The organism is Phaeobacter inhibens DSM 16374 (genome assembly GCF_000473105.1).
GTDB lineage: Bacteria > Pseudomonadota > Alphaproteobacteria > Rhodobacterales > Rhodobacteraceae > Phaeobacter > Phaeobacter inhibens.
On sequence record NZ_KI421498.1, the window covers coordinates 1,079,526 to 1,136,902 of the forward strand.

The 57,377-nt window shown below is 59.4% G+C and carries 52 protein-coding genes, 1 tRNA gene and 1 other RNA gene (2 of these 54 cut by a window edge); 11 read left to right on the forward strand and 43 right to left on the reverse strand.

Annotated features, from left to right (window positions below):
• Together INHI_RS0108825 and INHI_RS0108830 are read left to right on the forward strand one after the other, a co-directional pair.
• Window positions 1–763: the 3' portion of a GcvT family protein gene (locus INHI_RS0108825; RefSeq protein ID WP_027247409.1), read on the forward strand. 1,655 nt of this gene lie to the left of the window's left edge; only the last 763 of its 2,418 coding nucleotides appear in the window; its start codon lies beyond the left edge, outside the window; it ends in the stop codon at window positions 761–763.
• A 246-nt stretch (window positions 764–1,009) separates the two neighbouring features.
• Window positions 1,010–1,636, forward strand: a complete 627-nt coding sequence (locus tag INHI_RS0108830; protein ID WP_027247410.1) for a nucleotidyltransferase family protein — start codon at window positions 1,010–1,012, stop codon at window positions 1,634–1,636.
• Between the two features lie 11 nt (window positions 1,637–1,647).
• Here the strand turns inward: INHI_RS0108830 and INHI_RS0108835 are convergent, their stop codons facing one another.
• The 13 genes from INHI_RS0108835 to INHI_RS0108895 all read right to left on the reverse strand — a co-directional run bounded on the left by INHI_RS0108835 (window position 1,648) and on the right by INHI_RS0108895 (window position 16,910).
• Window positions 1,648–2,235: a Hint domain-containing protein gene (locus tag INHI_RS0108835; RefSeq protein ID WP_231739778.1), complete on the reverse strand. Its 588-nt coding sequence runs from the start codon at window positions 2,233–2,235 to the stop codon at window positions 1,648–1,650.
• Between the two features lie 531 nt (window positions 2,236–2,766).
• Window positions 2,767–4,203: a xylulokinase gene (xylB, locus tag INHI_RS0108840; protein ID WP_027247412.1), complete on the reverse strand. Its 1,437-nt coding sequence runs from the start codon at window positions 4,201–4,203 to the stop codon at window positions 2,767–2,769.
• Between the two features lie 39 nt (window positions 4,204–4,242).
• Window positions 4,243–5,550: a xylose isomerase gene (gene xylA / locus INHI_RS0108845; protein WP_211233569.1), complete on the reverse strand. Its 1,308-nt coding sequence runs from the start codon at window positions 5,548–5,550 to the stop codon at window positions 4,243–4,245.
• A complete protein-coding gene (locus tag INHI_RS0108850) occupies window positions 5,550–6,611 on the reverse strand; it encodes a LacI family DNA-binding transcriptional regulator (RefSeq protein ID WP_027247414.1) in 1,062 nt (353 codons plus the stop codon). The genes xylA and INHI_RS0108850 overlap by 1 nt, the downstream gene beginning before the upstream one ends.
• A 196-nt stretch (window positions 6,612–6,807) precedes the next feature.
• Window positions 6,808–6,897 (reverse strand) — tRNA-Ser (locus tag INHI_RS0108855).
• Between the two features lie 92 nt (window positions 6,898–6,989).
• Window positions 6,990–7,721, reverse strand: a complete 732-nt coding sequence (locus tag INHI_RS0108860; RefSeq protein ID WP_027247415.1) for an alanyl-tRNA editing protein — start codon at window positions 7,719–7,721, stop codon at window positions 6,990–6,992.
• Window positions 7,718–10,207: a DUF3772 domain-containing protein gene (locus INHI_RS0108865; RefSeq protein ID WP_014879879.1), complete on the reverse strand. Its 2,490-nt coding sequence runs from the start codon at window positions 10,205–10,207 to the stop codon at window positions 7,718–7,720. The genes INHI_RS0108860 and INHI_RS0108865 overlap by 4 nt, the downstream gene beginning before the upstream one ends.
• Complete coding sequence (locus tag INHI_RS0108870; RefSeq protein ID WP_027247416.1) at window positions 10,204–11,238, reverse strand: cysteine synthase A; 1,035 nt, start codon at window positions 11,236–11,238, stop codon at window positions 10,204–10,206. The genes INHI_RS0108865 and INHI_RS0108870 overlap by 4 nt, the downstream gene beginning before the upstream one ends.
• Window positions 11,239–11,333: 95 nt before the next feature.
• Window positions 11,334–12,458, reverse strand: coding sequence for an NUDIX domain-containing protein (locus tag INHI_RS0108875; protein ID WP_027247417.1), 1,125 nt, complete (start codon window positions 12,456–12,458; stop codon window positions 11,334–11,336).
• A gap of 28 nt (window positions 12,459–12,486) precedes the next feature.
• Window positions 12,487–12,927, reverse strand: coding sequence for a TrgA family protein (locus INHI_RS0108880; protein ID WP_027247418.1), 441 nt, complete (start codon window positions 12,925–12,927; stop codon window positions 12,487–12,489).
• Window positions 12,928–12,942: 15 nt separating this feature from the next.
• Window positions 12,943–14,148 (reverse strand): SAM-dependent methyltransferase, encoded by a 1,206-nt coding sequence (locus tag INHI_RS0108885; RefSeq protein ID WP_027247419.1) that lies wholly within the window; start codon window positions 14,146–14,148, stop codon window positions 12,943–12,945.
• 68 nt (window positions 14,149–14,216) lie between these two features.
• Entirely contained in the window at window positions 14,217–15,656 is a 1,440-nt protein-coding gene (locus INHI_RS0108890) for a cryptochrome/photolyase family protein (protein ID WP_027247420.1), read from the reverse strand.
• Window positions 15,657–15,680: 24 nt separating this feature from the next.
• Window positions 15,681–16,910, reverse strand: a complete 1,230-nt coding sequence (locus tag INHI_RS0108895; RefSeq protein ID WP_027247421.1) for an aminotransferase class V-fold PLP-dependent enzyme — start codon at window positions 16,908–16,910, stop codon at window positions 15,681–15,683.
• 140 nt (window positions 16,911–17,050) lie between these two features.
• Here INHI_RS0108895 and INHI_RS0108900 point away from each other — a divergent pair, with 140 nt between their 5' ends.
• Window positions 17,051–17,431, forward strand: a complete 381-nt coding sequence (locus INHI_RS0108900; RefSeq protein ID WP_014879873.1) for a VOC family protein — start codon at window positions 17,051–17,053, stop codon at window positions 17,429–17,431.
• Between the two features lie 67 nt (window positions 17,432–17,498).
• Here the strand turns inward: INHI_RS0108900 and INHI_RS0108905 are convergent, their stop codons facing one another.
• Both INHI_RS0108905 and acuI read right to left on the reverse strand, forming a co-directional pair.
• On the reverse strand, window positions 17,499–19,136 hold the full coding sequence (locus INHI_RS0108905) for a BCCT family transporter (protein WP_027247422.1): 1,638 nt from the start codon (window positions 19,134–19,136) through the stop codon (window positions 17,499–17,501).
• A 383-nt stretch (window positions 19,137–19,519) separates the two neighbouring features.
• Entirely contained in the window at window positions 19,520–20,512 is a 993-nt protein-coding gene (acuI, locus tag INHI_RS0108910) for an acryloyl-CoA reductase (RefSeq protein WP_027247423.1), read from the reverse strand.
• A gap of 188 nt (window positions 20,513–20,700) precedes the next feature.
• On the opposite strand from acuI, the gene INHI_RS0108915 reads away from it, so the two are divergent.
• Window positions 20,701–21,450, forward strand: coding sequence for a FadR/GntR family transcriptional regulator (locus tag INHI_RS0108915; RefSeq protein WP_027247424.1), 750 nt, complete (start codon window positions 20,701–20,703; stop codon window positions 21,448–21,450).
• A gap of 60 nt (window positions 21,451–21,510) precedes the next feature.
• Window positions 21,511–21,863: a transfer-messenger RNA gene (gene ssrA / locus INHI_RS20905) on the forward strand.
• Window positions 21,864–21,926: 63 nt separating this feature from the next.
• Here the strand turns inward: ssrA and INHI_RS0108920 are convergent.
• From INHI_RS0108920 to INHI_RS0109050, 26 genes are all read right to left on the reverse strand, one after another.
• A complete protein-coding gene (locus INHI_RS0108920) occupies window positions 21,927–22,994 on the reverse strand; it encodes a helix-turn-helix domain-containing protein (RefSeq protein ID WP_014874500.1) in 1,068 nt (355 codons plus the stop codon).
• Window positions 22,995–23,549: 555 nt separating this feature from the next.
• On the reverse strand, window positions 23,550–24,140 hold the full coding sequence (locus INHI_RS0108925; RefSeq protein WP_027247425.1) for a hypothetical protein: 591 nt from the start codon (window positions 24,138–24,140) through the stop codon (window positions 23,550–23,552).
• Window positions 24,141–24,290: 150 nt separating this feature from the next.
• On the reverse strand, window positions 24,291–24,929 hold the full coding sequence (locus INHI_RS0108930; protein ID WP_254656864.1) for a 4'-phosphopantetheinyl transferase family protein: 639 nt from the start codon (window positions 24,927–24,929) through the stop codon (window positions 24,291–24,293).
• 143 nt (window positions 24,930–25,072) lie between these two features.
• Window positions 25,073–26,236, reverse strand: coding sequence for an acyl-CoA dehydrogenase family protein (locus INHI_RS0108935; protein ID WP_027247427.1), 1,164 nt, complete (start codon window positions 26,234–26,236; stop codon window positions 25,073–25,075).
• Window positions 26,237–26,245: 9 nt separating this feature from the next.
• Window positions 26,246–27,238: an LLM class flavin-dependent oxidoreductase gene (locus INHI_RS0108940; RefSeq protein WP_027247428.1), complete on the reverse strand. Its 993-nt coding sequence runs from the start codon at window positions 27,236–27,238 to the stop codon at window positions 26,246–26,248.
• Between the two features lie 16 nt (window positions 27,239–27,254).
• On the reverse strand, window positions 27,255–28,667 hold the full coding sequence (locus INHI_RS0108945; protein ID WP_027247429.1) for an NAD(P)/FAD-dependent oxidoreductase: 1,413 nt from the start codon (window positions 28,665–28,667) through the stop codon (window positions 27,255–27,257).
• Window positions 28,664–30,235 carry an AMP-binding protein gene (locus INHI_RS0108950; protein ID WP_027247430.1) on the reverse strand — a complete coding sequence of 524 codons (1,572 nt, stop codon included), beginning with the start codon at window positions 30,233–30,235 and terminating at the stop codon, window positions 28,664–28,666. Before INHI_RS0108950 ends, INHI_RS0108945 begins: the two co-directional genes overlap by 4 nt.
• Before the next feature lie 41 nt (window positions 30,236–30,276).
• Entirely contained in the window at window positions 30,277–31,635 is a 1,359-nt protein-coding gene (locus INHI_RS0108955; RefSeq protein ID WP_027247431.1) for a cytochrome P450, read from the reverse strand.
• A complete protein-coding gene (locus tag INHI_RS0108960; RefSeq protein ID WP_027247432.1) occupies window positions 31,632–33,236 on the reverse strand; it encodes an AMP-binding protein in 1,605 nt (534 codons plus the stop codon). The genes INHI_RS0108955 and INHI_RS0108960 overlap by 4 nt, the downstream gene beginning before the upstream one ends.
• Complete coding sequence (locus INHI_RS0108965) at window positions 33,233–33,496, reverse strand: acyl carrier protein (protein WP_027247433.1); 264 nt, start codon at window positions 33,494–33,496, stop codon at window positions 33,233–33,235. The genes INHI_RS0108960 and INHI_RS0108965 overlap by 4 nt, the downstream gene beginning before the upstream one ends.
• Window positions 33,497–33,532: 36 nt before the next feature.
• Window positions 33,533–35,134 carry a class I adenylate-forming enzyme family protein gene (locus INHI_RS0108970; RefSeq protein ID WP_027247434.1) on the reverse strand — a complete coding sequence of 534 codons (1,602 nt, stop codon included), beginning with the start codon at window positions 35,132–35,134 and terminating at the stop codon, window positions 33,533–33,535.
• The gene (locus INHI_RS0108975; protein ID WP_027247435.1) at window positions 35,124–36,140 is read right to left on the reverse strand and encodes a beta-ketoacyl-[acyl-carrier-protein] synthase family protein; all 1,017 of its coding nucleotides are present in this window, start codon (window positions 36,138–36,140) and stop codon (window positions 35,124–35,126) included. Before INHI_RS0108975 ends, INHI_RS0108970 begins: the two co-directional genes overlap by 11 nt.
• Entirely contained in the window at window positions 36,137–37,012 is an 876-nt protein-coding gene (locus tag INHI_RS0108980) for a beta-ketoacyl-[acyl-carrier-protein] synthase family protein (RefSeq protein ID WP_027247436.1), read from the reverse strand. Before INHI_RS0108980 ends, INHI_RS0108975 begins: the two co-directional genes overlap by 4 nt.
• The gene (locus INHI_RS0108985) at window positions 37,009–39,495 is read right to left on the reverse strand and encodes an acyl-CoA dehydrogenase family protein (protein WP_027247437.1); all 2,487 of its coding nucleotides are present in this window, start codon (window positions 39,493–39,495) and stop codon (window positions 37,009–37,011) included. Before INHI_RS0108985 ends, INHI_RS0108980 begins: the two co-directional genes overlap by 4 nt.
• A 3-nt stretch (window positions 39,496–39,498) precedes the next feature.
• Complete coding sequence (locus INHI_RS0108990; protein WP_027247438.1) at window positions 39,499–39,780, reverse strand: hypothetical protein; 282 nt, start codon at window positions 39,778–39,780, stop codon at window positions 39,499–39,501.
• Window positions 39,781–39,813: 33 nt separating this feature from the next.
• Window positions 39,814–40,740, reverse strand: a complete 927-nt coding sequence (locus tag INHI_RS0108995; RefSeq protein ID WP_027247439.1) for a 3-oxoacyl-[acyl-carrier-protein] synthase III C-terminal domain-containing protein — start codon at window positions 40,738–40,740, stop codon at window positions 39,814–39,816.
• Complete coding sequence (locus tag INHI_RS0109000; protein ID WP_027247440.1) at window positions 40,740–41,690, reverse strand: alpha/beta hydrolase; 951 nt, start codon at window positions 41,688–41,690, stop codon at window positions 40,740–40,742. The genes INHI_RS0108995 and INHI_RS0109000 overlap by 1 nt, the downstream gene beginning before the upstream one ends.
• Window positions 41,680–43,056 carry an MATE family efflux transporter gene (locus tag INHI_RS0109005; RefSeq protein ID WP_027247441.1) on the reverse strand — a complete coding sequence of 459 codons (1,377 nt, stop codon included), beginning with the start codon at window positions 43,054–43,056 and terminating at the stop codon, window positions 41,680–41,682. Before INHI_RS0109005 ends, INHI_RS0109000 begins: the two co-directional genes overlap by 11 nt.
• A 4-nt stretch (window positions 43,057–43,060) precedes the next feature.
• The gene (locus tag INHI_RS0109010) at window positions 43,061–43,411 is read right to left on the reverse strand and encodes a hypothetical protein (RefSeq protein WP_247655860.1); all 351 of its coding nucleotides are present in this window, start codon (window positions 43,409–43,411) and stop codon (window positions 43,061–43,063) included.
• 188 nt (window positions 43,412–43,599) lie between these two features.
• Window positions 43,600–44,280 (reverse strand): hypothetical protein, encoded by a 681-nt coding sequence (locus INHI_RS0109015; protein ID WP_027247443.1) that lies wholly within the window; start codon window positions 44,278–44,280, stop codon window positions 43,600–43,602.
• Entirely contained in the window at window positions 44,273–44,533 is a 261-nt protein-coding gene (locus tag INHI_RS0109020) for a phosphopantetheine-binding protein (protein WP_014879848.1), read from the reverse strand. The genes INHI_RS0109015 and INHI_RS0109020 overlap by 8 nt, the downstream gene beginning before the upstream one ends.
• A 24-nt stretch (window positions 44,534–44,557) precedes the next feature.
• Window positions 44,558–45,505, reverse strand: coding sequence for a 3-oxoacyl-[acyl-carrier-protein] synthase III C-terminal domain-containing protein (locus INHI_RS0109025; RefSeq protein ID WP_027247445.1), 948 nt, complete (start codon window positions 45,503–45,505; stop codon window positions 44,558–44,560).
• A 668-nt stretch (window positions 45,506–46,173) separates the two neighbouring features.
• On the reverse strand, window positions 46,174–47,364 hold the full coding sequence (locus INHI_RS0109035; RefSeq protein ID WP_254656865.1) for an ABC transporter permease: 1,191 nt from the start codon (window positions 47,362–47,364) through the stop codon (window positions 46,174–46,176).
• A gap of 15 nt (window positions 47,365–47,379) precedes the next feature.
• Window positions 47,380–48,522, reverse strand: coding sequence for an ABC transporter permease (locus tag INHI_RS0109040; protein WP_027247448.1), 1,143 nt, complete (start codon window positions 48,520–48,522; stop codon window positions 47,380–47,382).
• Entirely contained in the window at window positions 48,519–49,226 is a 708-nt protein-coding gene (locus INHI_RS0109045) for an ABC transporter ATP-binding protein (protein WP_014874477.1), read from the reverse strand. The genes INHI_RS0109040 and INHI_RS0109045 overlap by 4 nt, the downstream gene beginning before the upstream one ends.
• A gap of 27 nt (window positions 49,227–49,253) precedes the next feature.
• Window positions 49,254–50,363, reverse strand: coding sequence for an efflux RND transporter periplasmic adaptor subunit (locus INHI_RS0109050; RefSeq protein ID WP_254656866.1), 1,110 nt, complete (start codon window positions 50,361–50,363; stop codon window positions 49,254–49,256).
• A 466-nt stretch (window positions 50,364–50,829) separates the two neighbouring features.
• Between INHI_RS0109050 and INHI_RS0109055 the strand changes: the two genes are divergently transcribed.
• The 3 genes from INHI_RS0109055 (at window position 50,830) to INHI_RS0109065 (ending at window position 53,304) form a co-directional block, all read left to right on the forward strand.
• Window positions 50,830–51,291 (forward strand): ester cyclase, encoded by a 462-nt coding sequence (locus INHI_RS0109055; RefSeq protein WP_027247450.1) that lies wholly within the window; start codon window positions 50,830–50,832, stop codon window positions 51,289–51,291.
• 102 nt (window positions 51,292–51,393) lie between these two features.
• Window positions 51,394–52,692 carry a chromate efflux transporter gene (gene chrA, locus INHI_RS0109060; RefSeq protein ID WP_027247451.1) on the forward strand — a complete coding sequence of 433 codons (1,299 nt, stop codon included), beginning with the start codon at window positions 51,394–51,396 and terminating at the stop codon, window positions 52,690–52,692.
• A gap of 135 nt (window positions 52,693–52,827) precedes the next feature.
• Window positions 52,828–53,304: an SspB family protein gene (locus INHI_RS0109065; protein WP_014874473.1), complete on the forward strand. Its 477-nt coding sequence runs from the start codon at window positions 52,828–52,830 to the stop codon at window positions 53,302–53,304.
• A 261-nt stretch (window positions 53,305–53,565) separates the two neighbouring features.
• On the opposite strand, the gene INHI_RS0109070 is transcribed toward INHI_RS0109065, so the two are convergent.
• On the reverse strand, window positions 53,566–54,207 hold the full coding sequence (locus tag INHI_RS0109070) for a hypothetical protein (protein WP_027247452.1): 642 nt from the start codon (window positions 54,205–54,207) through the stop codon (window positions 53,566–53,568).
• 215 nt (window positions 54,208–54,422) lie between these two features.
• Here INHI_RS0109070 and fumC point away from each other — a divergent pair, with 215 nt between their 5' ends.
• From fumC to INHI_RS0109085, 3 genes are read left to right on the forward strand one after another with little or no spacing between them, the layout of a single operon-like run.
• Entirely contained in the window at window positions 54,423–55,817 is a 1,395-nt protein-coding gene (gene fumC / locus INHI_RS0109075; RefSeq protein ID WP_027247453.1) for a class II fumarate hydratase, read from the forward strand.
• Window positions 55,817–56,023, forward strand: a complete 207-nt coding sequence (locus INHI_RS0109080; RefSeq protein WP_014879838.1) for a DUF4169 family protein — start codon at window positions 55,817–55,819, stop codon at window positions 56,021–56,023. The genes fumC and INHI_RS0109080 overlap by 1 nt, the downstream gene beginning before the upstream one ends.
• Window positions 56,016–56,234, forward strand: coding sequence for a ribbon-helix-helix domain-containing protein (locus INHI_RS0109085; RefSeq protein ID WP_014879837.1), 219 nt, complete (start codon window positions 56,016–56,018; stop codon window positions 56,232–56,234). The genes INHI_RS0109080 and INHI_RS0109085 overlap by 8 nt, the downstream gene beginning before the upstream one ends.
• Window positions 56,235–56,532: 298 nt before the next feature.
• On the opposite strand, the gene INHI_RS0109095 is transcribed toward INHI_RS0109085, so the two are convergent.
• Window positions 56,533–57,377 carry the 3' portion of a cytochrome P450 gene (locus INHI_RS0109095; RefSeq protein ID WP_081698692.1) on the reverse strand. 586 nt of this gene lie beyond the right edge of the window, so 845 of the gene's 1,431 nt are visible here — the last part of the coding sequence; its start codon lies beyond the right edge, outside the window; the stop codon is at window positions 56,533–56,535.

Below are 57,377 nucleotides of genomic sequence, written 5' to 3' on the forward strand. Positions count from 1 at the left end.
CCAAGCCTATCACATGCGCTGGTTCCTGCAGAATATCGACGACGGCACCAGCGTTGAGAACATCTCCGACACCCGCAACGGGTTCCAGATCGCAGGCCCCCGCGCGAAGGAGGTTCTGCAAGCCTGCACCCGTCAGGATATCTCCGACATCCGCTTTATGGATGTGCGCCGCATGACCGTGGGCATGGCCGACTGCATCGTGCAGCGCGTCAGCTATACCGGTGATCTGGGCTATGAGATCTACTGCGACCTGCCCAGCCAGCGGTCCCTGTGGGACAGCCTTTGGTCGGCCGGCCAAACGCATGGAATGAAGCCTTTTGGCATGCGGGCGATGATGTCGCTGCGTCTGGATAAATTCTTCGGCTCCTGGCTCAGTGAGTTCTCGCCAGATTACACCGCTGCGGAAACCGGCCTGGATCGCTTCATCTCCTTCAGGAAAGACGTCGATTTTATCGGTCGCGCCGCCGCCGAGGCGGAACGCACAACAGGGGCCGCCCGCCAGCTCTGCGCCTTTGAGGTGACGGTAGAGGATGCTGATGTGACCGCCTACGAACCCATCTGGCACGCGGGCGCGGTGGTGGGCTTCTGCACGTCGGGCGGCTATTCCCACCACGCGCAGAAATCCATCGCCCTCGGGCTCATCCCCCGCGATCTGGCGCAGGACGGGCTGGAGGTGGAGATCGAAATCCTCGGCAAAATGCGTGCCGCACGGCTGATCACCACACCGCTGTTTGACGCCGACGGCGCCCGCATGCGCGGCTGATCCGGCAAGGCGGGTCAGTACTTCTGACCCGCCCTCCCCCCTGTTGCAGAGCCTGCGCGCGCTGTGTCCCGGATATTGCGCAACGGATAGGGCTGTCTCCGGTCCCAATGTTTCGCACGCGAAACATCCCGTCAGCATCTCTGACCTTTCACCGCCGCTTTTGCTGGACCCGCCCCCTCTTCTGGCTCAAAATATCCCCGCCGGAGGCATCCAACAGCCCAAGCAAACGCCGGGGAGGCGACAGATATGACCGCCATCGCCACGCTCATCCTCGCTGCGGGGCGCGCCTCGCGGATGCGGGGGCGCGATAAGCTGTTGGAGTCGGTTGACGGCACCCCGCTTCTGGTGCGGATCTGCGCGGCTGCGAAGCACAGCGCAGAGACCACCTATGTCACCCTGCCAACGCCCGACCATCCCCGCGCCACAGTGATCCGCGACCACTGCCAGGACGCCAGACCTGTCTATGTGCCGGACGCAGACGAGGGCATGGCCGCCTCCATCCGCGCAGGCATTGGCGCGCTTTCTCGGGCCTATGATGCAGTGATGATCCTGCCCGCCGATATGCCGGAGCTGACAGCCAGCGACCTCGCGCAAGTTGTAGCGCAGAGCAACTCCACCCCGGATCAGATCCTGCGGGCCACCAGCGTTGACGGGACATTTGGTCACCCGGTGGTGTTTCCGCGCCGATACTTCGCCGCACTCAGCCAGTTGACCGGCGATCAGGGCGCGCGCGCAATCCTACGGGAGGCGCAGCATCAGGGCGCGGTGATCTGCCCGGTCCTCCTGCCCGACCAACATGCGCTCACCGATCTCGACACGCCAGAGGCCTGGGCTGCCTGGCGTCAGGCCCGCAAATCTCCTCCAACGGGATAAGACGATCTACCTCAGTGGATGAACCACTGCACGCCGCCCTTGCGGTCACGCTGTGGTCGGGGCGTTGGGCTGGGCATTGATGGCTGCGCCTGCAATTGGGGAAACAACATCAGCACTTCCTCCCTTTGGGCCCGGTCCAATCCGCGTTGGGATTGATCGGCAGGCTGAAAGCACTCGATCCACGCCCCGTCCGCGCAGACCACCTCATGGCCCTCACAGACAAAATGGATGTAGTCGATGGAGGACGTCTCCACCGCATCCACCCCGGACAGTCCGGTCAGATGTTTCGCAGCGACCAGAATCTCGCGGTCCTCAAAATAGAACGCCGTCTTGTCATTGGTGATCAGAACGCGGTGGTTGGGGCTGAGCAGCAGATCCCGCTCCGGCATCCCATTGCCAAGCGCCCCCTCCGCAACCAGCACCGGCTGCAAATGCGCCGCTCCTTGCAAGGCGTTGCGGTCCAGCTGCCGCTGCCCGATCCAGCGAATGGGCTGCAGACCGTTGTCGCGGGTCATCACCCGATCCCCAACGCTCAGATCCTCGACGGCGCAGGCCCCATAGGGGGTTGCAATGGTTGTTCCGGGCGTAAAGCAGGGCACGTTGCAGTCTCCGTTCCAAAGCCGCTCCACCCCGGTCGCAAACCTCGTGCAACCGGCCATCGGCCTGCTTTGGTGTCGTTAAATCGGGCCGCACCTCTCGGCACGGCATAGAAGAGAGCACCACTCATTCTGTGGCAGCATTGAAGGTATCCTACGCAGACCCCTGCGCCCAAAAAAGAACAAAATCTTAATCAGCATCCCGTCGCCGACCTGCCCGGAGAGGGACGTGCTGAGAACCCCTGCCTGCGAGGGCGCGATTGTTTCCAAGCGCGATGGTGTGATTGGCCTGATCCGGCCAAAATGGGCCGAGAGAGCCGGTGAACTCCCGCCGTTTGTTGCGCCAATACGAACAATTGAACGGCAGCTGTTCCAACAGATCGCCTCTGAGGTTTTGCATTGCCCATCAGGATGGACCACAGGTTGTCCCGCGACGCGCAACAATATGGAAAATTTAAGGCAACTTATCGTGAAGTGCGCCAAAGCTCCGATTCGCGGCCATCTATGCGTTTCGGTCAGCGCGCAGAGCTGCCGCTAGGTCAATTCTGCCGCACGTTTGCGAAATGCTGCATAGCCTGCCTCATAGCCATCGCGCAGCTGCGGATCAGGCGCGACGGTCATCGCACTCTCCGGTGCGGTCAACACCTCTGCCGGGTCATCCCCGGTGACCGCCAGCCGCGCCAGCCGTGCCGCACCAAGTGCCGCGCCAAATTCACCATCCTTGGGCAGCTGCAGCGGTAGATCCAATATGGTGGCCAGCAGTTTGACCCAATAGGCAGACTTACTGCCCCCGCCGATGACCAGACAGCTGTCGATTTCCGCACCGGTCTTGCGCAACGCCTCAAGACAGTCGCGCAGACCATAGCAAACCCCTTCCATCACCGCGCGGGCCAGATCCTCCGCCGTGGTGGCGATGGACAGCCCCTGAAACCCGCCGCGCAGGCTGGCAGAATTATGCGGCGTCCGCTCACCGGACAGATAGGGCATGAATGTCACCGGCCCCGGCGGTTGCAGCTCCTCGCCAAGGCCTGCCGTCAGATCCGCAGGGCTTTGCCCGGTGATACGGCCCAGCCAGTTCATGCAGTCGGTTGCCGACAGCATGACGCCCATCTGATACCAGCGATCCGGGATTGCATGGCAGAAGGTATGAACAGCCGTTGCAGGGTCGGGGCGAAACCCGTCCCGCGCCGTCAGCACCACACCGGAGGTGCCAAGCGAGACAAACCCCTGCCCCGGCGCCATTACGCCCGTCCCGCAGGCCGCAGCGGCATTATCACCTGCGCCCCCGGCGATTGTGACTGGCCCCGTCAGCCCCCAGCGAACGGCCAGTTCGGGACGCAGGGTACCGGCAGCCGCGCTGCCCTCGACCAGATCTGGCATCTGATCGCGGCGCATATGCCCGGCTTCCAGCAGCCATTCTGACCAGTCCCGCGCGCCAACATCCAACCAGGAGGTGCCCGCGCTATCGGACATATCCGCCACATGGCGACCTGTCAGATGCAGGTTGAGGTAAGCCGCGGGCAGCAGGACCTTGGCGGTATTGGCAAATATCTCCGGCTCGTGGCGCTGCACCCACAAAAGTTTCGGCGCGGTGAACCCCGGAAAGACGATATTGCCGCTCAGATCTCGGACCTTCTCGGCGGCATCCAGCTCAGCCGCCTCAGCGGCCGAACGGGTGTCGTTCCACAGGATGCAGGGCCTCAGCACCTGATCGGAACCATCCAGCAACACCGCACCGTGCATATGACCGGCAACCGCAATGCCGCAAATATCGCTGTATCCGGGGCTGCCCTGCAACTGTGCCATCGCCTGATCCAGAGCGGTGATCCAGTCGCCGGGATCCTGTTCCGACCAGCCGGGATGGGGGGTTTGCACGTCATACTGCGCCTCTGCCGAGGCGACAGGCTTGCCGGCTGCATCGGTCATCAGCGCGCGCAGCCCCGATGTGCCAAGATCAATACCAAGATACATGTCTGTCCCCTCTCCCGATTACCCCGTGGACCTGCCCCCTCAGACGAAGCGGTTGACCAGCGCCTCCAGCTGTTCCTGACGGCCGGAAACCGGCTGCGGATTGAGCGCCTTGGCCTCGGCCTGATCGGCGATAGCCTCCAGCGTGGCCCCCTCGGCCAGATAGGCCTGCGCCTCGGCAGTGGTCCAACCGGCGTAACGGTCGCGGCGCTTTGCCTCCAGGCTATCGCTCTCCAACATGGCGGCTGCGGCGCGCAGCCCCCGTGCGCAGACATCCATTGCGCCCACATGGGCGGCGATCAGATCCTCGGCGTCCAGCGACTGGCGGCGCAGTTTGGCGTCGAAATTGGTACCGCCAGTCTTCAGCCCACCACCGCGCAGGATTTCGTAATAGGCCAACGCCACCTCCGGTACATTATTGGGAAACTGATCGGTGTCCCAACCGGACTGATAGTCATTGCGGTTCATGTCGATGGAGCCAAAGATCCCCAGCGCCTTGGCCATGGCGATCTCATGTTCGAAGCTGTGACCGGCAAGGATCGCATGACCCTGTTCGATATTAACCTTCACCTCCTTCTCAAGACCAAAGCGTTTGAGGAAGCCGTAAACGGTGGCCACGTCGTAGTCATATTGGTGTTTGGTCGGCTCCTGCGGCTTCGGCTCAATCAGGATGGCCCCTTTGAAGCCGATCTTGTGTTTGTAATCGACCACCATCGACAGGAAGCGGCCCATCTGCTCCAGCTCCCGCGACAGATCGGTGTTGAGCAGGGTTTCATACCCCTCACGTCCGCCCCAAAGGACATAATTCTCGCCGTTGAGACGATGGGTCAGATCCATGCAGGCCCGCACGGTTGAGGCACAATAGGCGAAGACATCCGGATCGGGGTTGGTGCTGGCCCCGGACATATAGCGGCGGTTGGAGAACATATTGGCTGTCCCCCACAGAAGTTTCGGACCACCGTCTGCCATTTTCTGTTCCAGCAGATCGCCGATCTGGTTCAGGCGTTTGTGGCTTTCGGCAAGGCTTGCGCCCTCTGGCCGGATATCGTGGTCATGGAAACAGTAGTAAGGCACGCCAAGAATGCGGAACATGTCAAAGGCCGCATCCGCCTTCATACGCGCCAGATCCATGGTGTCAGCGGGGAACCACGGACGCTGAAACGTCTGGCCGCCAAAGGGATCGTTCCCCTCCCACACGAAGTTGTGCCAGTAGCAAACGGCAAAGCGCAGGTGGTCCTCCATCCGTTTGCCCATCACAATTTCGTCCGGGTTGTAGTGGCGATAGGCCAGCCCGTCGCTCTCGGGGTTGTAGGTGATTGCTGCAATGTCGTCGAAATAGCCAGCCATGATCAGGCCCCCTCTTCTGGCCCGACCGCAGACTGCGGGGGCATGTTGTGTTTGAAATGAACCGCCGGGGTGATTTGCCCCGCCAATGGATCAACCGGCTGCCCGTCACTGAGGGCGACAAGGGCAGCAAGGGCGGCAGTGATCTCCTGCGCCGGTTTCTGATCGATCACCGCATCTATGAGCCCCTGCGCCACCGCATCGCGGGTGGCCGCGCAAAGTTCGTGGCTGATCACCACCGGCCTGTCGTCCTGCTGTGTCCCCGCAAGCGCCGAAATCAGACCCGAAATACCCGCGCCAAGATTGTAGATGCCGGAAATGTCGGGGTTGGCGCGCAGGGCGCGGCACAATGCCTGTTCGAGGATATCCGGATCATCGCCGGTTTCCAGCGGCGGCAGGATGCGCAGATCCGCTGACACCACATCACAAAAGCCTGCATAGCGATCGGCGTGGTCGCGGGCGTTGAGGCTGCCGGTGATGGGCAGGATCTGGCCCTGCGCTGCAGCACCACCGCGATGGGCCAGCCTCATCAGATCGCCGGCCGTGCGCCCGGCGCTGCGGTTATCAATGCCAACATAGGTATCGCGGGCCTGCGCGGCACTGTCCGCAACCAGTGTCACCACGGCAACGCCCTGCGCCCGCAGCCCGGTCAGCGCTGCGTCGACGCTCGGATCCTGCACCGCGACGAGGCAGACACCGTCATAGCCCTCTGCGGCGCAGGCTTCCAGCGCACAGGTCAGCGCGGCAGCATCAAAGGGGGGCACTTGGGTGAGGGTGATCTGCTGGCGGGCCTGAGACCGGGCTGCGACTTCCTGCTCCAGATCTGCGTGCAGCGTCGCAAAGAACCCCTCCTGCGCAGCAGGCATCAGCACCGCAAAGCGATACCGGCGGCGACGCGACAGATTGGCCGCGGTGATATCGCGTTGATAGCCCAGATCGGCAATCGCCGCGCGCACGCGGTCCTGCGATTTCTTGGCCACCCCGCCCCGGTTGTTCAACACCCGGTCCGCCGTGGCGTAGCTGACCCCAGCCGCCGCAGCGACATCATGTAATGTGGGTTTTCCCATGCGTGCGGTCCATCTGCTCCCGTAGGTTGTGATAGACGTATATCATTTTCTGATAGACGTCTATCATTTTGTCAGTCGAGCATCGATTGACCACGATTTGACAGGTTGCAGGGCAAGGTACAGGACAAGGGCGGAAACGCAAAAAGCCACCACATGCGGTGGCGGCTGTCATAAAACCATCTTGGTTTAGATGTTATGGCGGAGAGACAGGGATTCGAACCCTGGAGACGGTCTCCCGCCTACACACTTTCCAGGCGTGCGCCTTCGACCACTCGGCCACCTCTCCGTTGGGCGGACTTTTGACGGATCGCGGGGGCAATTGCAAGAGCGAAAACAGCAAAAAATTCACTCTTTCCCAAACTTATTTCCGCGCCCCGCTCAGCCCCCCAAATGCAGGTAGACCCGGCGGTTCTGTTTTCCCTTTTTTTCAACCTTTCCAAGGCGGATAGGGCCAATCTCGGCGGTGCTGCGCACGTGGGTACCGCCGCAGGGTTGCAGGTCGATCTGCTCATCTGCACTGCCGATCCGCACCAGACGGATACGACCATTGCCGCGGGGCGGCGCCACCGACATGGTTTTCACCAATTCGGGGTTTGCTTCCAGTTCAGCCTCGGTGATCCAACGTTCGCTGACCTCCAGATCGCGCGCGATCAGGGCGTTGAGCGCATCCTCCAGTGCCTGCTTGTCCTCGGGTGCCTCGGGCATATCGAAATCAAGCCGGCCCTTTTCGGCACCAATGGACCCGCCAGAGACCGGCAGAGGAATGACCACCGACAGAAGATGCAGCGCCGTATGGACACGCATATGGCCAAAGCGGCGGTCCCAATCCAAGGCCTGTGTGACCTCTTGGCCGACAGCTGGCAGAGGCTTACTCTCGGCAGGGATCAGGACAATCCGGCCCGCCTCCCCCTTCACCGTGTTGGTGATGGGCAAATGGTGATCCCCTGCCCCATCGGACCAGCTGAGACTGCCGGTATCACCCGGTTGTCCGCCCCCAGTTGCGTAGAAGACGGACTGGTTCAGAACCAGCCCGCCTTCGCTTGTGTGTTCGGTGATCTGTGCCGGGGCCTGCTGTGCATAGGCGTCGGTCAGAAACAGTTGCTCAGTCATCGATCGGCGTCTCCGTCTTCGCTGCCATCCCCATCGTCGGCGCTGGACAGATCGTCAAGATCAGGACGATCCGGGCGTTTCTTGCTCGGGGATGGGGGTGGATTTGAGGCTGTCACCGCAGCCTCGGGGGCCTTGATACCCTGCGCGGCCTCAGTTGCGGCCGCAGCGAGCGCATCGGGATTGCGAATCCAGATATCGCGCTGGGCGAAGGGGATCTCGATCCCGGCCTCGTCGAAGCGGCGGGCGATATCGTAGTTCATGTCGGATTTCACCGACAGAACCCAGTTCACATCCCGCAGGATGGCGCGGATCTCAAAGTTGAGACTGTCCGCCCCAAAGCCCTGGAACACCACCGAAGGCGGCGGGTTCATCAGCACCATCGGATGCGCCTTGGCGACCTCCATCAGGATGGCCTCTACCTTGCGCGGGTCGGTGCCGTAGCTGACGCCGACGGGCACAATCACCCGGCCCACGGTATTGCCGCGGGTGTAGTTGGTGACGGTACCGGTGATCAGGTCCGAGTTCGGCACGATGACATCGGTGCGGTCGAAGGTCTCAATCCGGGTGGAGCGCACAGAAATGTCGCGCACATAGCCCATCAGGCCGCCGACCTCGATCCAGTCGCCCTTGGACACCGGGCGTTCGACCAGCAGGATAATGCCGGAGACAAAGTTGGACACGATGGTTTGCAGGCCAAAACCGATGCCCACGGACAGCGCACCAGCCACGATGGCAAGAGAGGACAGATCAAGCCCCGCCATCGACACCGCAACCAGAGCCGCCAGGAATATCCCGACATAGCCCATCCCGGAGGCGATAGCGTTCTGGCCGCCAACATCAATGCGGGTTTTGGGCAGCAGCGCATTGCGCAGACTGCCCTGCACCAACCGGGTGAGACCGTAGCCAACGGCAAAAATCGCCACAAAGGTGATGAAGGCGGTGGGCGAAATCCGGGTATCCCCGACCTGGAAGCCTTCGAGAAAGTTCGACCAGAGTTCGGTCAGGTCCGCCACCCGCGCGCCCCAGATCAGCGCCAGCAGCGGCAGCGCCAGAAGCGCCAGCGCAAAGCCGATCAGGGCGGCAAAGAGCGAGTCGCGTGCGGCCATGCCCTTGCCGCTGACAAACCCGTAGAGATCGCCAAGAAACCGGTGCAGTACAAACAGACCCGCCAGCACCGCCAGCGTCAGCATCGACGGGTAGATCACCGATTCAGCCGCATTGAGATAGCCGATGGCCGCCAGAACCGGACCGGCGAAACCAAGCAGATAAATGCTGCGCCGGACCACCGCGATAATCCGGTTGGCACCGGCGGCAATCGCGCCTTCCTCGCCGTCCTCGTCGCTCTGTGCCTGACGCTGTTTGGCACCGATCCGGTGCAAGCGCAGCAGGATCAGTGCAGCGCAGGTGATCAGCGGGAAGGCGTAGACGGCGGCGCTGCTTTCGGGGATGTTCTGGATCCGCTCGATCGTGGCGAAGGCGTCCTGAAGCACCAGGATCACCGCCATCATGTCGATCAGAAAACGGGTCTCGGCCTGATTGCCCTCCTGCACCGGCAGCAGATCGTTTTCGATCTGGTTGGCATAGAGCTGCTCACCCAGCCAGTGAAAGGAGAGAATGATGAAGGCCCAGGCGGGGACGGAATCCAGAATGATACTGCCGCGCACGCCAAGGATGCCCGAAAGATCAACTGCCGCTGCCAGAAAGATCACACCGATGAGCGGCAGCAGCACCTGCAGAAGCGAGACCACAAAGGTCCAGACCCCGGTCCCGCGCGCGCCGTAGCGGCGCAGATAATCGCCGGCCCGATGGGCCCATGACCGACCGCGCGTGATCAGCAGCAAACCAATGAGCAAGACGGCGATCAGCCCGACCAGATCACCGCTGATGCGTTCGCTGGTGGTGTCATTGCGCAGCTGCGACAGGGTTTCATTGCCCACCGCGCGACTGGCGTGGACCAGATCCCGCAGCGCACCGGGCCAGTGTTCGGGATTGAGCGGCGAGGTGCCACGTTCGAACAGGCGTTTGGTCAGGCGCTCGCGGACGATCTTGTCGACCTCGTTGATGAGACCATCGGCACGGCTGTAGGCTTCCTCCGCGACGATACGCGGAACCTTGAGCTGATTGAGCTGCTGGGTCAGTGCAGCGCGCAGCTGGGCGATATCTTCGGGCTCTTCCTCGCCCTCACCGGGGGCGGCGCCTAGCGCGTCAAGCTGACCCTGAAGGGTTTGAATACGTTCGCCATTTTCGCCACGCTTGACCTGAAAGGTCTGCCGGAAATCAGCCAGCTCACTGCGCAGCTGTTCCAGCGCGAGATTAGACGCGCGGCTGGCGTCGATGACATTCTCGGCCCGATTGGCGGTGCGCAGCCAGTCCTCATAGTAGGATTTGGCACGCGCATCGAGCTGGGCCAGAGCGGGAAAGGCCAGGCTGATCAGAAGAACCAGCCCGGCCAGACATTTCACAAAACCACGCATGAGGGCGATCATACGTCCTCAAACACGCCGGGGATAGAGGCCGGAGTGTGGGTCATCCAATCCGGCACCGGCAGATCTTTTTCGCGCAGGAAATCCGGGTTGAACAGTTTTGACTGGTAGCGCGTGCCATAGTCACAGAGCACGGTGACGATGGTTTTGCCCGGCCCCATATCCTTGGCCATGCGCACCGCACCAGCGATATTGATCGCCGAAGAGCCCCCCAGAACCAAGCCCTCCTCGTGCAGCAGATCAAAGACATAGGGCAGCGCGTCGCGGTCCTCAATCTGGTAGCAGAAATCGGGTTTGAAGCCTTCGAGGTTCTTGGTGATGCGGACCTGACCGATGCCTTCCGCAATGGAGCCGCCTTCGGTCGCGATTTCACCAGTGGTGTAATAGGAATAAAGCGCGGCCCCCATCGGGTCGGCCAGACCAATCTTCACGCCTTTGGGCTGGAGCACATCGGCCACACCTGCCAGCGTGCCGCCAGAACCGACCGCGCAGACAAAGCCATCAACCTTGCCCCCGGTCTGTTCCCAGATCTCCGGTGCGGTTGTTTCAACATGAGCCTGTCGGTTGGCGACATTGTCGAACTGATTGGCCCAGATTGCGCCATTGGGTTCGGTCTTGGCCAGCTCCTTGGCCAGACGCTCCGAATAGCGGACAAAGTTGTTGGGATTACGATACGGCGCTGCGGGCACCTGCACCAGTTGGGCACCGGCCAGCCGCAACATGTCCTTTTTCTCTTCGGACTGGGTCTCGGGGATGACGATCACCGTCTTGAACCCCATCGAGGCCCCAACCAGCGCCAGGCCGATACCGGTGTTGCCGGCGGTGCCCTCAACGATGGTGCCGCCCGGTTTCAGATCCCCGCGCACGATGGCGTCCTTGATGATATAAAGTGCCGCGCGGTCCTTGACCGACTGGCCGGGGTTCATGAATTCGGCCTTCCCCAGAATCTCACATCCGGTTTCATCGCTGACGCGGTTCAGGCGGATCAGAGGCGTGTGGCCGATCGCGTCGGCCAAGTCATGTGCAATGCGCATGGTATCCCTTTCGATCATTCCCGTTGAGATGTAGCCAAGGCATTGGACAACCACAAGCCGAGATGCAGATCACATGCTAGGTTGCCCGCACCTTGTCAGCGTTCGCGGTGCCGCAGCCGGTCACGATGACGTGACAGCCAGAGTGCTGCGGTGACCAGTGGCATATCCTGATAGCTGTGATCATCAATCCCGCGCATCAGGTCGTCATAGGGGATGATCTGGCTGCGGATATCCTCGTTCTCGCTTTCCAGCCCGCCACCGCCTGCGATGTTCTCAAGGTCGCAAACGCCTATGAAGATGTGCAAAAACTCGCCCGACGCGCCACTGGACGGATAGACCCGTGTCACGGTTTCAAGTTGGTCGATGGTCAGACCGGCCTCCTCCATCGCCTCGCGGTGGGCCGCCTGTTCAGGGGTTTCGCCGGGATCAATCAGCCCTGCCACCGGTTCCCACATCCACGGGCGCCGGTTGCCGGCGATATAGGTAGCCGCGCGGAACTGTTCGATCAGCAGCACCGCATCACGGCGGGGATCATAGGGCAGGACAACAGCCGCCTGCCCGACCAGCGCCACGCCGCGGTTCACCACCGGGCTGAGGCTACCGTCGTAGCGGCGAAACTGAAGATCCATCTCTTCCATGGCGAAGAAGTTAAGGTAGGCGCGTTTATGTTCATGCACCACCACATCGCGGGCAAGATCATGATACGGATCCCCCGGACGGTTCTGCGCCGCCAACCACGCCGCGGCACGGATACGGATCGGGCGGAAACGCTCGGCCACCTCAGCGGCGGTCAGACGCCCCCGATAGGCCATGACCTCCTCTGCGGCGCGCAAGGACAACGCGCCCCAGTCAGCCTGCCATGCCGCCAGATCCCAAGGATCCCCCGTCTGCCAGAGGCCGGGGTCCGGAAAATAGACATCGGCCGGGGCGCTGCCACCTGCGTCCAGCTCCACCGTGACGCGGCGCAGCGCATAGTCGAACCCGCCTTCGTAATAGTTCAGGGCGTCGATATCGCCCTGTGTGAGGCCACGCAGCAAGAGACCCGGTGCGCCGTGACCGGCGCGGGCCTCGATTGCGGGAAAAGGCTGATCCACCACCGAAAAGGCCCCGTGATCCGGTAAATGGGCGGGGAGCATATCCAGCGCGCTACTGGGCCGCCCCAATACCAGTTCGAGCAGCGGCACATGGCGCAGGCTGCCGTAAACAAAGAGATCAACCACAGTCGTTATCCTATTGGCATTATGTCATTTAGCGCCAGCGGGCCGCAGCATTCTCGGTCACGAGACCGGCCAAGATGCCGCCGATGACCAGCGCCAGCAACACATGTGGCACCGCCATAACAAAAAAGAAATCCAATCCGATCACAAAAATTGCCGAGAGCGCCTCGAACGGATCATCGTATCGGTTGCGCATGGCAAGGCGAAACATCTCCCATGCGCCTTGCAAGAACAGTCCCCACAGTACCAGAAGCCCAACGCCGGTGAGGCCGTTGTTGATGGCGTTGACCACCCCCAGCCCAACATGACGGCCAACCCAGGCCCAGCCAATCACCGCGCCAAGACCAGCATTTACATAGACAAAATAGCCAAAAGCGGTGCCTTCAGGCATCAACGGCATGATCAGGAATGAAACCACGATCCCGACAAGGGCCATGCTGAGGGCGGCAATCAATCGGGCAGCTGTGGGCATGATCTGTGCTTTCGGTCAGCGATGGGCAAGCGTGATCTGGGTCACGTCGCAGGTCTCTGCCTTGAAGGCGGCAGCGCAGGAGGTGAGGTAGAAATTCCACATTTTCCTGAAGCGATCATCAAATCCCATGGCGGCTATCTCATCCCAGCGGTTGTTGAATGTGGCGTGCCAGCGCCGCAACGTCTGATCGTAGCTATCACCGAATTCGAGCGATTTCATGACCTGAAGCCCAGCATTTTCCACCTGGGTCCGCAATATCGTGGGCGCGGGCAACATGCCGCCGGGAAAGATGTGCTTCTGAATGAAATCGACGCCGCGTTTGTAGACGGTCCAGCGCCGGTCCGCGACGGTGATGATTTGCAGGGTCGCCTGCCCGCCTGGGCGCAACCGGTCGCGGATCATGTTGAAATAGGCCGGCCAGTATTTTTCACCCACCGCCTCAAACATCTCGATTGAGGCGATCCCGTCAAAGGTGCCCTCGCAGTCACGGTAGTCCTGCATCCTGAGTTCCACCTGATCGGAAAGTCCTGCCTTTTCAATACGCTCTCGGGCGTATTTCAACTGTTCTTCGCTGATGGTCAGGCCAGTCACCCGCAGGCCGCGTTCGCGCGCGGCATATTCGGCAAAGCCGCCCCAGCCGCAGCCGACCTCCAGCACATGATCGCCGGGTTTTACCCCCATCTGATCCACCATAGAGGCATATTTGGCGGTCTGAGCGGCCTCCAGGCTTTCCTGTCCGGTTTTGAACAGCGCACTGGAATAGGTCATCGTATCGTCCAGCCAGAGCCCGTAAAAAGCGTTGCCGAGGTCATAGTGGTAGGAGATATTTGCCTTGGCCTGGGCGCGGTGGTTGCGTTGCAGCCAGAAACGGAATTGTTCATAGGCCCGGATCAACCCGCGCCCCGGAAACCCATCATAAACGGTGTCAGATCCAAGATGTATAAGATCCATAAAGGCCTGTAGGTCCGAGGTGCTCCACCAGCCATCAAGATAGGCGTCGGAAAACCCCAGATCCCCCTCGCGGATCAGCCGGGCAAAGCAATCGGGATTGTGGATGTGTAGATCAGCGGCTGGCCCGGGCCGTTGGCCACTGACGCGAAACACCCGCCCGTCCGGCAGGTGGATGTCCAGCTGCCCTACCTCCAGCGCGTGCAGCTGGTCAAAAATCGCTGCGAAGTAGCGCGGCAGATTGGCCTGTCCGTCGGTCGTTGTGAGCGCCATTCTGTCCTCCCCAAGACGTGCCCGCCCAAAAGGCTAGGCCAAATCAGGCGCTTCTGGCAAGGGATCTGTCAGTCGTCGGGCAGTTCCCGCTGTCCGTAAGCCTCCAGCGCACGGGCGCGTCCCTCCTTCAGATCAAGGAACGGCTCAGCGCGTGTGTCCTGAGGCGACAGCTCCCAGGACAGGGGGGTGGCGCGGTAGAAATCCAGCGCAGTTTGCGGCGGATTGGCCTGACCTTCGGCGATCCAGGCAGATTGGTAGCGGCCCTTGGGGTCGAATTTCTCCAGCTGCCCATCGGGGTTGAAAATCCGAAAGAACGGCGAGGCATCGGGGCCGGACCCGGCCACCCACTGCCAGCCCATGGCGTTGGAGGCCGGATCCCAGTCCACCAGACATTCCTCAAACCACTGCTGGCCGATGCGCCAATGGGTGAGCATATGTTTGGTCAGAAAGCTGGCGACGATCATCCGGGCGCGGTTGTGCATTTTGCCGGTCACATAGAGTTCACGCATGGCGGCATCGACGAAATTATACCCCGTCTGGCCACGTCGCCAGGCATCGACCTGTTCGTTCTCCTGTTCGGACCAGCGGAAACTCTCCCACTCCGGCCGCCAATTTCGGGTCAGGATATGCGGTGTGTGGAACATCAGGTGGTAGGCAAATTCGCGCCAGACGATTTCCTTGAGGAAATGTTCTGCGCCGGATTTCCCTGCCCGGCGCGCCTCCAACCCATGATGCCACATGCGGCGCGGGCTGATCTCTCCCCAAGCGAGGTTTTCAGACAGGCCCGAGGTGGCATCCACAGCCGGAAAGTCGCGATCCTGTTTGTAGTCGGCGACGCGGGTGTCGAGGAACTCTGCCAGCCGCTCCTGCGCGGCATCTTCCCCAACGCGGCAGTATTGCGCCACCACATCTGCGCCACGGCGCATGGCGGCAGCCATCTGCCAGCTGTCGAGATCATCTGAGGTCGGCCAGTGCGCGGGCGCCGGGATTCGTGATGGGGCGGCGATCAGCCCGTCGACATCGCGGTCGCGCACAGATTTCCAGTAGGGCGAATAGACCCGGTACATGCCGCCAGTCTTGGTCTCAACCGTCCAGGGTTCAAACAGCAGATGGCCGCCAAAGGATTTGGCCGCAATCCCCTGTCCCTTCAGCTGTTCCTTGATGCCCGTATCGCGGGCGATAGCCTGCGGGTCGTAGGCACGTGTCCAGTGGACCGCGCCCGCACTGGTTTCTGTGATCAGCTGTGTCAGCACCTCCTGCGCGGGCCCTCGACGCAGGATCAGCCGCGCGCCGCGCCGCTCCAATTCCTTGGCCAGATGCGCCAGCCCCAGCCCCAGCCGGAACCGTGGCGCGGCCCCCAGATCCTCGTCCAGCGTATCAAAGATAAAGACAGGGATAACCGGAACACCGGCAGCAACAGCCGCGTCCAGCGCAGGGTTATCGGCAAGACGCAGGTCGCGCCGCACCCACCAGATGATCGGGGCGTTGCTCGGTTTCTCGTCAGTCATGAAGCGCCTGTCCTTTGGGTCTCGTCACTTGCTCAAGACGCGAACTAGGGCCTCCATCAGCTGTGTCATCTCCTTTTTCGAGGTGTAATGCGTAAAACTGAGCCGCAGCACACCATCGCTGGTCGACACGCCCATCGCGTTGAGCGCGCGCAGGGCGTAGAAATCGCCGCCACCGGCCATGATGCCGTGCTCCGCCAGTTCTGCGGCGACGCCTTCGGCGGGACGATCCAACGCCAGCGCCACAGTGGGCGCGCGTTTGCTGGCATCAGACGGGCCGATCAGGCGCAGATCATTGCGGTCCTTCACCATGTCCAGCAGCGGTTGCAGCAGCTCCACCTCATGGGCGCGCATCAGATCGTGGACAAAGGCGCCCTGCGTCGCTCCTTCGGTCAGGGGGCCACCGTGGTGATGGGCCAGTGTCGCAATATAGTCGGCCATTCCGGCGCAGGCCGCGACCTGCGCATGATCCGGCCCCGCCGGTGTGAAGCGTTTGTAAAGCGTATCACCGTTGAAGAAATGTCCCTGATTGGGCAGCAGCTCCCCCAAGGCACGGCGGATCACCATCAGCCCCTGATGCGGCCCATATGTCTTGTAGGCGGAGAACAGATAGATATCGGGGCCCAGCTCGCCAACATTGGGCAGGCCATGCGGCGCGTAGGAAACACCATCAACGCAGACAAAAGCGCCCGCCGCATGGGCCAGTGCGGTGATTTCGGTGACCGGGTTCAGCTCCCCGACCACGTTGGAGCAATGGGGAAAACAGACCAGGCGGACCTTTTCATCCAGCAGATTTTCCAGATCTGCGGGGTTCAGATGGCCGGTCTGCGGGTCGATCTGCCACTCGCGGACCTCAATCCCCGCATCGGCGAGACGCCGCCACGGACCGCTGTTGGCCTCGTGGTCCTGATTGGTGACGATGATGGCCTCCCCTGGAGACAGGAACTGACGAAAGGCCTGCGCCAGCACATAGGTGTTCTGCGTGGTGGAGGGGCCAAAGCTCAACTCATCGGTGTCAACACCCATGATCTTGGCCAAGCGGTGCCGCGCCTCATCCATTTCGGCCCCAGCCAGGGTCGAGGCCTCATAAGGCGCATAGGGCTGCACTTTGCGTTCGGTGTAGAACCGCGTCAGCCGGTTGATCACCGGCTGGCAGGTATAGGAGCCGCCAGCATTTTCGAAAAACGCCTGACCTTGCAAATTCGCTGCTGCAAATGCCGGAAACTGGCTGCGGACGAAATCGATATCGAGGGCCATGGTCTCTCCTTATGTCTGTCTCAAAAGAAGTGCCGTTCCATGCGGCCAAGGTCAAGCGCGGAGGTGGTCTTGGCTAATGACAGTTTCTGACATTACGACCCGTTAGCAAGGGGGTGTCATTTACCAAGAGGAGACGACAGATGGCTTATGAACCCAAGGATTTTCTGGTCTGGGGAGAGCTGCCGGTGACCGATATGGACCGGGCATGCGCGTTTTATGAAACCGCAACGGGTGCCAAGCTGGAGCTGGTCACCGACGGGCCAAACCCGATGTTGCTATTTCGCCCCAAGGATCGCGCCAATGGTGTGGCCCTCAGCATCTATCCCGGCACGCCCGCCCCGGATGGCGTCGGCCCTACCCTGCATCTGGCCGCCGAGGGCACGCTGGCCGACGTCATGACGCGGGTAACATCGGCCGGCGGCGAGGTGATCTCGGAACCTGTCCCACTGCCGGGTGGACGGTTTTTCTACGCAAAGGATCCTGATGGAAATTCGGTCGGATTTTATGAGGCGACCGCCTGATAAAAGGCGAAACGCCCCGGATCGTCTCCGGGGCGTTTTATCATGTCAGATATCGTACTGGCGGCGCTTATCGCGTTTCGGTTTGTAAGCCGCGCACAATGGCCCAGCACATCAGCAACAGCACCACCGTGAAGGGCAAGCCTGTGGAGATCACCATAGCCTGTAGTGCAACCAATCCCCCGCCAAGCAGCAGAACGATGGCAACAGCCCCTTCGAACACGCACCAGAACACCCGCTGCGGCATCGGGGCGTCAACCTTGCCCCCCGCGGTGATCGTGTCGATCACCAGCGAGCCGGAATCCGAAGACGTGACGAAGAACACAATCACCAGCAGGATACCGACAAAGGAAGTGATGGACGCAAGCGGCAACTGATCCAGCATCTTGAACAGTTTCAGCTCCAGTGCTGCATCCTGCGCGCCAGTATAGCCATCTGCCACCACCTGATGGATGGCGGTGCCGCCAAAGACGCTCATCCACAACACGCAGACAAGGCTGGGGATCAGCAAGACGCAAATGATGAATTCGCGCACAGTACGGCCCCGGCTGACACGCGCAATGAACATGCCCACAAAGGGTGACCAGCTGATCCACCACGCCCAGTAAAAGGCGGTCCAGCCCTGGCTGTAGTTGGCATCCTCGCGTCCGAAGGGCATCGAAAGTGCCGGGAGATATTGCACGTAGGCCAGAAGGCTGTCGAAAAACCCGGTGATGATCAGCAGTGTCGGGCCGACAAGCAGCACAAAGATCAGCAGCAGGAAAGCCAATCCCATGTTGATTTCGCTCAAAATTTTGACGCCGCCATCAAGGCCGCGCAGCACAGAGATCAGCGCCACGGCGGTGATGGCCGAGATCAGAACAACTTCTGTTGTGGCCCCAACGGGCACGCCAAACAGCTCATTCAAACCGGCATTGGCCTGTGTCGCGCCAAAGCCAAGCGATGTCGCAAGACCAAAGAGCGTGGCAAACACCGCCAGAATGTCGATGATATGGCCAGTCCAGCCCCAGACCCGTTCGCCGAAAATCGGATAGAAGGCCGAGCGGATAGTGAGCGGCAGACCTTTGTTAAAGGAGAAGAGTGCCAGTGACAGCGCCACAATGGCGTAGATTGCCCAAGGGTGCAGGCCCCAGTGATAGATCGTCGCCGCCATGCCGAGACGCACGGATTCCGCACTGTCCCCGGCGGCGCCGCCAAGCGGGGCCCAGTCAGTACGCGCCCCATTTTCGCCCATGCTTACCCCGCCAAAGGAGGTGGAATAATGGCTCATCGGTTCGCTGACGCCGTAGAACATCAGACCGATGCCCATACCCGCCGCGAACAGCATCGCAAACCAGCCAGTATAGGTATAATCTGGTGCCGCATCCGCACCGCCCAGACGCACCTTGCCCCAGGGCGAAACGATCAGGAAAAAACAGAACAGGACGAAGAAGTTGCCGGCGCTAAGGAAAAACCAGTCAAACGAGCTGGTCACCGCCGGACGCAGCCAGCCAAAGAAAGCGGCGGCCTGTTCGGGAAGGACCAGCGCGTAGAAGACAAACAGCATGATGCTGATGCCGGAAACCATGAAAACGGGATTGTGGATATCAAACCCGATCGGCCCCACCGATCCCTCTAAATTGTCCTGTCCAATTTCATATTCGGTGTCGATGACGGCGGCCTCACCGTCGGGGGCGGGTATGCCCTGATTGGCCGTTTCGTCTGTCATGCGCGTCCCTGCTTTGGTTTTTATGAACGTCCACAGACCCAACAACCCCACGGCTGCGCAGGTTCCCGCCGATTGCAAAAAATAGCAACAAACGACCTGCGTGCTGCGAGCAGCCCCTGCCGTGATCCCGCCCTGGCCTCTCTTGCGCCGTATCCTGCCGCAATGATCGCGGCACTGCATCAGCGCTGAGCCCAAGGCGCAGCAGCAGCTACGCAGCGATGGATCTATGCCAAGTGTAACAGAAAACTGCAAAATTGTCGCGCTCTATGGATCCCAGTTGGCGGGCCGCCGGAGGGCGCACGGGCCAGACGCGAAAACGCGCAGACTGGCTGCGCGTTTTCTTGTTGCGTGCCGCCAGCTGTCGCTACGGCCAAGCAATGTGATCAGGCGTTTACATCAACAACAACGCGGCCCTTTACCTGACCCTTCAGAATATCGGCGCCCAACTGCGGCAGATCCGACAGCGTGGCCGGTTTGACCATCGCCTCCAGCTTGTCCATCGGCAGATCCGTGGCGACCCGCTGCCAGGCCCGCAGGCGGTTGTCGTAGGGCTGCATCACGCTGTCGATGCCAAGGAGGTTCACACCGCGCAACAGGAATGGGATCACGGTTGCAGGCAGACCTGCCCCACCCGCCAGCCCAACCGCAGCAACGGACGCGCCATATTTCATCTGGCCCAGAACACGCGCCAGCATTGCGCCGCCGACGGCATCAATGCAGCCGGCCCAGTTTTCACTCTCCAGCGGGCGCTTGACAGTTTCGTTAAGCTCTTCGCGCGGCACGATCTGGGTGGCGCCCAGGCTCGTCAGATAGTCGGAGGTCTCAGGGCGCCCGGTGACCGCGGCCACCTCATAGCCGAGGTTCGACAGGATGGCGGTGGCCACCGACCCCACGCCACCCGCAGCACCGGTGACCAGAACCGGGCCACGGTCCGGTGTCAGCCCGTGATCCTCCAGCGCCATCACCGACAGCATGGCGGTAAAACCTGCGGTGCCGACTGCCATGGCCTGACGCGTATCGACCCCCTCCGGCAGCGGCACCAGCCAATCTGCGCGCACGCGGGCCTTTTGCGCATAGCCGCCCCAATGGGCCTCTCCCACGCGCCAGCCGGTCAGCACGACCTTGTCGCCGGGCTGGTAGCGGTCGTCGCTAGAGGCCTCCACCGTGCCTGCAAAATCAATACCCGGCACATGCGGATATTTGCGCACAAGCCCGCCGCCCGGACCGATGCAGAGGCCGTCCTTGTAGTTGACAGTGGAATAATCAACGGCGACGGTCACCTCGCCTTCGGGCAGCTGATCCAGGCTCAGCTCCGTCACAGCCGCCGCAGTCTTGCCGCTGTCCTCATCCTTGGTCACAACCAATGCATTGAACATGATGTCTCCTCCTCTGATTTCCCTTGGCCTGACCACGCGCGGTCGGCCCATCCGCCGATCCCGGACCAGAAAATCCCCACCGAAACACAGCGGATGCTGTTCTGGGTGCACGACTCAGCTCTTGCCATTCAAATGTCAGACTTTTAAATGTCTGACAAATGATTTTTCCAAATCAGCGGAGCGACACGATGAAGCTGAACCCCAAAAGCGCGGCGGATCTCTCTGCCCAGATTGCCCAGTCTATCCGCGACGCGATTGTGAGTGGCACATTGATTGTCGACGAACGTTTGCCCTCGGAGGCCGAGATGGCAGAGCAGTTTCAGGTCTCGCGGCCCACGGTGCGCGAGGCGCTGAAGCGGCTGGCGGCACAATCGCTGATCCGCACCCAGCGCGGGGCCACCGGCGGGGCCTTTGTCAACCGGCTGAGCTTTGAGGAGGCTTATGCGCAGCAGATCACCACATCAACGCTGCTGCTGAGCATGAATGCCGTCAGTTTCGACACCGCCTGCGAGGCCCGCTACGCGTTGGAGCGCGCCTGCGCCCCGCTGGCGGCCACCCGGCGCACGGCGGATCACCTCGCCACCATGCGGGCAGAGATTTTCCGGCAGGGCCAGCCCGGTCTTTCGGATGAGGCGTTTTGTGCCTCTGATGTGACCTTTCACCGGGCGCTGGTGGATGCGGCGGGCAACCCGGTGTTGTCCTATCAACTGGCCGGTGCCGTCGAGGCGATGCAGCCGCTGATGAATATGATCACTTTCACCGCGCGGGACCGCGCCCGGATTGTTGCTTTGCATGGCGCCATTGCGGATGCCATTGAGGCCTGCGACGAGGTTGCCGCCAGCGCTGGGCTGACTGAATTGGACGAGGAGACGCGCGCGCTTGCCGCTGCGGTTTTTGCCCGGCGCGCCCGCGAGACCCCAAACGTTGTAAAAGCCTGAACTTATCTTGATTTTCCTACGCCTACCAACTCTGGCACCGTCATAAGAATATGTGATTTCCCCCTTTAACTCCGCCAATGCACCGCCTATATTACTGATGTTCCTTCGGGGACTATGGACATAAACGCGCTCGTAATAAGCGGATCGGACCCGGGGGCGGTACCCGGCGACTCCACCAAACATCCTTCATTTGGGGATCATGGGGTCGAAACAGGATCGACGAACGTCTAAAGGGGTTAGCTTTGTTTCGGCTGTCTGCCACCGTTATCGGCGAAACTTGTACAATTGCAAATGACAATCGTGCTCCGGCAATGGCAGTAGCAGCGTAAGCTGTTAATGTCGCCGAAACTAAGTCCTTGCGCCTAGCCGCGTAAGGCGGGGTTCGCAGGTACCTGGCAACAGAAACCTGCACTTCCCCCTCTTTTCTATCGCGCAGTAACTGACAACCGCACTTATGCCTTGTCCTTTCTCAATATTTATTGAGGCGCGCAGCTTGGGTTTGATGCGGCCTCTGCCCCGTCGCACCCGGGTGTGTATTTGTTCCGCCATGCCTGCGGCGTCATCCCGGTGACCCGCCGGAATTCCCGGTTAAAGTTGGATTTGGTCTGGAACCCAACATCGAACATGATGTCCGTTACCGAACGACGGGTTGCCTGCAACAGGTCGCAGGCCTCTGCGATGCGGTAGCCATTGACGTATTGCGACACATTCATGCCAGCTGACCGGTTGATTGCCTGAGAGATCTGGCGGGATGGGATCAGCGCCTTGCGCGCCAGTCTTTCAAGGTTCAGGTTGGCGTCGCGGTAGACCTTGCCTTCGTTCATCAGCTCTTCAATGCGCACGATTGTGGCAGAACCGCTCAGTTCTTCTTCCTCTTCGATCCGACGTGGTTGTTGCGGGGTTTCAGGCGCGCTGCGGCTGTTGCTGGCAAGGGTTGCCGCAAGGCCAAGCATCACCAGAGCCGCAAAATTCGCAAACAGGATGACGGAGGGAACATACTCAACATGTTTCCACATAAAACTGAGAAACAGGATCGTGTCGAGGAGGGCAAAAGATAGCAGCGACAATGCCGCAAAGAAGATGGCCCGGTAGGTGGACTCCGCACCATCCAGCGGCGTAATCCCAAGCGCGTCGGTCCCTGGCAACAGCAATCGCAAAATAACCACAGCATAAGACAGAAAAGTGACGACAACGACGATATCGACGGCCTCGCGCCACACAAACGTCAACCCGATCACCAGAACTGTTGGCAGGTAATGCACCGCCAGCCGAGGCGCCATCGGCCAGCGGTCACGCTCCACCACATTCAAAACCCCGGCATAAACCAAAGCCGGTACCAGCGTGGCGAGGATCGGTACAATGTAGGATGTGGCCTCGACGTCATAGCCCCAGCGCAAGCCCAGTAGAAACGATTGAACCGCGCTCAAGAGAATGAGTATCAGAAAAGGTCTGTTCTTATTCGCCGTGTCATCATTTCTGACGACATGGATGAATAGAAACAGCATCTGTGCTGAAAACATGAATTCGATCGGGATAAAAATCATTAGGTAAGTGCCTTACTGAGACTGTCGTCTTACGTCATTTCGAGGCGGGCGCGGCCGAGGATCGCGTCTCTCACCTCTGTTTGACGATGCCCTGTCCAGATGAAACGACTGTGTCAATTTCATATCCGGTGCCGGGGATGTTCGAAGAAAAGACCTGGGGGGATGCGGACCATGATGCGGTGCCGACACTAGGATCGCCGGGGCTGTGTGTGAGGCCCGCCGGGACGATGATGATGTCGCCCCGGAGCGCCCTAATTTCGCGTGATATGGCTTGGGACTCAGCAGGATGAGACAGGACAATCTCGTGGCAGTCTGAGTTGTTCTGCGCCTCGGTCGCACCGCTGGTCACCCCACGTCAGTGTATTTTACCTATGTGAGATCCAGACCTCCCATAAGGTTATTCAATTTCCATCTGCTCTATAACAGGTTGTGAGCTTATTGCACAATTCCGTTTCTCAATATTCACATTTTGGCCAGATAGCCCCCTCGGTCATGCTGTCCAAGCCGCAAGAACCAGAACAGCACATGATCAGTATCTATCGCCACGCGGGTGTTTTATTCCGCGCGAAAAGAAACATGCGACAGGTTCAGCGGCACTGCCACATCCACATTTTCACGTTTGGTCGCGGGGCCGAACTCCAGGCGTGAAATCGCCTTTGCCCCGGTCAGTTTGAAATGTGCAGCGTCGCCGGTAAAATTCACCACCGAGTTCTCCGATGCGATATCAATCGCACCAAAAGCACCGCGAATATCCGCAACAAGTTTGGCGACCTCAACCTTGAGGCCCAGCTCTGGCGGCATAGCAATGTGCAGCTCTGGTTCGCACCACCAGCTGGTTTCGATCCCGGATCGCGTCAGATGGATCTCTAAGGTGTCACCGCTCTGTTCGACGCGGGCATCCAGTCGGCAACCAACGCTGTTACCGGTCGAGATTTCCAGCGTTTGCGCCGCACCGATTCCGTTGCTCAGCTTCAGCGTGGTTTCATCGCCAATCAGCCGGACCGTAGTGATCGGGGTCGCCAGTTCAGGGATCTGCACGCTCTTTGCAGTGGCGGCACCGCTGCCGATGCCAAGCGCGGCCAGACCAATGGCCATAAAGCGGGTGAGATGAGATAGCGGCGGGGGGCGGAAACGATGGGCGGTCATGGGATACCTCTTGGTTCTGCTGACCGGTCGCGGATTTCAGGTCGCGACCGGTTGCTGCGAGTCATGTCCCCTGTCGTGAAATATCAGGATTGCGCCAGAGGACGGGATCAATCTGGCTGATCGCAGTGGATTGCGCGTCCTCAATACGGATTAAGGACGGCCAGAATGCGGTTTGCGGAAAAGAGAACCTGCCGGGCTGGGGATGTCTGCCTCTGCAAGATCGAAATGATGGACCTCGAGCGCCGGTCGTTGAGCGGCCAGAGCAGCCTTGTATCCGGGTGTCGGTGTCCAGGTGACCAATGTCCAATCATCAGGCCTGCCTATGTCACAGCGCAGAAGCTCGGCATGGTGCTCAAGACACTGGACCGCAAATCCCTGCAGTGGCTGCGCAAGCCCCTGCCCCGTGGCCTTGATATAGGCCTCTTTCAACGCCCATATCTGGGTGAAATACTCTGACCTCAGATGCGCAGGACATGTTGCCAGCGCAGTATATTCTTCTGGCGCAAAGAAGCGGCGGGCGACGGCCTCGGACCTATGGCCGCCTCGCTGTTGTTCGATATCGACGCCCAGCTCGCAATCGTCGGCCACGGCGATCAACAGCATCTGCCCGGAATGCGACAGATTAAATGACAGCCTGTGCCCGTCAACAAGCCCTGGCTTACCCCCTTCAGCGGTCCTGAACCTGAGGTTTCTGGCCGGACGGCCATCATAGGCTGCCAGAACATGTCGCAGGGCCACATGCGACGTGGCATAAAGCGCGCGCGCGTCGGTGTTTGCGATGCTGGCCATTCGCGCCTGCTCTGACGGTGACAGGACGGACGGATCAAGATCAGCCAAAGCGCCGCAGCCCACAGTCCCCTGCCACAGGTGAACCTGCCCCGGTTGCAATGCGGGGACCGGGACATGATGATCAGACGCGGGCATGCACCACCTCACAGGATGTTTGCGAGGCTGCTTCCCACCACATTGCGCATCACTTCGCTGCTGCCGCCCCAGATGGTTTGAATCGCACTGTCGAGCACGTCCTGCGTTGCGGTGTCAGGTCCCTCCGTGCAAAAGCCGCGGGCACCAGATAGTTGCAGTTTCGCCGCCGCAATCGCAGCCAAGGTCTCGGTACTGCGCAGTTTGGCGATACAGGCATTGCGATTGTCCAACCGTCCGGCCAGATGATCTGTTATGCAGCTGTCGACAAAGGATCTGTTGGCCATGGCCTCACCATAGAGATCAGCCAATCGGAATTGTGTTGCCTGGTAATCCAGCGTCGACCCTTGCCCGGTCTGGCGTGCATTGCACAGCTTCACCGTCTCTTGCAGCAGCGTCTCTGCCATGGCCTGGGCATAGACCGCGAGTACCAGCCGTTCGATGCTCAGGAAGCTCACCAGATAGAAGAACCCCATGCCGCTGGCGCCCAGAAGATTGCCCTGTGGCACGCGACAGCCGTCAAACCGCAAATGGCTAGTGTCAAGCGCAGGCATCCCGGTTTTGTCGATCCGGCTGCGCGTCAGGCCGGGTGTGTCGGCATCCACTAGCACCATGTCAAAGCCAGTCGGCTGTCCGGTGCCCCCATCCGTCCCCCCCTTACGGGCGGCAACGATAATGAGATCGGCCTGAGAGCCGTTTGAGATATGTGTCTTCTCCCCCGTCAGGACAATCTCGTCGCCGTCCTGTTCTGCCGCGCAGCTCAGCGCATGCAGATCGGAGCCGCCTTGCGGTTCGGTCAAGGCAATCGCCCCAATACGCCGCCCTGAACACAGCCCCGGTAGATATTCCTGCCGCTGAACCTCATTCCCCAAGCGGTGCAGATAGGGGGCGACAATATCGCTTTGAAGAAAGGTCAAAAGACCGCAGAGCCGCCGTTTGGCGATTTCTTCAATGATGATCACTGAGTCCCGAAAATCGCCACCATGTCCGCCGTAGTCTGTGGGGATGGTGCGACAAAGCAACCCCGCCTCACCAGCCTGTTGCCAGATCGCACGTGGAGCCTGTCGATCCGCCACCCATTGCGGGTGATCCGGCACCACCTGTGTATCCAGAAAGTCAGCAACCTGGTGGCGCAGGGTTTCATGATCTGCTTCGAATAAGGTCCGTTTGAACATAATCGCCGCTCACACCGCCGGTTGCTGGCAAAGATCAAAGGCCCGCATGGTGTGGCCCAGATCGTCGCGCCCTTGCGGCACGTCAAGGATCAGCGTTTCAAACCCCAGCGAAATATAGCTTTGGATGTAGTCTGCTACCTCTTCGTAGCTGCCGACAAGATACGGGCAGAAGGTCTTGTAGTTCTTGATCGGAAACAGCCAATAGGCCCCGGACCGCGCATCTTCCAGTTCTTCGGCCACGGCTGAGATCTGCTGGTGCCAGATGGAATCGGATGTCCCCTGTGCCATGCGATGGGCCAATTGGCCGCGCCGGTCGGCCGGGAACCGCGCACGGGCTTCCTCCCAGGCGTCTTCGCTGCGAGGACGGGCAATCACGCCAAAACGCACACCAAGGTTTTTGCCCGCTACTGCGGCTTGATCCAGCTGCTCGCGCGGTTTTGTGTAGCTCAACCTTGTGGCCCCTAGCGTCGCGGCTGTGCCCTGACAGGCGGGTGACATGCCGGACACAAAGAGTTCCGGCATCAGCACCTCGTCCAGTGCAGGCTCTAGTCGCAGCCCCTCAACCTGGTAATATTCCCCGGCCAGTGTCACGGTTTCGCCGTGCAACAATGCCATCATGATCTGGCTGTATTCGGTCAGCCGATCATAGCGCGGATCATGTTCGGCCTGATCGCCAAGCTGTTTGAGATCCCGCACGAACCCGCCTGCGACCATATTCAACGCCAGTTTGCGTCCGTAGAGGAACCCCAGCGATGAGATTTTTCGCGCCGCTGCCAACGGGTGCATGTAAAGCGGCTGGGTTGCGACCAGTGGCACAAATTTGGATGTGCGTTCGATGGTTGCCTGCGCGACTGTCCATGGATCCATCAACGAATTGTCTGTGTAGATCAACATGCCCTCAACGCCCGCATCCTCATGCCAGCGGGCGATATCGGCAATCCTGCTCAGATAGTCCCCTGCGCTGGACCGAACAGAGGGGGGAGCCGTGGTAAAGAGTTTCATCGGGCAATTCCTTTCATCAATTCAAAGCGGGGGAGATTTCGCGCGCCTGTGCCAAGGCCGGATCCTGACGCGGATCACCCGAGCCAGTGCGGCGGTGGACCAGCGACGACAAATGCGAGAGGGGTTCAAGCAGATGCAGCACCTGATCAATGCGGCTCATCCTGTCGGCCCGGCCGATTGAGGTCGCAAAGGCGCGGCGCAGATCCTTGTTCAGAGCCACTGCTGCCGCTGAATGCTGACCCCTGTAGGCCGGATAATCCATATCGCTTGCCTGACCGATCAGCCACGCAGCTTCGGCGGGCACCGCAGCATTGGCAAGGTATGGTGCAGCAAGAGCCGCACGCCAGTCGGAAGATGGATCAGCAGTCGTCACCTGCCCCAAGGCATCCGCAAGCGCCTGACACTGAAGCGCCGCCACCGACATGCCTTGACCATAGAGCGGGTTAAAAGTGGCAATCCGGTCCCCAATGGGCAGATAGCCCAGCGGTAGAGGCTGTGTGGCCTGATCAAAGCGGTTGAAGCGTACAGAGGCGATGCGATAGCTTTTCAGCTCGCTCACCAGTGTCTCGTCCCTAACCAGGCTGCTGATCTTGTCGTCTGGCAGCGCCTCAAGAAACGCCCGCAACTCTGCCGGGGTTGCGGGGGCCTGCGTGTCAAAGCGGCAGGTCGCCGTGGCCATCCAGCGCCCCCCTTCTACTGGCGCCAGAACCGCGCCGCGTGTCATCGGCGCCGAGGCAAAGTTGAGCCATCCAGCCAGATCCTCACCAGCGCCAAGCTGGCGGGAGAACAGGCCAGAGACATAGCGGACCTCTGGGTATCCGGTTTCAACCGGTGGTGCGGTATGGCCAAGTGCCGCAAGCCAGCCTGCGCCCTGCTCTGCCCGGCCCGCAGCATCCACCACCAGATCAACGGTAAGTTCACGCTCGGCACCGTCTTGCAGCAAGCGCAGACCAGAGATCGCGCCCGCGTCATCCGCCAGTAAGCCCGTAACACGTCCCAACAGCGGACGTATGCCCGCAATGTCGGCAATCTGCTGTCTGATCAGATGATCAAGTGCCGGACGGGTTTGCGACAAAACCTGTACCCCCGTTTCGACCGGCGGCAACCAGCGCCCTGCACTGAAGCTGCGCCAGCCGCTCCGAACCTTGAGCGGCAGGCTTCCCTGGGCGATGGCCTTGCGTTCAAAGCCGGGAAACACCTGTTCCAGCACATTCTGACCTGATTGCAGCAACGCATGCACATGGGCCGCCTGCGGAACGGTTTTGCGCAAGGCAGGCACATCTGGATGGTCTTCGCGATCAATCAACCAGACGGTGCCAAAAACCCGCGCCAGAACGGCGGCGGCCACCATGCCGGCAAACCCGGATCCAATGACCGCGGCTGTTTGATCCGGCCAGCGGGGACTATGTGCGTCAGCGAACAGGCTCATTTCACAGACTCCGCCATCAAACCAGTGTCAGATGCCACGATGGCGCGCGAGGGGGGCAGTGCTGTCGGCAGATCCGATCCGCCCTCAAGCAGGATGCGCGTGTCCAGCTTGCCATTGCTGGTCACTGGAAAAGCCGACACAATCCGCAGATCACGCGGTAGCACCTGCGCAGAGAGATGTTTGCCCATATGGGCAAACAAGCCATCCCGTTCACAGGTGGCCCCGGCCAGAGGCTCTACAAAGAGCTGCAACCCGGTGACGCGGCCGGCGGCGTCTTTTTGCGGCAGGCAGACAGCTTTGCGTACAGCTGAGTAGCCTTCGGCGATACGCTCGATTTCGTTCAATTCTATCCGGTTGCCCAGAAGTTTGACCTGCCGGTCGATCCGGCCCAACAAGATCAGATTTCCATCCACATCAAGACGGGCGAGATCACCTGTGCGATAAGTATTGATGCCGCTTTCTTGGCTAAGCGCTGCATTGGCGGGATGATCCTGCGGCAAATAGTGGCTGATAACCTGCGGGCCGGACAAGACCAGCTCGCCTTCCTCCCCTGCGGGAACATCTTCACCGTCTGCGTCGATGATCTGCATCCGATTTTCCCCAACCGCGCAGCCGATTTTCATCGGGCCATCTGCAGCAGCATCTGCGACGCTGATCGGGTAGAGATGGGTCGCACAAGTGGCCTCGGACGGGCCATAGCCATTCAGTACCTGAGCCTGCGGAAAGCGGGTCTGTAGTTCCTGAACCAGCGCACCCGGCAACATCTCACCGCCGACCACGAAAAAGCGCAGATCCGGCAGGTTTTCAGCGGTGAACTGCGGGTCCGTGCACATCAATTGCAACAGCGAAGGAGTCGACGCCCAAGACGCCGGAGATGCCATATCAACGCGGGTCAGATGACGGATGTTGTTGCGGGGCATAATGTTGTTTGCATGGTTGAGCAAATGCACAGGACGCCCAAGAGACAGGGTTGGCCAGAGATCAAACATGCCCATGTCAAAGGCCATGCTGGCATGGTTCACATGCGCGCCCTCTGGCCTGACAGCCCCCAGTAGCGGCGTATACCAACGGTGCAGCGCCATATAGTTGCCCCGTGAAATCGGCACCCCCTTTGGCGTGCCGGTACTGCCGGAGGTGAAAATCACATAGAAGGTTCCCTCCTCAGAGAGCGCGGTTTTCAATTCCAGCTGAGGCGTGCGTGTCGGCAGTTCCTTTAACGTCTGGACCGGCAAACCACCTGGCAGGGTTTCCTGGCCAAAGGCCAAAATATGACTGGCCCCGGCGGTGCTGGCGATCTGCTCCAAACGGTCCATCGGCGTGGAGCGGTCGGCAAAGGCAAAAGCGCGCCCAGCAATGGCGCAGGCAATCATCGCGGCAATGCAATCCGGTTCCTTATGGCCGACAATCAGGCTGAGCCCCGGCGGCATATCGTCGAGCGCGCGCAGGATGCCTTCAACCCGGCCAGCCAAGCTGCCAAAACTGATCACCTCCTCAGAGGTGATCAATGCAGGACGGTCCGGTTGCGAGAGCAGGGTTTCACGGAGGTCTGCAATAAATGTCTCAAACATCTGCGATCTTCCTTTTCGTGATTGATCCGGTTGGGCAGGCATCATTGAGCGGCATCAGCGAGTGATTGATCGTCCGCAGCCATTGCTGATGCGTCACGCGGAGCAAAGACCACCGGAACGGCACCGCGCGGAATAAGCGCCGAGCGCAGCAGCGGGCGAATGTTGCCACGGGGACAATCGGGCGAGAGTGCCAGACTGTGCACCGCGCAGATGGATCGCGCGGCCAAGGTCAGCTGATGCAGCATGAAATTGGCACGCGAGCGAATGCGGGCGCCAACGCCGAAGGGATAGTAGTGGGCACGGTGCTGTGCTTCATCAAGGAAGCGATCCCCTTGAAAACGTTTAGGGGACTCCCAGAACCGCGGGTCGCGGTGCACCAGCCATGGCGCGAAGACAACCGTCGCCCCGGAGGGGATCACATAGTCGCCAATGGGGACCTCTTCGCTGGTGATACGGTAAATAAACGGCAACTCCGGGAACAATCTCAGCCCTTCCTTTACCGTGGACAGCGCCAGAGGGCTGTCGGCATCCCGCATCGTCAATGGATCATTGCCGTGACATTCCGCACTGATGTCTGCGGCCAGCTGTGGATCCTGGGCAAGTTGCACCAAGGTCCACAACAGGCTCAAACCGCCAATGTTCAGCTTTTCGGTGATCACATGGCCCACGGTTGGCCGCAACAGATTGAGCCGATCTGCCTCGGACACGTCCTGCGGAATGACCGTTGCGATCTGGGCGATTAGATTAGGATCAGACGGTGTGCTGTTGTCCAAAGCGGTTGTGATGGCCTTGTCCAGAAAGCCGCGTGCGGCCTTAAACTCGGGCAGATTTTCATGGTCGGCGGTCTCGGCGGTGTCCTTTGTGCTCATGGCGAAATAGAAGCCTTCGACATCGGCAACCCCCTGCGCGATCTCAGCCACATCCAGATCAGCGCCGAAAATGGCTGGGCACACCGCGCGGATAGACCAGTCACGACAGATATCGCGTAGATCCGCCGCGGTACCATCCTGCGGCAGTTCGGTGATCAATGTGCGGGTCGCGTCTGCAAGGGCGGTTTCTAGCCAGCCATCAAAGTCCCGCGCAATCGCCGACATGCGGTTGGCCGTAAGCACCCACACATCGCTCCAGCGGGGATCCTGCAGCTCATCGCCCAGCAACATGCGTGTGATGGCCTGATTGCTGGCAATATCACCAAGGTCGGTCTGAAAATGCCCCTGGTGGCCGCGCCAGTAGTGAAAACACTCAGGGCTGCCCGCGATATAGAGATCACGGGTGTCGCTGACACGAATGGCCACGATATCGCCATGCTGCCGGGTCGCGGTTTCTGCCACTTTCAACAAACCAATGTTCTGAAACATGGTTGAATTGGCATCGAAGATCGGAATCTCCTTACGGGTCATGCGGGTTCCTCCTGTGCGATTTTGGCAACGCTAGATGGCATATGGATATGGCGCAGGCGGGCATCTGCTGCCGCGTTTGCCAGTCTTGCACGATCAAATTTGGAATTCTGGTTCAGGCCCGCGGGGAAATCCGCATACCAATATCGCGGCACCAAATAGGGCGGTAATTCCGCCGCAAGGGTCGCCGGCAGGTGCTGTAGATCCGCAAGCGCACGCACCCCCAGCACATAGGCCGACAAAGCGTGTGGCACGCCGCGCAGCATCTGCGGTTCGACCACGGCATCCTCCACCCCTGGCAGATTGCGCAGATGGGTTTCCACATCATTGAGGTTGATGCGGACGCCTTGGATTTTGACCTCTCGGTCGATACGCCCTGCGAAGTACCACAGTCCGTCCTTGGCCAGACATGCACGGTCCCCGGTTCGGTAAAGTCCGGCTTCGGGAAAGGCCGCTTTGGTTTTTTCCGGCAAACCGACATAACCTGCGCCAACACTGGCGCCCCGGATCAGAAGTTCACCTCCCGGAAGGTCGTCAGCCAATGCCGCAACCTCCAATCCGGTTCCCGGCCGGGCAGCACCAATGGGCAGATCCTGATCGGCTTGCAAATGCTGCTCGGTGATATCCACAGATGTGACGGCAACCGTACATTCGGTCGGGCCATAGGTGTTGGTAATCCGGCATCCGGGAAACCGCTCAAACAGCGCAGTGACAATTTTCTTGGTCAGAACCTCGCCGCAGAACACAAAGTTACGTAGTTTTGGCAGCTGACCGGCGTTGAACCGGCGGTTTGTGAGAAACAGGCGCGTAATAGACGGGGTTGAGACCCAAAGGCTGGTGCCCTGCTCTGCCAAACGGTTGATATAAGCCGTCGAATTGGCAAAATCCGCATGATCCAACGCAACCAGAGGGAGGCGACGTGTCCACGACATCCACAGCTCAAACAAGGACACATCAAAGCAATGGCGGATCACGCCAGAGACACCAGTCATCTCGGCATTTTCTGGGTAGAGCACATCTAGCCAGTCGATAAAGTCCACAAGATTGGCATAGGTGATGCCGATGCCTTTGGGCTGCCCCAACGTGCCGGAAGAGAACATCAAGTAGGCCAGATCCTGGTCCTTGACGACATCGGTCTGTGATGCGGCCCGCAGCCCCTCAGGGATTGGGCCAAGTGGATCCGGCACCGGCACCATTGCAAGTGAGGTTGACGACAGAACCCCCGACAGATCGGTCCCGCCAGGCGCTGCGATTAGCAGTGTGGAGGCTCCACAGGTTTCGGCAATCTGCTTAATGCGCGACGCAGGCGTTTCCGGCTCAACCGGGATCAGGGTGCGCCCGGCCAGCAGGCAGGCCCAGTAGGCTATGGGATAGCGAATATCCTTGTGGCCATGAATCAGAACCGGCTTGTGACGGCCACCGCTGGTCTGTTCATGTAACCGCTGACCAAGGGCGCGGGCGTGATCAAAGAGAGCCGCAAAGCTCAACTCGGCCCCGGCGACACAATAGGCCGGTCGGCTGTCCCCCTCAAAGGCGGCAAAGATCTCTCGCAGCCGTGCGTGCGCCTCTGTGCTGTCAGATGTCGCGACAGCGGAACACGTCATGCCGGTGCCTCTTCGACCATGCTGTCGCGAACCATTCCGACAAAGCTGCCGACCGTGGTGATATCCTCTGGCTTCATGATCGCCGGATCCAGAACCGCCTGCGGCAGGCTTTCTTCGACTGCCATAAACAGCTCCAGCAGCAAACCACTGTCGACACCGAGATCCTCTTGCAGACGGCTTTGGGCCGTGATCTGGCTGTTGTCAGGCATATCCAGAAGCTCGATAAGCGCATCGGTGATGATCTGTTCGATATTTTGCATAGTTGTACCTCGGTAAAGGGTCAGGACTGAACTGGGTCAGGATGGGACAGGATCAGCGTGGGACCGGCTGACGGCATCAGATTGGTTTCCGGACGAGGTGCCCGCATCCAGCCATTCACGCAGCAGATGGCGATCGATCTTGCCATTGCCGTTGCGGGCCAATGCCTCGACGACCAGAATGCGCGCGGGCACCACATGCGCCTCCAACCGGTCAGCGCACCATGTTTTCAAAGCACGCGCACTGTCAGGCGAGGACGCATCCGGCCCGCTCACAACAGCGCAACATTGTTGGCCATAGACCGGGTGATCTACGCCCAGCGCACAAACTTCGTTGACATCAGGATGGGCGATAAGAGCGGTTTCGACCTCGCTGGGGGCGACCTTTTCGCCGGCGACTTTGAGGATGTCGTCTGAGCGGCTGATAAAGTAGACAAAGCCGTCCTCATCCAGCCGGCAGGTATCACCGGTATAGAGCACCTGCTCGCCCGGGATCGGTCCCGGACGCAGCTTTTCGGCCGTCTTTTCAGGGTTATTGAGATAGCCCTTCATCACGGTCGCGCCGCGAATAACCAATTCTCCGGTGGCATTGCGCCGATGCGAGTTCCCATCAGCGTCCACGACCCAAAGTTCGGTGTTCGGGATGGCCTTGCCCACGCTGGTTCGGCGACGCGTCAGTTCCGCGGGGTTAAGGTAGGTGCAGCGGTGGCATTCGGTGAGGCCATACATGGAGAACACCGTGGCATTTGGAAAAATCACCTCAAGCTGGTCGATGAACGGCGCATGGAGGGCCGCTGCCGTGCTGGAGATGCTGCGAACAGCAGAGAAATCATACCGCGCCGCAAGTGGCGCAATCAGGGGCACCATTGTCGGCACCACCGGGAATACGGTTGCGCCACTTTTGGCCAGGCGTTGGAGCGCAAAGAGCGGCCGTGCAAAGGAGGGCTCTACCAGCAGGCAGGCACCTGTGAGCGTCGCCATGGTCAGCTGATGCAGCCCGTAATCAAAGGTCATCGGGATGGCGCAAAAGATGCGATCCGTGGCCTGATAACCAAGATACTCAGCCACCGAACGGGCAGCACTGGTCATATTGAGATGCGACAGCATCACGCCCTTGGGGTTTCCGGTGGACCCGGAGGTGTAGATGATGGCGGCCAGATCCTGGTCCAACACTGTTGCAGGGGCCTGTTGAGGCATGTCGCCCGCACCATCCAGCGCGGCAGAGAATGCAGTCTCGGCGCCGAAACTGATCATGGCAGCATCGGAACCTGCATCTTGCAGGGATTGGGTGATCTTTGCGGACTGGTCGTCATCGTGGATCACCGCTGTTGCCGCACAATCGCCAAGGACAAAGGCGAGTTTGGCGGCCTTTGTGTCCGTATTGAGCGGAACTACAGCGGCACCAGCGTAGAGCGTGGCCCAGAAGGCCACACAGAAACCGACAGAATTGCTCATGCAGAGAACCACATGATCGCCGCGCGCAACGCCCTGTTGTTTCAGCAGTTGCGCCACGCGCTGGGCGCGGTCGCGCATTTCGGAAAATGTCAGTTGTCTGGTGCTGTCTTCCGCTGCGGTCGAGTGCGGATAATCAGACGCTGCTTGCTCAAGAAAATTTGTCAGGAGATTATGCTTAGAGAGCATGTGTGCCGCTCCTTTGAAAATATGTGGAATGGGAAGAGGAAACCGCTGCGCCAGCCGCACTGATCTGACATCCGGCGGCATAGCCACCCATGCCAACGGAGAGCAGCGTCATCGGCGTGAATGGGCCGCTGTCGCGACTACAGATCCGGTCTTCCAGCTCCTGTTTTAGAAGCAGAAAGGGATCCACGGTGTAGCAATGCCCGATGTCCGGCAGCAGTCCCAGGCGGATGCGATCAGTCGCAAGGCCCGTTTCGGCACAAAAACTGTGCCAGGCCAATCTGTTTACGTTGTGGGGGAGAAGCGTCGGGCCGCAGTCCCAGTCGAACTCCAGATCCTGAAGCGTCTTGCTGACAATCTGGCCATGGGCGGCATAAAATGTACCCATTTGCGCTGTGGTCCCCTTGTAACCAAAGGAAAATCTAGGATGACACGTCAGCGAGATGTCACCAATGTGCAACCCGACATCGGCAGCCACATCGGTCTCTCGCATAAGCAAGAGACCACAGAACGCATCGCCCATAAGTGTGCTACCCGGAACATAGCGGTCTGCCAGGCGGAGCCGTTCGTGACCATCACCCGCCACCACTGCGACAACCCGTGCACGGCCTGCCCTAATCAAGGTACGTGCCAGTTCGAGCGCCCAGATCAGCCCTGCACAATTGGTTTGGTCCAGATCAAATTTCTGCTGAACTTCTGCCAGAAAGCCAAACTCCTGACGCAAACGTGGCAGGACGGCACCAGATGGGCCGTCGCGCATTGGCAGGCCCCGAACATGAATCAGCGTATCTGGCAGCGGCGCATCGCCACTCTGGGCCTGCAACTCTTCAAGAATACGCGCGAACTGATCATAACGTGTTTCTTTGGTCGAGCAGCTCGACACTTGCGCCAAGCCAAACAACCGCTCGAACACCCGCGCTTCGGAAGGAGAGCCCCCCGCATCGCGAATGATCTCCTCCGCGTCGATGCGCCCTTCGGGAATGTAGGTTGCCAGCGCCGTCAGTCTCATGCCGCCAGTCTCATCTCATCAGCGCTGAGCATAATGGCTGACACCGCATTTCGCTCTTGGCTCAATACCAAGTATGCCCCACTACCCCCTTGGGTTTGTGCATCATGCAACGCCCCAAATGGGGCAGCACACAGCAGCCGTGTGGATTGGGCAACCACCGGCCCTGCATGCGCGGCCCTGGTCAACAGATCCGGCGCTGCGATCAGGCAGACGTTTTCTGGTGTCTGCCCCATTTCAACACAAAGATTGGTAACAGCCGTTGCCAGATCGTCCTGGTCGCTCAGCATCAACCGCCGATAGCCTGAATACTGCATCCCGCTTTGGATATCGCGTTCCAGCACCATGGCAGCGGCACTGTTGACCGGCTCCAGCGCATCAACAACGGGCGAGCGATAAAGCAGATGTTTCTGATCCATCGACAACACCAGCGCCTTGCGCCGTCCCGATCTGAGGTAGCGGGCTGCACAATGCATGGCAAAAAGCGGTGCCGTGCGCCCGCGATCAGAGATCGCAAAGCCGAACCCATCCTTCACCCCGAGGTGATGCAGGGCGAAATTGGTCACCGAGGTGCCCAGGTGGATATCCGGCAACCAATGTGCCATCAGCACCAGATCAATATCGGACAGGTCCATGCGGGACGACAGATCATCCAGCAGTTCCCGCGTCATGGCCGCGTAGGGTGCGCGGTCATCCGCCGTCAGCCACGTCTGCACATTGCTGTCAGCAGATTGGTAGGTCTTGCCATTGGCACGGAAAAACCGGCTGTTGTAGTCCTCCCAATAGTCCACTTCCTTGAGCCAGTTGGGATCTGCGGCTTCCAATCCGCCGAATTCTCGGCAGATCAGACTACCGGGCGCAATGCGCAACGTCATTGATCCACCCCTGCGGTATAAGACCGGTAGGCGTTCAATAGATGGATGTTGCTGGTGCCCTCCATATACTCAAAGGCCTTCACGTCCCGGCATCGCCGCCGCAGTTCGGCATCCTGCAAAAAGCGCATCGGGTCCTGATCCGTGATCCGGCGCACCACCTGATCGACAAAGCTCACGGCCTGCATTTTGACCTTGCTGATATCCTGAACCTTGGGGCGGCGGTTTTCCTGCGCACGGATCACCTTAACCAGTTGCACCAACAGCGCAGTGTGGCTGGCCAACAAGTCCTGATATGCCGGGAGCCGTGTCGGATCTTCCAACATCAACTCAATAAGGCCGCGCCCTGATCCCAGCGCCATCGCGGCAACCATGGGGCGGTTGCGTTCAAAGACACCGTTGATGGCCATAAAGCCATCCCGCAGCGATCGTCCTCCGCTGCCAAGGATCATGTCCTGCGTCACCGGGAAGTCGGTCAAGGTCATCTGGCAGAGATCCGCCCCGCGCAGACCATTGGTGCCAAGCCGTTCGATTTTCACGCAGTCGGGCGCATCAGATGGTGCAATCATCACCAGCCCCATGCGACCGGTTTCCTCGATATGCGCGAAGAACAGGCCAATTTCGGCGCGGGCAATGCCGCCAACCAATGTTTTGACACCATTCAGGACAAGTTTTCCATCTTTCAGGCCCAGCGTACTGCGCCCGTTAGAGGCATCGGATCCAGCATCCGGTTCTGTCACCGCAAAGAATGTCCCCTGCGGGCCAAAGCGGTATCCGTCAAAGAACCGCGCAATCTGTGCGTCGGTGCCTGTTGCCAGCACCGCGCCACCGGACAGCGATGGCCCCGGTAGCGACAATATGCAGTTGGCGTCAAACCGTGCCAGACGTTCGACCATGGCGACATGCAGACCATAGGGGCAATCTGAAATGCCAAGGCCACTGTCACGCAATGGGAAGCCGTTGAATTTCTCAGGCACACCGATGGTGGTCAGCGCACGCACTGTTGGGTTCTCCCACAGTGCGGTCCAGCTTTCGGGGTCGCGGTCCAGACGGGCACCGGTTTCGCGAAATAGCGTCTGCAAGCCGGTCAGTCGCTCCAGGCAGGGGTCTGAAAACGGTGTTCCCTCCAGCCCATTTCCGGGTGCCGAGGAATAAAGATCGGCCAGCGCCGCGGGAGCGTGGCCAGTGCTGGGATTGGCGTGGGCGGCCAGCCGCAGGTCAGATGGCTGCTGCACTGCCAGGCGCGCCTCTACCGTGTCGCGGGACCGAACGAGCCGCAGCTCTGTGCCGTCGATCATGACTTCTGCGGGGGCGCCGAAGCCGAGGAAATTGACCGGTGAAGCCGTTGGTCCATAAGCGCCGGATTGCCCGATGGAAATCAGATCGCCCACCTGCGGTGTTGCCATCAGGACAGATTTACCGATCACGTCCTGCGGCGTGCACAGCGGGCCGGTCAGGGTCCAGGGCTGCGCCGCCTCGTCGTCGATCTCTGCCTTGCCGTCACGCAACAAGCGGATTGGGAAATTCTTGCGCAGAAAGCCCTGACCAGCCGCAGCGACATGGACGTTGGAGCCACCATCGCAGACGGCAAAATGCTCGCCCTTGCTGCTCTTGGTCTGCTGTACACGGGTCACAAACTGCCCGGACGGACCAGAGAAATAGCGCCCTAGTTCTATCACAACACGGGTCTTTGGATGTGTGGCGCCAAAGCTCTGGACAAGTGGCGTGACCGCCTGACCAAGAGCGTTCAGATCCAGCTCTGTCTCACCGTCGTAATAGGGGATACCAAATCCACCACCAACGTCGACAAAATCGAGGGGGGCCTTGAGGCTTGATATGACCTCAGTCGCCAGGTTGAGAATGTTGCGCACATTGGCGACAACAGTTTCGTGGGTCAGGATACGAGTGCCCATATAGGCATGCAGACCGCACAGCCGCAGATGAGCGCAGCTCTCTGCCTGCTTCAGCACTTCGGACAGCCCGGATTGGTCGATACCAAATTGGGTTGGGCGACCGCTCATGTTCAACTTCGCACCGCCTGCGTGAAAGTCTGGGTTGACCCTCAGCGCGATATTCTGGACACGACCCAGCTGGCGCGCCAAGGCATCAATTTGAGTCAGCTCGTAGGCGGACTCGACCACGATCGCCTTGATCCCCAATTCAATGGCGCGCGTCAGCTCTGTCTCGGATTTGCCGGGGCCCACCATCAAGATGCGTTGAGGGGTGGCACCGGCCTGAAGGCTCGTTTCCAGCTCCAGCAGAGAGGACACTTCGCAGCCAGCCCCATGGCCATGCAACACCCGCGTCACCGAAAGGTTCGGGTTGGACTTGAGCGAGTAGAAGAAATCCACCTGCGGGAGGGCTGCGCGCAGCGCATCCAATCGCCCCCGCAGCACCGAGGCATCATAGAGGTAGAACGGCGTCCCCGCGGTTGTCGCAATCTCGTCGATCAGGCGCAGGTCGGTGTTTGGGAACAAATCAGTCATCCCTTACACCCCTTCCGGCAGACACATACGTGCCTCAAGAAACCCGCAGAGGCTCGAGATGCCCGAGACCACTGTGTTCAGTCCGCTTTCGCCAACCGACAAAAACTCGGTCGGATCTATCCGGGTGACTTCCCCCAATGCGGTCACAAACTGCACCAGTTCGAGCGAGTTCAGGAGGCCCGAAACCCCATAGATAGGGCTGCCATTCAAGGCGGCTTCAACACGTTCCGGCCCAAGGCCAATTCCTTGCAGAGCGTCGCGGACAATCGATTGGTGATCTGTCATGTTTCTTCTCCAGTACGCTGAATTAAAAAAGGGTCAGTTGACCTGAACCAATGTGCAGGTCGCCGTAGCGCCCAGGCCGATGCTGAACAGAAGCAGCCGGTCGCCAGCTACCAGCTGGTCGTCCTTGATGAGCTGCATCAGATTGATGAACGGGTCGGCACCAAAGCAGTGCCCAAAGCGCGCAATCGTCGAGAGGCAGACCTTGTGGCGGTCAAATCCAAGGATCTGAGCAATCATGATCCAGGACGCCATGTTGACGTTATGCGGCAGAATAAAACGCACATCCTCCATCCCAAGGCCGAACCGCTTCAGCGCGTTGGTCAGGGTGTTGCACGCAAAATCGAGATACATGTCTTCGAACCCCTCAAGATAGGGTTCATCAAGATGTCCGGTGTTCTGCCAGAACCGCGTTTCGTGCTGGGTGTGACTGTCGACAACCCGCAGGCGGCTGGCCTCGCGCCGCACAAGAACCGCCGCCGCGCATTCGCCCATAATCGTGGTGTTCTTGATCAACCGCACATCAGGGTGGAAAGCTTTTTCAGCGATCAGGACAAGCCCGGTATCTGCATCGCCCAGCAATTGATCCATTGCCGACAACATCGACAATCCCGTTGCACAATGGTTCATAGTGGCGCTGAACACCTCCAGCCCCTGTTCGGCAAATGGCGCAAGGATCGAAGAGCTTTCGCCATCGCACTGGGTGATTGCCGGCAGGGTATGGCAATGGGATACATGGCTAAGTGCGGCGGCACTGCGTGGATTGCGCGCCAGCAGCCTGTCCACCGCACCTGAAGTCATCTGCGCCAATGGGGCCTGTTCATCGTAGTGAAACGCCTCAAAACCAAAGAAGCGCGAAAACATGCGCCGCTGGTTCCGGCTTAACGAAAGATCCTCGGAAATCTCTTCCAGGAACTCCGTCCGCTCAGGGTAATCCAGTTCAAAATCAACGATATGCAGCATCACCGGCTCCCCGCGTTCGACGTTTCATGACAGAACCGCTCCATCAGGCCGAGCAGCTCTGGATGGTGCAGCACAGATCTGTGATTGCAGTTGCGCAAGTAAATTGGCATGAGCCCGTCGCGTGCGGCACAGATGCGCTGCGCCTCGGCTGGGGGCACCTGCCAGTCGTGCTGTGCGTGGATCACCAACATCGGCAAGGTTGTTTTCCTGCATTCGACCGGTCCGATCTCTGCCAGCTCTCTGCCGCAGGTTTTTGCATATCCGCGCATCAGGGCAGCGCCGGTTTTGGCGGGCTGTCCGGTGAAGCGCAGGTAGAGCTCCATGAGGCGGTCCAGTGAAGATGGTGTCGAAAGGGTGACCAATCGGCGCGCCTTGAGCCCCATCCCCAGTGCGATCATCGCAATCAGACCACCAGCTGAATGTCCAATCAGCACCTCATACGGCTGATCCTGCGGGCCTATTTTCTTAAGGCGCCGCGCGACAGCCACAAAGCTGCGCACAGCGCCGCGCGATTTTCCGGTGCCGGGCAGATCCGGCACATCGACGCGAAAACCACGATCGGCCAGATCCTGCGCCAGTGGCAGCATCATGCGTCCGTCTGCGTTCCAGCCGTGAACCAGCAGCACACGTGGCCCGGTTGTGGGACCAAACTGTCGAACGTAGATGCCTGCACAGTGAAAGGCATCGCTGGCGGTGATCAACTGCTGGTCGTGGTTCGTTGGGATCGGTGTCGGCGTTTCTGATTGATTTTGATGAAACCGCCGTAATAACAACCGCGCCGCCAATGTTGGTGACAGACGATCCAGCAGGTCTATCTCCAGCCGCCGCAGCCGGGACCGCGCGGTTCGCAACCGCAACGCTGGTTCCTGCGGCGCAGACCGCCGCACTGCGCGGAGCCAGCGATAACCGCCTTGTGCAAGCAAACCGGGCAAGGCGAGTTCATACAGCATCGCGGCGCCCCTGTTGGCGTAGGAGGAAAGCAAACTGAAGCAGGAACAAAGCGAACGTCAGACCACTGACCACGCACAGCAGCCAGATCGCCATATTCAGATCATGGCCAACGTATTGAGCGTAGAACACAACGCCACCGGTGATGATTTCAGTGACGATGGCAATGATAAGGACCTGCGTTGCACGCCCCAGCTGCTCCATCACCACCTGAAGCATCGCCGCCCCTGACACAAAGAAGAATGTCAGTTGCAGGCCCTGCATCACCAGATCCGTTGCCGCACGCAATTCGTTGGTGTTCTGGCTGGGCGAGACAAGAAGCCGGATCATGTCATCGCCCCAGAATGGCAGCAACGCGGTCAGCAACCCGTAAAACCCCAGCATCACGGGCACACCAATGCCCAGATACTGCAGCCGTGCCGTCGGGGTGCTGTTTTCTGCCAACTGGTTCACCAGGATCGCGATAACGGAACCAATGGCGATGGCCGGTATCATAAAGGACACCCGGAACCGCATCACGACAAGAAAGGCCGAGGCATATTCACTGCCGAACTCTGCCAGCACCGGAAAGATCACGGCAGCGCTGAGAGAGCCCACCAAAATCGTCAGCGCAATCGGGGTGCCCACAAACATCAACAACTGCGTCGTGCGAGCTTTGACCTGTTCCTTGAGATGGGTAATGGCCTGACCGGCCTCACGTTTGAGCAGCAAAACGATGACCGGCAACATCACAAGCGGGCCGACCAGATTACCGATCAAAACGGCCTCAAACCCCATATTGTATTCGGTTAGCAGCACGTATGTGGTTGCCAGATCCAGCACTGCAAGCCCAAGAAACGGCAGCAGGCTGCGCGCCAGTTTGCCCTGCCCACGCATGGCAGCATAGAAAATGTCAAACACGACAAACGCGCTAAGGGATAGGATATATAGCGGCAGATAGTCGAGCGTTTGGCGAAACAGCGGGTCCTCTATCGAAACATATTGAGAGACGGCGTAGGCGATGGCCGCAAAAAGGCTCAGACCAATCAAAGCGTAGCCTGACATCCGCCAGGATGCTGGGAGAATTGCAGAGCGCGGCCAGTTGTTTTTGGACCGGGCGCTAAAAACCTGATTGGAGATCGCCAGACCTTCCATCAGGGCCAGCACCAGCAGGAACGCAGGCTGCAACATGGATTGCAGTTCAAGCGGCGTTGCCTGTGGCGCACGAGCCAGGATCGCCACCTTCCCCAGATGCAACCCCGACACGATGATCGCCCCGGTCGCAAAGGGAATGGCCATGACGATGATTTCGGACAAGACCGACCAGACTGAACGGCGCGGTGGTGGCAGGATGTCATCCGCGCCGGCTGGAAAAATGGCTGGTTGCATGGTGCTAGCTCCGCACTGAGGGGGAATGGTCGCCAAGGTCGGAAAAACGGACGGACAGCGGCGCAGCGCCTGCGCATTGGTCCGTCATGGGCATATCGGTGCAGCACTCTGCTGAGAGCACATAGAACCGGCTGTCCCAAAATTCTGGGCTTTGTGCCACGTCTTCAAGCACAACGATGGTGGGAAACAGTTCCAGCAGCGCCTGCACAAACCCGCGCGCTGAGCTGGCGGTGGCCACACTGCTGATACGCAGGGCATGCACCGGACCGCTGTGCTGCAGGTCATTCAGGATATCGAGCAATTTAGGCGAGCGCTCGTCCGTGTGGTAGTCGCGGTGCAGGTAGACCAGCGGCACGCGGCTGTTCGGGCCAAGTCCCGGCGCAGACGCGCGATCCGCGGGATTGGATGCGGCGTGGCCCCTGCACGTCTGATCGAGCGAGATCTGACATGGCGAGGGACCGGATAGAGGTGTTTGGACACGGCCCTGGGACACCAAATTCATCCCATTAAAATCAAATAAATAGTGACTAGTACCCGTCATGATCAGCCCCGTTCCCGATCATCAGAAACCCCGTCAAATGCAGGTCGGATCAGGGCGAAAAAGATCGCGTCAAGGAACTCCAGCCCGTGGCATTGCCCCTCCAACAGCCCGCGTCCGCCCATCAGCTTGGCCGCCTTGCCAAACAAAACACCGATGTCGCGGTGCGCGGACAGCATCATCGTTGTTGTCGGCGCGCCCGGCAGTTGGATCTCTCCCATGAGACGATCCACCGCAGCGCTGATTTCAGAGAATTGCGCCTTAATCAGCGGCTGATGTAACAGCTTGATACCAAAACTCTCGCGCCCCTCCAGATGGCCGAAGGCGAGATCAAGACTGCGCATCAGCCAACCCAACCGAAGGGCTACGAAAGCTGGATTTTGGACATCAGCAACCTTGGGTGTACCAGCATCGCTTTGTGATAATTGAAGGTCGAAGGCCGCGAGGCCGACCTCCTCCATCCGCGCTGTGAGCGTCGGCCTATTGCCCAGATCACTCAGGTCGAGGATCATCGCAACATCAGATGTGCCAAAATCTGACGCATGCAGCGCCATCCCATTACACGCCGGATAGGCTGGCTGTCCCGACAGCATCCGACCCAGCTCTGCCAACGCCTCCTTTGGCGCAGCCCTTCGCGCCAAAGCCATCAGTGTTGGCAAGCTGTCTGATGTGTCCAGATCAAACATGTTCGACCTGCCGCGCACCAATACGGTCTTCGATGTGGCTGACCAGGGATGCTGCGTGGTTGAACTCTTGCTGCCCTATGGCATCAGGGTCAAACTGCAAACCGTCGATCTGGTCTTCAAGCGCCAGCAAAAACTGAACAAACATGTAGGAATCCAGATCGAACGCCTTGTCCAGTTCAGTCTCCGGTGTGAGACCGCTAACCTGGCGTTCCGTGACCTCGGAGAGCGCAGTTTCGATTGCCTTGAAAATCATCGCTGTCAATTTTCCATACCTCTTTTAAGTGAAGTCCGTTCGTTCCAGCAGACAGGTCGCAAAGGTCACGCCTGTCCCCGCAGCCAGTACGAACACCTGGGTGCCGGGGGAAATTTGGTTGGGGTGTGAAATCTCGTAGTCGGTCAGATTGACAAAAATGTCAGAGCAATAACCGTGACCGAGGCGTTGAATATCGCCCTGAAAGCACCTCGGCTCCCATTCGAAATGGCGCAGCAGAGCGCGCGTGACCGGCAGGTTGAGATTATGCGGCAAAACCCGGAAATCATCGCTGAGGACGTCCCCGAAATTATTCAGGCTGTCCTCGACAAAGCCAATCAATCCGCTCAGATACTCGTCCTGTAGCGCACGCCGGTCATCTGCCGCCATCGCATCAGGGTTCTGAAAGAAACGCGGCATGTGCCGCACGCTGGTGTTTAGTACAGTCCATTTTCCGGATCGTTTATCTGGACCCGCGTTGAACAACGCGGCCGTCGGCAGCTCGGCCAATAGACCCACGGGCAAACGCGCCACATTATAATGAAACGCCTTTTCACCTGTCAGGATAATGACAGGGTGATCATCCTCAATCGCCTGGATAAACCGCATCGCCGCAAGCGCAGAAGCGCAGCTGGTCATCGTCAGCGAATTGACCTCCCAACCAGCAAGACCGTGATCATCGGCGAGGCAACGGAGCCAGTCCTGATCTGCAAACCCATGATGGGTCTGGGTGCGGCAATAAAAGAGAGTACCGCTCTGCGTTACAAGCTGCGCGTTGGTTGCCAGCACGCCATCAAGCGCTGCGCCCAGCATTCCGTTCAGATCATCCTCCTGCAGTCCGACGCTCTCAAGTTCGAAAAAGCGTTGGTACATCTTCAAGGCGCCAGCACTCAGCCCATGGCTGGGTCCAAGATCGCACAGCGGAACACGCGTGATTTCGTCAGGTGCAAAATGAATGTGGTCGAGAGACAGCATGGCGGGTCCTTTTTGCTGACCAGCCCTGTCGAAAACAGGATTTGCTCAGCGATTTCACGTTGTACTCTGTGAATTCCGCGCAACCTGGGAACGACCTTTTTCACGATAGTGTACCCTTTGAAACGTATATTCGAACCTTTTCCTTCCCCTACGACAGCCTGAAAGCAGCAGTCGCTGCTGAAGCGTGCGATCTGAAGTCCCCCATGGCGACGTTGGTGAAGGACCGACTTTTTTCAGAGCAGTTAATACTGGCCTCAATCAATCTGAGGTTGTGCATTTATGGGATAAATACCGAGACCCGCGTTTCGACCGAGAATCGCCAGATCAGATATTCGGCAATCAGTCTCAAGAGAATCATCTAACAACGCAGTTGTGCGACTGCAGCCCCCGTGGAACTCGCAAATCCGGCCAGTATTGCATTGGCCGAACTGTTCCAGACCCAACCAATATCCACCAACAACGGCCTATTACTCGGACGGTTTCCACGACGGATCGCAGGATATGTGGCACTGCAGCGGCTACACCCCAGCGGTGATTGTGGGGGAAGGAGTGCGACGGTGATCAGCCAGCCCTCAGAAACGGCAATATCCGGGAACCTCAAAACGAAAAACCGACCCCCGCATAGCAAGGGTCGGCATAGTCTCAGTCAGGTTAGGAATGTCGAAAGGTTAGCCTGCGGAACGAAGGGCCGTGGCCAGTTTCACCCGTGTCGCGGCAAGGGCTGGCAAGGCGCCACCAATCATGCCGATGGCGATCCCCAGCAATGCCCCATCGCGAAGAACGCTGATGGTGACCTCAAGTTGAAACGCAGTGGTTGTATTATTTGGGCCAACCGTGCTGGCCTGCCAACCGTTGAACAACAGCCATGATACCGCCGCGCCCAATACGGCCCCGAAAGCAGATAGGACCACCGCCTCAACCCAGGTTCCGGTAAACGCGGACAAACGCGAAAAGCCGAGCGTGCGCACCGTGGCGATCTCCATCGACCGATTGGCGACTGAGGTCATCATCGTGTTGATCGCGCCAACCGTGGCCCCAATCGACATCAGGATTGCCAGCGGCCAGCCGAACATGCGGATCAGCGTCGAGGTTCGCGCCGATTGTGCGGACAGCAATTGCACCTCGGTCACGGCCGCCAACGGCGTTTGCGACAGAGCAGGCAACGCAGACTGCAAAGTTTCCAAACCATTGGGACCTGCAAGGGCAGTTCGCAGGATCTGCACCTGCCCCATCTGATCAAACGCAGATTGCACGGCCTCTAGCCCACCCCAGATTTCAGATTCCATTGCACCGCCACCGGTTTCAAAATGGCCGACAACCTGCCAATCGACGGCCCCCAACCGAACGCTCTGACCGATCCCAAAGACGCCCGCGCGCGCAGCAAGGTCCCGGCCGACAACAATTTCCCGTGTGCCAGGAACAAAGTTGCGGCCAATAGCGACAGCCGCATTCTCTCGCAGCGTGATCCCCGCAAGGTCCATACCGCGCAGCGCCAACGTCTGAAGGGATCCATCGGCGGCCGACTGGATTTCAACCGGAACGACGATCTCGCGCGAGAAAATCACGGCGCCGGTTTCATCGCGTTGAAGACCAAGATCGGCTGAGGTTGCTTGCAGGCTGCGGATCACCCCGGATGGAATGTCAGAGCTGGTTTCCTGATTGGTGCCACCGCCAAGGATCACCGCAATCCCAGCCGAACCATTTCCGGCGAGCGCGGTTTCAAAACCCTTTGCCATGGCGAGGAACCCAGTCAACACCGCCACCACCAATGCCACGGAAAGCACCATGGACATCGAAATCCACAGTCGTTTGGGCAGACTGCGAAGATTGGCAGAGACCATCACGATGATTTGTTTCATATGCAAATACATAGCTTATCTCGTTCTGAAAGCGTTGGAGACGGTTGTGCGCATCGCGAGCGCTGCGGGCAGACATCCGGTCAGAACGCCCAGCAACACTGTGATTACCAAAGATTTGATCACGACTGGGCCTGTCAAAACCAGACCAAGTGCAGGGCCTGTGAGCTGTGTTGCGGCTTTGGTCAGAGCAATCCCGACCGCCCCGCCAACCAGAAAAATAAGCAGGGTTTCACAAAGAATAAGAACCACGATAAAGCGGTTATTGAAGCCCAAAGTCTTGAGCACGCCGATCTCGAATGTCCGTTCACGGACCGCGAACAGCATTGTGTTGATGACGATCATCAGGATGGTCACGAATGCCGCCCCTACAACCAGCGAGACGATCAATTCCACATCGGCGAACTGGCGCAGGAAGGCTTCGAGGAATTGTTTTTCCGATTGGGTGCGTGTCGGTGTACCCGTATTGGCGAACAATGCATCGATCTGAGACGCCAGCGCGCTGGCCGCCACTTCGGGCACCGGTTGGACGACAAATCCGTCTACTGTATCCACATCGCGGCTGCGCAGTGCATTCACGTAGTCATAGTTCGCCAGCATGAAATATGTATCGGTGCTTGGCGTTTTTCCTTCAAAAATACCGCCGACTTCGAACCGCCAGTTCCGGTTTCCGCCCTGCTGCATAATGTTGAACGAGGTGATCTCAATCCGCTGTCCCGCGCGCCATCCTTGGGCATCTGCGAGGGCTCGGCCAACCAGCACGCGATCCCTGCCCTGTTTGAGCGCGGCCAAAAGATCCGAGGTCAGCGCGAGGCTGTCACCGTTTATCCGAGCAAAATCATCTACGGCCACCGCATTGGCAACCACGACATTGCGCTCGACCTCACTAAACCCCCGCAGGCGGGACATATAAGCGACCTCAGCGACGCCGTCCAACGCTGCGATCCGGCGCAGATGCGCAATTGGCAGGGTCTGGCCCCGACCTGATTTATTCATCACGCCCAGCACATCGTCATTGGCCGCTGCCGATCCTTGCGTGCCAGACAGGAAGCTGGCCGTCAGACCGTAGATAAGAAAGGCAACCGCGATGCAGAACATCAGTAGCAGCGTCCGCATCGGTTTGCGCCAAGCATTGCGCCTCGCCAGTGTCAGAAAAGTCATGCGGCAGCCTCTTGTCTTTCGACGAACTGCCCCTTGTTCAGATGCAGGGTGCGGCTTGCATGGGTCGCCGCTTCGGGATCATGAGTGACCATGACGATGGTTTTCTTCAATTCGCGATTGAGAAACCCCAGAACTTCCAGCACCTCATCCGCCGAGGCCCGGTCAAGATCGCCGGTTGGTTCGTCGCAGAGTAGAAGCGGCGGATCGCTGACGATAGCGCGGGCAATGCCGACACGCTGTTGCTGACCACCTGACATGCTGGACGGCAATTGTTTGCCACGTCCGGACAGACCAACGAGGTCAATTATTTTCTCAACCCGCGCCCGACGTTCGGCCCGGCCAATCGGCTTGAGCAACAGCGGCAGTTCAATGTTCTCAGCCACATTCAACGTCGGAAGCAAATTGTAGAACTGAAAGACAATGCCAACATTATGGGCGCGCCAGTTGGATTTCTTAGCCTCGCCCAATTGCTCCAGTTTTGAATTCCCAATCCGTACGCTTCCCGTGTCAGGGGCATCAATCCCGCTGAGAAGATTGAGCATTGTCGACTTACCGGATCCTGATGGCCCCATCACCGCCACGAATTCACCTGCGTCGATGCCCAGGGTAAGATCAGAAAAGATCTGTATCTTCTCTTTGCTGAAGGTAAATCCCTTTGAGACAGCATCCAGCTGAATAAAGGGTGTTTTCTGGGACGCGGACATAAAGGTACTCCTTATAAGAGAGGATAATCAGGTATCACTCAGGGTGATACGAATGCGGGCGGCCATGTTTGGGCGGATGCCGTCAGGTGGCTCGTCCAGTTCCAGGCGCAGCGAAATCGTGCCTCTCTCAGCAGAGACAACGGGCGAAATGCCAACAACGCGAACCTCAAATGGCTGGTCAGGAAAACCATCAAGCACGGCCTCTCCCGTCAGACCGACCCGCAGCCGCGAGACATTGGTCTCGGCGACTTCGGCATCGAGATACATGGAGGCGGTGTCGGTGATCACCATGAGGTAGTCGGTGTCGCGAATGGTATCGACACGGGCCAGAACGCTATTGCCGATACGGGCGTTAAGCTGGGTAATGGTCCCAGAAACCGGCGCGCGTATCGTCAGTTCATCCACGTGTTCCTGCGCAATCTCGACCTTGAGATCAGCCAGATGAATGTCTTGTTCTGCCTGTCTCAACGCGGTTTTTGCGAGGCTTAACGCTGTGGCGGCGTCCTGCGTCACGCGTTCTGATACAGCGTCTTTGGCAAGGAGGGATGTCAGCCGGTCAAAATCGCGCTCGGACTGATCCACCTCGATGCGTTTGGTTTCCAGCCGCAGCTGCGCCAGTGACTGATCAATCAATGCCGACTTCAGGGCATATTGCGCGCCCGGATCGCTGACTGCGGCCAGCGGTTGTCCGCGTGTAACCGGGTCACCCAAAGCGACGAGAAGATCTGTTATTGTACCCTCGTATTTTGCAAAGACCGATGCGTAGTCCTGTACAAGTACGTATCCGGATCCGGTTATTTCCGCCGTCGGCATCGCCACAGGTGCGGGCTGGATGCGGGTCGTTGCATCTGAAACAGGCGTTGGTGCGATCGGCACATCTGTTGCAACTGATTGGGAGGCCGGGTCCAACAGCCCCTCCCCCCAATTGCGCAACACGGCCAAGGTTGGCAGGTCGCTGCGCCACAAGACCGCGCCGCCGGCTGCCAACAGACCGAGCAATAGGAAAATCCGAAGTGTCCAAGAGGGGCCGCGCTCTTGCCGTTCCTCTAAACTCGGTTGAGCCTCTGAGACCGTGACGGCCGAAAGTGGGGTCAAAGCCTCAGCAAGATTGCGGTGGGTGTCGGTTTGAATGTTCATGGCCAATGGATCGCCCATCGCAGCCATATACCGCGACCTAGAAGCCGCGCGGGACGTACCAAATCGTCATTTTGCACCGTCTGGACCGAATATCGAACGCCTCAGCCTGATGGTGTCAACGCCCGCCGGGTCCCGGAACGGTGCTTACCCGGTATTGGGACATAGACGACTGACGCGCCCGCCAAGAAGAGATATCTATCTGCAGACGTATGGCCGGGGTATTTGCTTATTTTGGTGTCAGCTCAATGTCATGTCGGATCGTATGTCGACACTCGCCCCCCAAGAGCCATGTTAGGATTTTCATTGAATTGTTGTTCATATTTGTGGTTCAGTCTGAGCCTCAAGCCACTTGCGCATCTGCAGTCCTACACTTGGAATCAGGCGCAGCATGAAAGAGAGAGCCCTAAAGACCTGACACTGATATCAGGAGCCTGTTGGCCCATATTGAGGATATGTCGAACTCATCATGAAGAATAGCGATCGGGTCTTTCAATGGTTCCATGATGTCTGGGTTGACCGAAACCTCGACAGGATTGAACCCATGTTACACCCTGAGCTGGAGGTAAACGGCCCACTGCACGGAGCGGTCGCGATTGCAGCAGACTACCGCGAAATCGTGAATACTCTGGGCAATATTATTCACGACCTTGATGTGACCCTGACCCATGCATTGAACGACGGTGATTTTGCCGCTCTGCGGATGCGGGTGCGCGGGTCTGGTAACACGCCGGATCATGTGTTGGACTACTCTGGTCAGCTAATCGTACGAATGCAGGATGGTAAGATCCGTGAATTCCAGTCGAACTTTGACTACATGACCATGTTCGAACAGTTGGGGCAGCTACCACCCGATTGCTTGCCCATTTGCATGACCGGAGAGCGCCTGATCTGGATGGACAACGGCCATAAGCCCCCCATCGCCAGATGACATTTTTGTAAAACCATTTGCACTGCTCTGATTGGCTGCTGTCGGCACTGGCGCACTGCGCGGTTAGTGATACAAGGTCTGCGTCCAGCCAGTGGTGCGCCGATGACCGATATCTCTCCTGACCCCAAAGTACAGCCCCAAGCCCATGCAATCACCATGGCCGATCTGATCCGGGTCTTCGGGCGGATCGGGCTGATGTCCTTCGGCGGGCCGGCGGCCCAGATTGCGCTGATGCATAAGGAACTGGTCGAGGACCGCCCCTGGCTCAGCGAGGCCGGATTTCTGCGCGCACTGTCGTTTTGCATGATGCTGCCGGGGCCGGAAGCGATGCAATTGGCCACCTATGCAGGTTGGCGATTGCGCGGAGCGGCGGGTGGCGTTCTGGCCGGGCTGTTGTTTGTGCTGCCGGGGGCGCTGGTGATTGCCGCACTGGTTTTTCTATACGTGAACTTTGGCACGCAACCTCTTGTGCAAGCTGGATTCCTGGGAATCAAGGCCGCGGTCGTTGCCATCGTTTTGCAGGCCCTCCAGCGACTGGGCAAGAAGGCGTTGCATGGGGTGACAGATCTGGCATTGGCCGCGTTTGGCTTTCTGGCGTTGTTTCTCTTTGCTCTGCCGTTCCCGCTGGTGCTGCTGACCGCTGCGCTTCTCGGCAGTCTGCGTGTGAGGTCAACTGAGAATGAGCCTGCAGCACTGCCACCCGCCGCCGCAGGGCCTGTCTGGGTGACACTGTTGCTCTGGGGCGGCTTGTGGCTCCTGCCCCTCGGCGCGCTGAGCCTGTTTGGTCCGCAGCTGCTGGCGGATATCGGCTGGTTTTTTGCAAAGCTGGCCGTAGTGACCTTTGGCGGGGCCTATGCGGTGCTGGCCTATATGTCGCAGACCGTGGTCGCGCAGTACCAGTGGATCGAAACCGGTCAGATGATTGATGCTTTGGGATTGGCGGAGACGACACCGGGCCCGCTGATCCTGGTGACACAATTTGTGGCAATGCTGGCTGGCGCGCTGGCCTCTGGTACATGGATGGCGCTGGCGGCTGGGCTGGTGGCGCTTTGGGCAACGTTTATGCCCTGCTTTCTCTGGATATTTCTCGCGGCACCACATGTAGAGCGGATTGCCAGCCATCCCCGGCTGGGGGCTGCACTGCGGGCGATTACCGCCGTTGTGGTGGGGGTGATCCTTAATCTTTCGGTCTGGTTTCTGCTGCATGTGCTGTTTCGCGAGACTGTCACGCTGGAGCTGCCTGCGATATCGCTGATGCTGCCGGTCATGGCCAGCCTTGATATCTCTGCCGCGCTGCTGGTGCTGGCAGCGCCGGTTGTGGCGCTGGCATGCGGCGGCCGACTGGCCTTGATTTTGCCCGTCATGGCCGGGCTAGGGATCGCGATGGCGCAGATCATCTGAGCCGCGCAATCGCAGCGTAAATGCCACGCGTGATCCCGCTAGTGTCAGAAATTATTTACGAATCCCTAACGAGCGGCCCTTTAGTTTCCGGCAGAAATCCGTATTCTGAACTCAAAGAGACTTAAGGGTATCGGAATGTCCCGCGAAATTGACTATGGAAATCTGATGCATTCGGCCATGCGTGGCCTGATCCGTTCTGTTCTGGATGGGGTGGCGGAGCACGGGCTGCCCGGCAACCACCATTTCTTCATCACCTTTGACACCTCGCACCCGGATGCGGAACTGGCGGATTGGCTGTCGGACCGTTACCCCGGCGAGATGACCGTGGTCATGCAGCATTGGTTCGACAATCTGGATGTTGGCGAAGACGGGTTTGCCATCACACTGAATTTCGGAGACGCGCCGGAGCCGCTTTATATTCCTTACGATGCGATCAAGACCTTTGTGGATCCGTCTGTGGAATTTGGTCTGCGTTTTGAATCCCCCGAGGATGACGAAGAGGTTGAAGAGATGGTCGCCGAACTCGACGATGATATCGAGATTGAGGTGGACGAAGATCCGGCGGACAAAAAACCGGCTGATGTCGTTTCACTCGACAGCTTCCGCAAATAACGGACTGTCCGGCTTAGCTGGGCGGCATCCGCCAGCCCCCCTCAGATAGATGCGCTGCATATCTCATGCGGCGCATTTTTTACATCCAGAGTTACGGGTCAGAAGTATCGGCTGCCGTAAGTGAATTCTCTGTCACTGCACGCTTACGCCTAACACGATATGCCCAGCCCGGTGAGTTACTGGTGCGAGAGCGCCTCCAACGTGAGGATCGACTCTTAAGGTTCTGTTAATAAATATGTTTACATGCTTTCAATCAAAGCTTTACTGGCGCTCAAGAAAGGTCTTCAGCTCCTTGCGCGGGAAGCCATTGCGGTGCGAGGAATAGACGAGGTCCAGTCCACCCTCCGCCAATGTGCGATCATACTGCTGCATTTCATAGTCGCCGTTGGGGCCGATAAACATCGAAAACACCGTCAGCGTGTCCCCGATAATCCGCCCCCAGACATAAGGCTCTCCCTTCATCGGATCGAGCTGCACAGTATGCCCGAAGACATTCCGCTTCATCGCGGCGGCGAAAATATCAGCCCGTTCGGTTGGCTGAAATTCCACGTTGTAGGATTTGGTCTTGCGACGCCCGTCCTTCTTTAAGGAGGTGGTGGTCCATTGAACATAAAAACCGTCATCACTGCTGGCGAGGGGACCGATCCGAACAGTCGCATCGCGCTGTTCCGTGCTGCCATCGGGATTGGGCACCACCAGCGACCCTTGATAGCGCCCGAAGAACGGGCGCACATCCGCCGCCATCGCCTGCCCCGCCAGCACGATGATCATCAACAGCGCCAGAAACCCCGCCTGAACCTGCCACTGCAGCCGCGTCAGAGACAGCGTCCTGTCTCGCGCAGTGCGCTTATGCCTGCCCCTTGTCGCGGCCTGCTGTAGCAGTTTGGCTTGATATGTCAGCACGGGCAGATCCTTTGGATTGTTGTCTGTCGCGGGTGTATCTGCGCTTAATCTAGCGGTCTTCTGACGTGGTGCAATAACTCATCCTGCAATGGCCCCTATACCTTGGGTTCGGAATGGCTATGCTGCGCGAAACTGCGCAATTGCCTCGTGACCCGGCCCGGGGTAGACGGCATACCGACGCATACATTTAGTCATCATCAGACGGAGAGAGACTTATGTCCGATACCCGCACCGAAACCGACAGCTTCGGTCCGCTTGAAGTCCCCGCCAACAAATACTGGGGCGCCCAGACCCAGCGGTCGATCATGAACTTCCCCATCGGTTGGGAAAAACAGCCCGTCGCCATCGTGCGCGCGCTGGGGGTGATCAAACAGGCCTGCGCCATGGCCAACAAGGCCTCGGGCAAGCTGGACGCCCGGATCGGCGATGCGGTTATTCAGGCCGCCGGCGAGGTGATCGAGGGCAAGTTTGACGACAACTTCCCGCTGGTGGTCTGGCAGACCGGGTCCGGCACCCAGTCCAACATGAACTCCAACGAGGTGATCGCCAACCGCGCGATTGAGATCCTCGGCGGCGTGATCGGCTCCAAGGACCCGGTACACCCGAACGATCACTGCAATATGGGTCAGTCCTCCAACGACACCTTCCCCACCGCCATGCATATTGCCACAGCGATGATGGTGCGGGATGTGCTTGTGCCGGGCCTGACCAAGCTGGCCGAAGGGCTGGAAGCCAAAGCCGAGGCGTTCAAGGACATCATCAAAATCGGCCGCACCCATACGCAGGACGCGACCCCGCTGACGCTGGGCCAGGAGTTCGGCGGCTACGCGCATCAGATCCGTCAGGGTCTGGCGAGGGTCGAGGCTGCGATGCCCGGCATCTATGAGCTGGCACAGGGCGGCACTGCGGTTGGCACCGGTCTGAACACGCAAAAAGGCTGGGGCGAAACCGTCGCCGCCAATATGGCCGAAATCACCGGCCTGCCCTTTGTCACCGCGCCGAACAAGTTCGAGGCACTGGCCGCCCATGACGCGATGGTATTCCTGTCCGGCGCTTTAGCCACCATTGCGGGCAGCTGCTACAAGATCGCCAATGACATCCGCTTCCTCGGTTCCGGTCCTCGCTCGGGCCTGGGCGAGTTGATCCTGCCGGAGAACGAGCCTGGATCGTCGATCATGCCGGGCAAGGTGAACCCCACCCAGGCCGAGGCCCTTACCCAGGTTGCCGCCCATGTCATGGGCAATGATGCCGCGATCAAATTCGCAGGCTCGCAGGGTCATTTCGAACTGAACGTCTACAACCCGATGATGTCCTACAACCTGCTGCAGTCGATCCAGCTGTTGGGCGATGCGGCGGACAGCTTTACCGAGCGGATGCTGAACGGCATCCAGGCCAATGAGCCGCGCATCGACAAGCTGATGAAAGAGTCACTGATGCTCGTCACCGCGCTGGCGCCGACGATTGGCTATGACAATGCCACCAAGGTCGCCAAGACTGCACATAAGAACGGCACCACCCTGAAGGAAGAGGCCATTGCGCTGGGGTTTGTGGATGAGGCGACATTTGACGCCGTTGTCCGCCCCGAACAGATGATCGGCCCGAAAGACTGATGGCTGGTTCCGGTTCAGGCCCGGTCAATCTGAACCGGTATCGCAAGGAAAAGGCGCGGGCTGAGAAGAAGGCCCGCGCCGACCAGAACGCCGTGACCTATGGCCGGACCAAGGCCGAGAAAGATCTGGACAAGGCCCGCAACGCGCAAGATGTGCGGCGACTGGATGGCACAAAACGCGACGATCCCAAGACCGACGATGACTAATCGCCCACGGAAACACTCGCTTACGCTGCGCGGTCACCGCACCTCGGTGTCGCTGGAGGATGAGTTCTGGCAGGCCTTCCGCGAGATCGCAGCAGAAGACAATCGCGCCATTAATGATCTGGCTGCTGAAATCGATGAAAATAGAGGCGTGGACTGTGGTCTGGCCTCAGCCATTCGTCTGCATGTGCTGCGACGTTTAAGGTCGCGTTAGCCACGGTTTGGCATCGTGGAAAGAGGCCTGCCCCTCCCTGCCTCACCGCGGATGCGTGGTTGCTGCAACTGTTCCAGTCGCAAGCGGCTGCAAAAGCGGTGTGGTGCGTCGCCAGAAGCGGGACATTGAACGACTGCTTGGCTGGGAGCGCTTTCGCCAAGAGTTGAACCATCGCGGTTTTCACGCAGTGGAAAATGCCGGACAGGTTGTGATCTTCTGCAATCAGGACGCGGTGCGCATCATTCGGTGATGCAAATTTCTGCGCAGAAATTTGCCCAGAAAATCTGAATTTTCTGGGCTAGCGCGGGATGAGCCGCAACCAGATCCCGTTTTGTGACCGAACTGTCAGATGCGCGACCGGAATCGGCTCCTGGCCCGCAACAGGTTCCACCCGAAACCGCTGCAGGATCATCGACAGGATCAACGGTCCTTCAATCATTGCGAAGCCAGCACCGGTACAGACACGCGGCCCCGCCGAAAACGGAATATAGGCCTCGCGCTGGCAGGTCTTGCCGTTTTCCGTCTGCCACCGCCCCGGATCAAACCCGTCCGGGTTTTCCCAGAGCCGTTCGTGACGGTGCAGGTGCCACGGGCTCAGCACTACCTGCGCGCCCTGTGGAAGGGTTCGACCGCGAAACTGCTGCGGGCAGCTGGCCTCGCGCACCATCATCGGCACCGGCGGGTAAAGGCGCAGCGCTTCGCGGAAGACATCACGACTGATGCGCAACCTGCCCGCTTCGGCAAACTGGTCCAGCGACAGCCCGGCGGCCTCCTTTGCGATTTTCTCCTGCCATTCGGGGGCCAGAGCCACCAGATAGAGCGCCCAGGCCAGAGCCGACGCGCTGGTCTCATGCCCGGCCAGAAAAAAGATCGCCACCTGATCAACCATCTCATCTGTCGTGAACAGCTCGCCAGTTTCGGGATCTTGCGTGGTCATGATCTTGGTGGCCAGATCATCCGGTGCATGGCCTGATGCGATGGCCTCCATGCGCTGTTGCGTAAGGTCCCTGATCAAGCCCCGGATCCGGGCCGCATTGCGCCGCGTGGCGGGCCGGTGAAAGCGGGGCACCCAACGTGGCAGCGGCACAAAGGCCGCGAGATTGAGGATAGGCTGCGCCTGCTGGTAGGCCCGAAAGCGATGAA

Excerpts from the sequence above, each read along its gene's own strand:
- acuI (WP_027247423.1), bottom strand. The coding sequence starts at position 20,512 with ATGTTCAATGCATTGGTTGTGACCAAGGATGAGGACAGCGGCAAGACT.
- INHI_RS0108970 (WP_027247434.1), bottom strand. The coding sequence starts at position 35,134 with ATGCTCTCTAAGCATAATCTCCTGACAAATTTTCTTGAGCAAGCAGCG.
- INHI_RS0108925 (WP_027247425.1), bottom strand. The coding sequence starts at position 24,140 with ATGACCGCCCATCGTTTCCGCCCCCCGCCGCTATCTCATCTCACCCGC.
- INHI_RS0109015 (WP_027247443.1), bottom strand. The coding sequence starts at position 44,280 with ATGTTTGATCTGGACACATCAGACAGCTTGCCAACACTGATGGCTTTG.
- xylB (WP_027247412.1), bottom strand. The coding sequence starts at position 4,203 with ATGTATCTTGGTATTGATCTTGGCACATCGGGGCTGCGCGCGCTGATG.
- INHI_RS0108950 (WP_027247430.1), bottom strand. The coding sequence starts at position 30,235 with ATGTTTGAGACATTTATTGCAGACCTCCGTGAAACCCTGCTCTCGCAA.
- INHI_RS0109020 (WP_014879848.1), bottom strand. The coding sequence starts at position 44,533 with ATGATTTTCAAGGCAATCGAAACTGCGCTCTCCGAGGTCACGGAACGC.
- INHI_RS0108965 (WP_027247433.1), bottom strand. The coding sequence starts at position 33,496 with ATGCAAAATATCGAACAGATCATCACCGATGCGCTTATCGAGCTTCTG.
- INHI_RS0108850 (WP_027247414.1), bottom strand. The coding sequence starts at position 6,611 with ATGGGAAAACCCACATTACATGATGTCGCTGCGGCGGCTGGGGTCAGC.
- INHI_RS0109000 (WP_027247440.1), bottom strand. The coding sequence starts at position 41,690 with ATGCTGTATGAACTCGCCTTGCCCGGTTTGCTTGCACAAGGCGGTTAT.
- INHI_RS0109055 (WP_027247450.1), top strand. The coding sequence starts at position 50,830 with ATGAAGAATAGCGATCGGGTCTTTCAATGGTTCCATGATGTCTGGGTT.
- INHI_RS0109080 (WP_014879838.1), top strand. The coding sequence starts at position 55,817 with ATGGCTGGTTCCGGTTCAGGCCCGGTCAATCTGAACCGGTATCGCAAG.
- fumC (WP_027247453.1), top strand. The coding sequence starts at position 54,423 with ATGTCCGATACCCGCACCGAAACCGACAGCTTCGGTCCGCTTGAAGTC.
- INHI_RS0108905 (WP_027247422.1), bottom strand. The coding sequence starts at position 19,136 with ATGACAGACGAAACGGCCAATCAGGGCATACCCGCCCCCGACGGTGAG.
- INHI_RS0108980 (WP_027247436.1), bottom strand. The coding sequence starts at position 37,012 with ATGACGTTGCGCATTGCGCCCGGTAGTCTGATCTGCCGAGAATTCGGC.
- INHI_RS0108985 (WP_027247437.1), bottom strand. The coding sequence starts at position 39,495 with ATGACTGATTTGTTCCCAAACACCGACCTGCGCCTGATCGACGAGATT.
- INHI_RS0109045 (WP_014874477.1), bottom strand. The coding sequence starts at position 49,226 with ATGTCCGCGTCCCAGAAAACACCCTTTATTCAGCTGGATGCTGTCTCA.
- INHI_RS0108990 (WP_027247438.1), bottom strand. The coding sequence starts at position 39,780 with ATGACAGATCACCAATCGATTGTCCGCGACGCTCTGCAAGGAATTGGC.
- INHI_RS0108895 (WP_027247421.1), bottom strand. The coding sequence starts at position 16,910 with ATGGCCCTCGATATCGATTTCGTCCGCAGCCAGTTTCCGGCATTTGCA.
- INHI_RS0109065 (WP_014874473.1), top strand. The coding sequence starts at position 52,828 with ATGTCCCGCGAAATTGACTATGGAAATCTGATGCATTCGGCCATGCGT.
- INHI_RS0108900 (WP_014879873.1), top strand. The coding sequence starts at position 17,051 with ATGGCTTATGAACCCAAGGATTTTCTGGTCTGGGGAGAGCTGCCGGTG.
- INHI_RS0109050 (WP_254656866.1), bottom strand. The coding sequence starts at position 50,363 with ATGAACATTCAAACCGACACCCACCGCAATCTTGCTGAGGCTTTGACC.
- INHI_RS0108975 (WP_027247435.1), bottom strand. The coding sequence starts at position 36,140 with ATGAGACTGACGGCGCTGGCAACCTACATTCCCGAAGGGCGCATCGAC.
- INHI_RS0108920 (WP_014874500.1), bottom strand. The coding sequence starts at position 22,994 with ATGATTTTTATCCCGATCGAATTCATGTTTTCAGCACAGATGCTGTTT.
- INHI_RS0108870 (WP_027247416.1), bottom strand. The coding sequence starts at position 11,238 with ATGCGCATTGCACATGACTTGGCCGACGCGATCGGCCACACGCCTCTG.
- INHI_RS0108880 (WP_027247418.1), bottom strand. The coding sequence starts at position 12,927 with ATGCCCACAGCTGCCCGATTGATTGCCGCCCTCAGCATGGCCCTTGTC.
- chrA (WP_027247451.1), top strand. The coding sequence starts at position 51,394 with ATGACCGATATCTCTCCTGACCCCAAAGTACAGCCCCAAGCCCATGCA.
- INHI_RS0108995 (WP_027247439.1), bottom strand. The coding sequence starts at position 40,740 with ATGCTGCATATCGTTGATTTTGAACTGGATTACCCTGAGCGGACGGAG.
- INHI_RS0109035 (WP_254656865.1), bottom strand. The coding sequence starts at position 47,364 with ATGAAACAAATCATCGTGATGGTCTCTGCCAATCTTCGCAGTCTGCCC.
- INHI_RS0108860 (WP_027247415.1), bottom strand. The coding sequence starts at position 7,721 with ATGACTGAGCAACTGTTTCTGACCGACGCCTATGCACAGCAGGCCCCG.
- INHI_RS0108935 (WP_027247427.1), bottom strand. The coding sequence starts at position 26,236 with ATGTTCAAACGGACCTTATTCGAAGCAGATCATGAAACCCTGCGCCAC.
- INHI_RS0108885 (WP_027247419.1), bottom strand. The coding sequence starts at position 14,148 with ATGGCGCTCACAACGACCGACGGACAGGCCAATCTGCCGCGCTACTTC.
- INHI_RS0108865 (WP_014879879.1), bottom strand. The coding sequence starts at position 10,207 with ATGATCGCCCTCATGCGTGGTTTTGTGAAATGTCTGGCCGGGCTGGTT.
- INHI_RS0109085 (WP_014879837.1), top strand. The coding sequence starts at position 56,016 with ATGACTAATCGCCCACGGAAACACTCGCTTACGCTGCGCGGTCACCGC.
- INHI_RS0109040 (WP_027247448.1), bottom strand. The coding sequence starts at position 48,522 with ATGACTTTTCTGACACTGGCGAGGCGCAATGCTTGGCGCAAACCGATG.
- INHI_RS0108945 (WP_027247429.1), bottom strand. The coding sequence starts at position 28,667 with ATGAGCCTGTTCGCTGACGCACATAGTCCCCGCTGGCCGGATCAAACA.
- INHI_RS0108930 (WP_254656864.1), bottom strand. The coding sequence starts at position 24,929 with ATGGCCAGCATCGCAAACACCGACGCGCGCGCGCTTTATGCCACGTCG.
- INHI_RS0108915 (WP_027247424.1), top strand. The coding sequence starts at position 20,701 with ATGAAGCTGAACCCCAAAAGCGCGGCGGATCTCTCTGCCCAGATTGCC.
- INHI_RS0108955 (WP_027247431.1), bottom strand. The coding sequence starts at position 31,635 with ATGACCCGTAAGGAGATTCCGATCTTCGATGCCAATTCAACCATGTTT.
- INHI_RS0108830 (WP_027247410.1), top strand. The coding sequence starts at position 1,010 with ATGACCGCCATCGCCACGCTCATCCTCGCTGCGGGGCGCGCCTCGCGG.
- INHI_RS0108940 (WP_027247428.1), bottom strand. The coding sequence starts at position 27,238 with ATGAAACTCTTTACCACGGCTCCCCCCTCTGTTCGGTCCAGCGCAGGG.
- INHI_RS0109025 (WP_027247445.1), bottom strand. The coding sequence starts at position 45,505 with ATGCTGTCTCTCGACCACATTCATTTTGCACCTGACGAAATCACGCGT.
- INHI_RS0108890 (WP_027247420.1), bottom strand. The coding sequence starts at position 15,656 with ATGACTGACGAGAAACCGAGCAACGCCCCGATCATCTGGTGGGTGCGG.
- INHI_RS0109005 (WP_027247441.1), bottom strand. The coding sequence starts at position 43,056 with ATGCAACCAGCCATTTTTCCAGCCGGCGCGGATGACATCCTGCCACCA.
- INHI_RS0108960 (WP_027247432.1), bottom strand. The coding sequence starts at position 33,236 with ATGACGTGTTCCGCTGTCGCGACATCTGACAGCACAGAGGCGCACGCA.